45 protein-coding genes (1 of these 45 only partly in view) are annotated in these 57,456 nt (G+C 73.0%); 18 read left to right on the top strand and 27 right to left on the bottom strand.

Annotated elements, in window-relative coordinates; translation table 11 throughout:
* Positions 1-854 carry the 3' portion of a DMT family transporter gene (locus ACFYVL_RS38390; protein ID WP_389253509.1) on the top strand. The gene continues 166 nt to the left of window position 1, outside the view, so the window shows 854 of its 1,020 coding nt (coding positions 167-1,020); its start codon lies off the left edge, out of view; the stop codon is at positions 852-854.
* A gap of 102 nt (positions 855-956) precedes the next feature.
* Here the strand turns inward: ACFYVL_RS38390 and ACFYVL_RS38385 are convergent, their stop codons facing one another.
* The 7 genes from ACFYVL_RS38385 to ACFYVL_RS38355 all read right to left on the bottom strand — a co-directional run bounded on the left by ACFYVL_RS38385 (position 957) and on the right by ACFYVL_RS38355 (position 11,167).
* Entirely contained in the window at positions 957-2,051 is a 1,095-nt protein-coding gene (locus ACFYVL_RS38385; RefSeq protein ID WP_389253507.1) for a Zn-dependent alcohol dehydrogenase, read from the bottom strand.
* Between the two features lie 208 nt (positions 2,052-2,259).
* Complete coding sequence (locus ACFYVL_RS38380) at positions 2,260-3,660, bottom strand: aldehyde dehydrogenase family protein (protein ID WP_389253504.1); 1,401 nt, start codon at positions 3,658-3,660, stop codon at positions 2,260-2,262.
* A gap of 85 nt (positions 3,661-3,745) precedes the next feature.
* Positions 3,746-6,007, bottom strand: a complete 2,262-nt coding sequence (locus tag ACFYVL_RS38375; protein WP_389253502.1) for a molybdopterin oxidoreductase family protein — start codon at positions 6,005-6,007, stop codon at positions 3,746-3,748.
* A 76-nt stretch (positions 6,008-6,083) separates the two neighbouring features.
* Positions 6,084-6,779 (bottom strand): TetR/AcrR family transcriptional regulator, encoded by a 696-nt coding sequence (locus tag ACFYVL_RS38370; RefSeq protein WP_389253500.1) that lies wholly within the window; start codon positions 6,777-6,779, stop codon positions 6,084-6,086.
* Between the two features lie 136 nt (positions 6,780-6,915).
* Complete coding sequence (locus ACFYVL_RS38365; protein ID WP_389253498.1) at positions 6,916-8,295, bottom strand: hypothetical protein; 1,380 nt, start codon at positions 8,293-8,295, stop codon at positions 6,916-6,918.
* A complete protein-coding gene (locus tag ACFYVL_RS38360) occupies positions 8,292-9,122 on the bottom strand; it encodes a hypothetical protein (protein ID WP_389253496.1) in 831 nt (276 codons plus the stop codon). Before ACFYVL_RS38360 ends, ACFYVL_RS38365 begins: the two co-directional genes overlap by 4 nt.
* A complete protein-coding gene (locus ACFYVL_RS38355) occupies positions 9,119-11,167 on the bottom strand; it encodes a right-handed parallel beta-helix repeat-containing protein (protein ID WP_389253494.1) in 2,049 nt (682 codons plus the stop codon). The genes ACFYVL_RS38360 and ACFYVL_RS38355 overlap by 4 nt, the downstream gene beginning before the upstream one ends.
* 218 nt (positions 11,168-11,385) lie before the next feature.
* Between ACFYVL_RS38355 and hmgA the strand changes: the two genes are divergently transcribed.
* The 3 genes from hmgA to ACFYVL_RS38340 all read left to right on the top strand — a co-directional run bounded on the left by hmgA (position 11,386) and on the right by ACFYVL_RS38340 (position 14,875).
* On the top strand, positions 11,386-12,717 hold the full coding sequence (gene hmgA, locus ACFYVL_RS38350) for a homogentisate 1,2-dioxygenase (protein WP_389253492.1): 1,332 nt from the start codon (positions 11,386-11,388) through the stop codon (positions 12,715-12,717).
* Positions 12,718-12,745: 28 nt separating this feature from the next.
* Entirely contained in the window at positions 12,746-13,495 is a 750-nt protein-coding gene (locus ACFYVL_RS38345) for a GntR family transcriptional regulator (RefSeq protein WP_389253490.1), read from the top strand.
* 165 nt (positions 13,496-13,660) lie between these two features.
* Complete coding sequence (locus ACFYVL_RS38340) at positions 13,661-14,875, top strand: type ISP restriction/modification enzyme (RefSeq protein ID WP_389253488.1); 1,215 nt, start codon at positions 13,661-13,663, stop codon at positions 14,873-14,875.
* 183 nt (positions 14,876-15,058) lie between these two features.
* On the opposite strand, the gene ACFYVL_RS38335 is transcribed toward ACFYVL_RS38340, so the two are convergent.
* Positions 15,059-15,334 (bottom strand): hypothetical protein, encoded by a 276-nt coding sequence (locus ACFYVL_RS38335; RefSeq protein WP_389253486.1) that lies wholly within the window; start codon positions 15,332-15,334, stop codon positions 15,059-15,061.
* 292 nt (positions 15,335-15,626) lie between these two features.
* On the opposite strand from ACFYVL_RS38335, the gene ACFYVL_RS38330 reads away from it, so the two are divergent.
* On the top strand, positions 15,627-17,255 hold the full coding sequence (locus tag ACFYVL_RS38330; RefSeq protein WP_389253484.1) for a serine/threonine-protein kinase: 1,629 nt from the start codon (positions 15,627-15,629) through the stop codon (positions 17,253-17,255).
* 57 nt (positions 17,256-17,312) lie between these two features.
* On the opposite strand, the gene ACFYVL_RS38325 is transcribed toward ACFYVL_RS38330, so the two are convergent.
* Complete coding sequence (locus ACFYVL_RS38325; protein WP_389253482.1) at positions 17,313-18,116, bottom strand: SGNH/GDSL hydrolase family protein; 804 nt, start codon at positions 18,114-18,116, stop codon at positions 17,313-17,315.
* Between the two features lie 185 nt (positions 18,117-18,301).
* On the opposite strand from ACFYVL_RS38325, the gene ACFYVL_RS38320 reads away from it, so the two are divergent.
* The 6 genes from ACFYVL_RS38320 (at position 18,302) to ACFYVL_RS38295 (ending at position 27,061) form a co-directional block, all read left to right on the top strand.
* On the top strand, positions 18,302-18,718 hold the full coding sequence (locus ACFYVL_RS38320; RefSeq protein WP_389253480.1) for a hypothetical protein: 417 nt from the start codon (positions 18,302-18,304) through the stop codon (positions 18,716-18,718).
* A gap of 1 nt (position 18,719) precedes the next feature.
* Positions 18,720-19,835 (top strand): GNAT family N-acetyltransferase, encoded by a 1,116-nt coding sequence (locus ACFYVL_RS38315; protein WP_389253478.1) that lies wholly within the window; start codon positions 18,720-18,722, stop codon positions 19,833-19,835.
* A 342-nt stretch (positions 19,836-20,177) separates the two neighbouring features.
* The gene (locus ACFYVL_RS38310) at positions 20,178-21,050 is read left to right on the top strand and encodes a glycosyltransferase family 2 protein (protein ID WP_389253476.1); all 873 of its coding nucleotides are present in this window, start codon (positions 20,178-20,180) and stop codon (positions 21,048-21,050) included.
* The gene (locus ACFYVL_RS38305; protein ID WP_389253474.1) at positions 21,047-22,114 is read left to right on the top strand and encodes a glycosyltransferase family 2 protein; all 1,068 of its coding nucleotides are present in this window, start codon (positions 21,047-21,049) and stop codon (positions 22,112-22,114) included. The genes ACFYVL_RS38310 and ACFYVL_RS38305 overlap by 4 nt, the downstream gene beginning before the upstream one ends.
* Positions 22,111-23,010 carry a polysaccharide deacetylase family protein gene (locus tag ACFYVL_RS38300; protein WP_389253472.1) on the top strand — a complete coding sequence of 300 codons (900 nt, stop codon included), beginning with the start codon at positions 22,111-22,113 and terminating at the stop codon, positions 23,008-23,010. Before ACFYVL_RS38305 ends, ACFYVL_RS38300 begins: the two co-directional genes overlap by 4 nt.
* On the top strand, positions 23,003-27,061 hold the full coding sequence (locus ACFYVL_RS38295; protein ID WP_389253470.1) for a lipopolysaccharide biosynthesis protein: 4,059 nt from the start codon (positions 23,003-23,005) through the stop codon (positions 27,059-27,061). Before ACFYVL_RS38300 ends, ACFYVL_RS38295 begins: the two co-directional genes overlap by 8 nt.
* A 115-nt stretch (positions 27,062-27,176) precedes the next feature.
* On the opposite strand, the gene ACFYVL_RS38290 is transcribed toward ACFYVL_RS38295, so the two are convergent.
* A complete protein-coding gene (locus ACFYVL_RS38290; protein WP_389253468.1) occupies positions 27,177-28,607 on the bottom strand; it encodes a xylan 1,4-beta-xylosidase in 1,431 nt (476 codons plus the stop codon).
* Positions 28,608-28,721: 114 nt separating this feature from the next.
* Between ACFYVL_RS38290 and ACFYVL_RS38285 the strand changes: the two genes are divergently transcribed.
* Positions 28,722-29,942, top strand: coding sequence for a DUF5925 domain-containing protein (locus ACFYVL_RS38285; protein WP_389253466.1), 1,221 nt, complete (start codon positions 28,722-28,724; stop codon positions 29,940-29,942).
* 328 nt (positions 29,943-30,270) lie between these two features.
* Here ACFYVL_RS38285 and ACFYVL_RS38280 read toward each other — a convergent pair whose 3' ends face one another.
* A complete protein-coding gene (locus ACFYVL_RS38280; protein ID WP_389253464.1) occupies positions 30,271-30,660 on the bottom strand; it encodes a GntR family transcriptional regulator in 390 nt (129 codons plus the stop codon).
* Between the two features lie 68 nt (positions 30,661-30,728).
* Between ACFYVL_RS38280 and ACFYVL_RS38275 the strand changes: the two genes are divergently transcribed.
* Together ACFYVL_RS38275 and ACFYVL_RS38270 are read left to right on the top strand one after the other, a co-directional pair.
* Positions 30,729-31,661 (top strand): GNAT family N-acetyltransferase, encoded by a 933-nt coding sequence (locus ACFYVL_RS38275; protein ID WP_389253462.1) that lies wholly within the window; start codon positions 30,729-30,731, stop codon positions 31,659-31,661.
* A complete protein-coding gene (locus ACFYVL_RS38270) occupies positions 31,648-32,154 on the top strand; it encodes a DUF402 domain-containing protein (RefSeq protein ID WP_389253460.1) in 507 nt (168 codons plus the stop codon). Before ACFYVL_RS38275 ends, ACFYVL_RS38270 begins: the two co-directional genes overlap by 14 nt.
* A gap of 139 nt (positions 32,155-32,293) precedes the next feature.
* Here the strand turns inward: ACFYVL_RS38270 and ACFYVL_RS38265 are convergent, their stop codons facing one another.
* The 10 genes from ACFYVL_RS38265 to ACFYVL_RS38220 all read right to left on the bottom strand — a co-directional run bounded on the left by ACFYVL_RS38265 (position 32,294) and on the right by ACFYVL_RS38220 (position 41,696).
* On the bottom strand, positions 32,294-32,953 hold the full coding sequence (locus tag ACFYVL_RS38265) for a hypothetical protein (RefSeq protein WP_389253458.1): 660 nt from the start codon (positions 32,951-32,953) through the stop codon (positions 32,294-32,296).
* Positions 32,954-32,960: 7 nt separating this feature from the next.
* The gene (locus ACFYVL_RS38260; RefSeq protein ID WP_389253456.1) at positions 32,961-33,914 is read right to left on the bottom strand and encodes an NUDIX domain-containing protein; all 954 of its coding nucleotides are present in this window, start codon (positions 33,912-33,914) and stop codon (positions 32,961-32,963) included.
* On the bottom strand, positions 33,911-35,488 hold the full coding sequence (locus tag ACFYVL_RS38255; protein WP_389253454.1) for an FAD-dependent monooxygenase: 1,578 nt from the start codon (positions 35,486-35,488) through the stop codon (positions 33,911-33,913). Before ACFYVL_RS38255 ends, ACFYVL_RS38260 begins: the two co-directional genes overlap by 4 nt.
* An 89-nt stretch (positions 35,489-35,577) precedes the next feature.
* The gene (locus ACFYVL_RS38250) at positions 35,578-36,210 is read right to left on the bottom strand and encodes a TetR family transcriptional regulator (protein ID WP_389253452.1); all 633 of its coding nucleotides are present in this window, start codon (positions 36,208-36,210) and stop codon (positions 35,578-35,580) included.
* Positions 36,211-36,285: 75 nt separating this feature from the next.
* Positions 36,286-37,479 carry an MFS transporter gene (locus ACFYVL_RS38245; protein WP_389253450.1) on the bottom strand — a complete coding sequence of 398 codons (1,194 nt, stop codon included), beginning with the start codon at positions 37,477-37,479 and terminating at the stop codon, positions 36,286-36,288.
* Positions 37,480-37,564: 85 nt separating this feature from the next.
* Complete coding sequence (locus ACFYVL_RS38240; protein ID WP_389253448.1) at positions 37,565-38,164, bottom strand: TetR/AcrR family transcriptional regulator; 600 nt, start codon at positions 38,162-38,164, stop codon at positions 37,565-37,567.
* Between the two features lie 18 nt (positions 38,165-38,182).
* Positions 38,183-38,647 (bottom strand): GNAT family N-acetyltransferase, encoded by a 465-nt coding sequence (locus tag ACFYVL_RS38235; protein ID WP_389253446.1) that lies wholly within the window; start codon positions 38,645-38,647, stop codon positions 38,183-38,185.
* A 9-nt stretch (positions 38,648-38,656) separates the two neighbouring features.
* Entirely contained in the window at positions 38,657-40,153 is a 1,497-nt protein-coding gene (locus tag ACFYVL_RS38230) for a tripartite tricarboxylate transporter permease (RefSeq protein ID WP_389253444.1), read from the bottom strand.
* 5 nt (positions 40,154-40,158) lie between these two features.
* Complete coding sequence (locus ACFYVL_RS38225) at positions 40,159-40,707, bottom strand: tripartite tricarboxylate transporter TctB family protein (protein WP_389253630.1); 549 nt, start codon at positions 40,705-40,707, stop codon at positions 40,159-40,161.
* Positions 40,708-40,712: 5 nt separating this feature from the next.
* The gene (locus ACFYVL_RS38220; protein ID WP_389253442.1) at positions 40,713-41,696 is read right to left on the bottom strand and encodes a Bug family tripartite tricarboxylate transporter substrate binding protein; all 984 of its coding nucleotides are present in this window, start codon (positions 41,694-41,696) and stop codon (positions 40,713-40,715) included.
* Positions 41,697-41,908: 212 nt separating this feature from the next.
* Between ACFYVL_RS38220 and ACFYVL_RS38215 the strand changes: the two genes are divergently transcribed.
* The 3 genes from ACFYVL_RS38215 (at position 41,909) to ACFYVL_RS38205 (ending at position 45,154) form a co-directional block, all read left to right on the top strand.
* Positions 41,909-42,571, top strand: coding sequence for a response regulator (locus tag ACFYVL_RS38215; protein WP_389253628.1), 663 nt, complete (start codon positions 41,909-41,911; stop codon positions 42,569-42,571).
* A gap of 327 nt (positions 42,572-42,898) precedes the next feature.
* Complete coding sequence (locus ACFYVL_RS38210; protein ID WP_389253440.1) at positions 42,899-43,954, top strand: lytic polysaccharide monooxygenase; 1,056 nt, start codon at positions 42,899-42,901, stop codon at positions 43,952-43,954.
* Positions 43,955-44,098: 144 nt separating this feature from the next.
* A complete protein-coding gene (locus ACFYVL_RS38205; RefSeq protein ID WP_389253438.1) occupies positions 44,099-45,154 on the top strand; it encodes a DUF3533 domain-containing protein in 1,056 nt (351 codons plus the stop codon).
* Positions 45,155-45,295: 141 nt separating this feature from the next.
* On the opposite strand, the gene adhE is transcribed toward ACFYVL_RS38205, so the two are convergent.
* Positions 45,296-47,890 carry a bifunctional acetaldehyde-CoA/alcohol dehydrogenase gene (gene adhE, locus ACFYVL_RS38200; RefSeq protein WP_389253436.1) on the bottom strand — a complete coding sequence of 865 codons (2,595 nt, stop codon included), beginning with the start codon at positions 47,888-47,890 and terminating at the stop codon, positions 45,296-45,298.
* A gap of 417 nt (positions 47,891-48,307) precedes the next feature.
* Here adhE and ACFYVL_RS38195 point away from each other — a divergent pair, with 417 nt between their 5' ends.
* Positions 48,308-51,142: a M4 family metallopeptidase gene (locus tag ACFYVL_RS38195; RefSeq protein ID WP_389253434.1), complete on the top strand. Its 2,835-nt coding sequence runs from the start codon at positions 48,308-48,310 to the stop codon at positions 51,140-51,142.
* Between the two features lie 140 nt (positions 51,143-51,282).
* Here the strand turns inward: ACFYVL_RS38195 and ACFYVL_RS38190 are convergent, their stop codons facing one another.
* The 5 genes from ACFYVL_RS38190 to ACFYVL_RS38170 all read right to left on the bottom strand — a co-directional run bounded on the left by ACFYVL_RS38190 (position 51,283) and on the right by ACFYVL_RS38170 (position 57,367).
* Entirely contained in the window at positions 51,283-52,371 is a 1,089-nt protein-coding gene (locus ACFYVL_RS38190) for a S1 family peptidase (RefSeq protein ID WP_389253432.1), read from the bottom strand.
* 296 nt (positions 52,372-52,667) lie between these two features.
* Complete coding sequence (locus ACFYVL_RS38185) at positions 52,668-53,684, bottom strand: slipin family protein (RefSeq protein ID WP_389253626.1); 1,017 nt, start codon at positions 53,682-53,684, stop codon at positions 52,668-52,670.
* A gap of 181 nt (positions 53,685-53,865) precedes the next feature.
* A complete protein-coding gene (locus ACFYVL_RS38180) occupies positions 53,866-54,777 on the bottom strand; it encodes a S1 family peptidase (RefSeq protein WP_389253430.1) in 912 nt (303 codons plus the stop codon).
* 333 nt (positions 54,778-55,110) lie between these two features.
* Positions 55,111-55,926, bottom strand: a complete 816-nt coding sequence (locus ACFYVL_RS38175; RefSeq protein WP_389253428.1) for a DUF1684 domain-containing protein — start codon at positions 55,924-55,926, stop codon at positions 55,111-55,113.
* A gap of 49 nt (positions 55,927-55,975) precedes the next feature.
* The gene (locus ACFYVL_RS38170) at positions 55,976-57,367 is read right to left on the bottom strand and encodes a DUF5685 family protein (RefSeq protein ID WP_389253624.1); all 1,392 of its coding nucleotides are present in this window, start codon (positions 57,365-57,367) and stop codon (positions 55,976-55,978) included.
* Between the last annotated feature and the right edge of the window lie 89 nt (positions 57,368-57,456).

Genomic DNA, 57,456 nt, shown 5'->3' with positions numbered 1-57,456 from the left:
CCGGCTCGCTCGTCCTGGTCGCGATCCTGCTGATACGCCGGGAGGGCCTGCCGCCGCGCGCCGCCTGGCCGGGCATCGCCGTCTCCGGCCTGCTGTGGTTCGGTGCCTACGCGGTGTTCCTCAACTGGGGCGAGCAGCTGGTCGACGCGGGCACCGCGTCCCTCGTGGTGAACGTGGCGCCGATCCTGATGGCCCTGCTCGCCAGCCGCTTCCTGGGCGAGGGGCTGCCGCCGCGGCTGTTGGCCGGGATGGCGGTGTCGTTCGCGGGAGCGGCGATCGTCGGCATCTCGATGTCGGGCGGCGGCGGTACGTCGCTGCTGGGCGTGGCGCTCTGCCTGGCGGCGGCGGTGACGTATGCGATCGGCGTGGTGGCGCAGAAGCCCGCGCTGGCGCACGCGAGCCCGCTCCAGGCGACCACGTACGGCTGTGTGATCGGGGCGGTGGCCTGCCTGCCGTTCTCCGGGCAGCTCGTCGAGGGGCTCGCGCACGCCCCCCTGTCGGCGACGCTCAACATGGTCTACCTCGGCGTCTTCCCGAGCGCGCTGGCCTTCACGACCTGGGCGTACGCGCTGAAGCGGACCACGGCGGGGAAGATGGGCGCGACCACGTACGCGGTGCCCGCGATCGTGGTGGTGATGTCGTGGCTGCTGCTGGACGAGGTCCCGGGGTGGATCACGCTGCTCGGCGGCGCGGTGTGCCTGGCGGGCGTGGCGGTGTCCCGGTCGCGGTCGCGGCGGGCGGCTGTGCCGGGGGCGGCTGTGGCGGACGGCAAGGGTGGTGCTGGTGCTGGTACCGGTGCTGGTGCTGATGTCGGTACCGGTAACGGTGCTTCCGTCGGGGCGGAGAAGGTCTAGTACGGGGTGGGGCCCGTCCGGCGGTGGTGCCGGGCGGGCCCCGGGTGGCCCGGGTGGTTCCGGTGGTCCGGGGAGGGCGGGGTCCGCTGGGCCCGGGGCTTCTCAGAAGACCACCAGTGCACGGCCTCCCTTGCCCGCGAGCATGTTGTCGAAGGCGGCCGGGATGCCGTCCAGGGCGATGTGTTCGGTGACCATCGACGCCAGGTCGAGGCGGCCCGCCCGGATGTGCTCGGCCAGCACCGGGAGGTCGCGGGCCGGGTCGCTGTTGCCGTACACGCAGCCGGCGAGGGTGCGGCCCCAGTGGAAGATCTCCAGGGCGTTGAAGGTGACCTGCTGGTCCTTGCCGCCGATGCCGACGACGGTGGTACGGCCGCCGCGCCGGGTGGATTCCCAGGCGGTACGGATCGTGGCGGCGCGGCCCACGCACTCGATCGCCACGTCGGCGCCGTGGCCGCCGGTGAGCCGGCGGACGTCCTTGGCGGTGGTGTCGGAGGCGATCAGGTAGTCGGTGGCTCCGGCCGCCGCGGCCAGTTCCTCCTTGGCCGGGGAGACGTCGACCGCGACGATCCGGGCGGCACCGGCGATCCGGGCGGACTGGATCGCGGCGAGGCCGACGCCGCCGACACCGTGCACGACGACCGTCTCGCCGGGGCGGACCCCGGCGCTGTGGTGGACGGCGCCGTAGCCGGTGAGGACCGCGCAGCCCAGGAGCGCCGCGTCGGTGAGCGGGATGCCGGCCGGGGCGGGCAGGACGCACTTGGCGTCCACCACGGTCTCCTCGGCGAAGGCGGCGACGTTGAGGCCGGGGTGGAGGTCGGTGCCGGGGTCGGTGGCGGTGGGGGTCGTACGGGCGTACACGGCGCCGGCGCCGGTGAGGGCGTCGGCGCACAGCCACACCTCGCCGAGTCCGCAGGCGTGGCATTCGCCGCAGGACGGCGCCCAGTTGAGGACCACATCGTCGCCGGGGGCGAGGTGGGTGACGGCCTCGCCGACGGCCGTGACGGTTCCGGCACCCTCGTGGCCGAGGACGGCGGGGAGGGGGACGCGCATGGTGCCGTTGGTGAGGGAGAGGTCGGAGTGGCAGACGCCGGCGGCGGCGAGGCGGATGCGGACCTGGTGGGGGGCGGGGGCGGGGAGGTCGATGTCGGTGACCTCCAGGGGGGTGTGGGGGGTGCGGAGGATGGCGGCGCGGGGCATGGGGGCTCCTGGGGCCGGAGGGGCGGGGTGGGGGCGGGGGTGGGTGGGCCGGGGTGCGCGGGGCCGGGGGCGTCCGGGGCCCGGGGGTGCGGCTCCGCCGGGGGGCCGCCCCCTTGCCCGCCCGTTCCGCCCCCGGGGGGCGGCCCCGCCGCCCAAGGGGGCTCGGCGGGCGGTGCCGCCGCCCAAGGGGGGCGGGGGTGGGGTGGGGTTAGAACTGGAGGGATTTGGTGTGGAGGTATTCGGAGAGGCCGTGGGTGCCGAGTTCGCGGCCCACGCCGGACTGCTTGTAGCCGCCGAACGGGGCCAGCGGGTTGAAACGGCCGCCGTTGATGTCGACCTGGCCCGCGTCCATGGAGCGGGCGAACGCCGCCGCCGTCTCCGGGTCGGCCGCCCAGACCGCACCGGCCAGCCCGTACACCGTGCCGTTGGCGATGCGCAGCGCGTCCGCCTCGTCCTCGTACCGCAGGATCGAGAGCACCGGGCCGAAGATCTCCTCCTGCGCGATGGTCATCTCGGGGGTGACGTCGGCGAAGACGGTCGGTGCGACGTAGTAGCCGGTGGCGAAGGGGGCTTCGGGGCCGCCGGCCACCACACGGGCGCCCTCCTCGATGCCCTTGGTGATGTAGCCGCGCACCCGCTCCCGCTGCTTGGCGTTGACCAGCGGGCCCACCCGCTCGCCCGGCGCGTACTTGGCGACCGCGTCGGCGGCCAGCGAGACGGCCTCGTCGTAGCTGTCGGTGTGGACCAGCATGCGGGTCCAGGCGCTGCACGTCTGGCCCGAGTTGGACATGACGTTGGCGACGCCGACGCCCACCGCCCTGGCGAGGTCCGCGCCGGGCAGGATGACGTTCGCGGACTTGCCGCCCAGCTCCAGGGCGACCCGCTTGACGGCCGCGCCCGCGGTCGCGCCGATCTGCCGGCCGACGGCGGTCGAACCGGTGAAGGACACCAGGTCGACGCCCTCGTGCCCGGCGAGCGCCTGGCCCGCGACCGGGCCGAGCCCGGTCACCAGGTTGAACACCCCGGCGGGCAGCCCCGCCTCGTGCGCCACCTCGGCGAAGAGCTGGGCGGTCAGCGGGGTGTCCTCGGCGGGCTTGAGCACGACCGTGCAGCCCGCGGCCAGCGCCGGGGCCACCTTGGCGACGATCTGGTGCAGCGGGTAGTTCCAGGGCGTGATCGCGCCGACGACGCCGACCGGCTCGCTGCGGACGGTCGAGTTGCCGATCTTCTCCTCGAAGGAGTACGTCGCCGCCAGTTCCGCGTACGAGCCCGCGACCACGATCGGCAGCCCGGCGTGCACCGCCTCGGCGAGCGCGGGCGGGGCGCCGAGTTCGGCGGTGACCGTGGCCGCGATGTCGTCCTTGCGGGCGGCCAGACCGTCGCGCACCGCGCCGATGAGGGCGGCCCGTTCGGCCTGCGGGGTGGCGGCCCAGCCGGGGAGGGCGGCCCGTGCCGCGCGCACCGCAGCGTCCACGTCGGCCGCCGTACCGGCCGGGACATGGGCGATGACCTGCTCGTCAGCCGGGTTCACGACGGGGATCGTGTCCTGGCCGGCGGCGGGCCGCCACTCCCCGCCGATGTACATGCCGTCGTGTGCCTGCGTCGCCATCGTGATACCTCCTGCACCGGTCCGGTCGTCGTCCGGACCCCAAACTAGCGGCGATAGTTTTTCGGCGCCAGGGGCGTCAGCGGCCTCACCCCGCCGCCGGGACGTCCGCCGCCGGGACCTCCGCCGCCGCGACGTCCGCGGGGACCTGGGCCGCCCGGTCCCCGACCGCCGTCACCTCCACCGGGAACCCGTTCAGTACCGCCGTGCCCGAGAGCGGGTCCAGCCGGCTCCCGTCGAGGAGCTGGTTGACGTTGACGCCGGGGCGCCCGGCCGCGACGGTCAGCCGGGTGCCGGGGCGGTCGTGGCCCCAGCCGTGCGGCAGGCTCACCACTCCGCTGCGCACCGCGGCGGTGATCTCCACCGGAGCCTGCACGGCGCCGCCGTCGCCGGTGATCCGCGCGGGCGCGCCGTCGGTGAGGCCCAGCCGCCGCGCGTCGTCCGGGTGGATCTGCAGGGTGCAGCGGTTGGAACCGCCGGTCAGGGCGGGCACGTTGTGCATCCAGCTGTTGTTGGAGCGCAGATGGCGGCGGCCGACCAGGACCAGCGCGCGGTCCTCGGTCCGCTCCTCCAGCGCCCGGCGCAGCCGGGGCAGGTCGGCGGCGACGGGTCCGGGGAGCAGTTCGACGCGCCCGCTGCGGGTCTTCAGCACCTGGCCGAGCCGGGGCCGGAGCGGACCGAGGTCGATGCCGTGCGGGGCGGCGCGCAGGGCGTCCAGGGTCAGCCCTTCGTACGGGCCGAGCCGCAGCATCAGGTCCAGGCGGCGTTCCGGGCCGCTGTCGCCGGTGAGCCGGGCGGCGAGGTCCGCCGGGGCGCCCGCCCTGGCGAGGGTGCGGGCGATGACCGACTCGTCGACGGTGGCGGGGTCCGCCCCGTGCAGTCCGCCGACGGCCAGGACGAGGCGGGCGTGGATCTCGCACTCGTCCATCCGGCCCGCTTCGAGGGGCAGCGCGGCGGGTGTGTAGCGGACCTGGTTGCGGACGGCGAAGCCGTTGAAGGCGAAGTCGAAGTGGGCGCTGCGGGAGGGCGGCGGGGGCGGCAGCACGACGTCCGCGTGGCGGGAGGTCTCGTTGAGGTACGGGTCGACGCTGACCATGAGGTCGAGACCGCTCTCGAGCGCGGCGTCCAGCCGGTCGCCGTCGGGGGCGGAGAGCACCGGGTTGGCGGCGATGGAGATCAGGGCCCGGATGCGGCCCTCGCCGGGGGTGGTGATCTCCTCGGCGAGCGCGGCGAGCGGCAGTTCCCCCTTGGCCTCGGGGTGGCCGCCGACCCGGCTGTGCCACCTGCCGAGGTCGAAGCCCCGGCCGGGCCCGGGGGTCCGCGGCTTCGGGGAGGTCGCGGAGAGCGGGAAGAGGGCGCCGCCGGGGCGGTCCAGGTTGCCGGTGAGCACGTTCAGTACGTCGACGAGCCAGTTGGCGAGGGTGCCGAACTCCACGGTGGAGCTGCCGACCCGCCCGTAGACCGCCGCCGTGGGCGCGGTGGCCAGTTCGCGTGCCACGGCCCTGATCTCGTCCGCCGGCAGGTCGCACACCCCGGCGACCGCCTCGGGCGTGAACCCGGCCACCGCCGCGGCGACTTCGTCGACCCCGGTCACCCGGTCGGTCAGCTCGCCGAGCGCCACCAGTTCCTCCGCGAACAGGACGTGGGCCAGGGCGGCGAGCAGCGCCGCGTCCGCACCGGGGCGGATCGCGAGGTGCCGGTCGGCGAGTTTCGCCGTACGGGTGCGGCGCGGGTCGACCACGGTGAGGGTGCCGCCACGCGCCCGCAGCGCCTTCAGCCTGCCGGGGAAGTCGGGGGCGGTGCACAGGCTGCCGTTGGAGTCCAGCGGGTTGGCGCCCAGCAGCAGGAGGTGGTCGGTGCGGTCCAGGTCGGGTACGGGGATCGCGAAGGGGTCGCCGAACAGCAGTCCGCTGGAGACGTGCTTGGGCATCTGGTCGAGCGTGCTGGCGGTGAACAGGTTGCGGGTGCCGAGCGCGGCGAGCAGGGCGGGCGGGTAGAGGGCGCCCGCCATGGTGTGCACGTTGGGGTTGCCGAGGACGACGCCGACCGCGTTGCCCCCGTACTCCTCGACGAGCGGCCGGACGCGGGCCGCGATCTCGTCGAAGGCCTCCTCCCAGCTCGCCTCGCGCAGCGTGCCGCCAACCCGGACGAGGGGTGCGGTGAGCCGGTCGGGGTCGGCGTCGAGTTCGCCGAAGGCCGCGCCCTTGGGGCAGACGAAGCCGCGGCTGAAGACGTCGGCGGCGTCGCCGCGGGCGCCGGTGACCCGGGAGCCCTCCAGCGTCAGGGTCAGTCCGCAGGTGGCTTCGCAGAGCGGGCAGATGCGCGGGGCGGTACGGGAGTTGTCGGACATGGCTGCTCCCTGTGGCGGCGGCGTTGGCGCATGGGCACCGCCGAGCATACCGACCGGTTGGCACCCCGTTCGGGGATCAGTCGAGAACCCCGGCGAGGTAGGCGCGGAGCAGTATCCGGGTCTCGGCGATGATCTCCGGGTCGCCCCGGGGGTCGGTGCGGAAGGCGAGTTGGAGTACGGAGTCGGCGGCCTCGACGGCGACGGTGAAGATCCGGCGCAGGTCGGCGTCGGGCGTGCGGCCAAGGTGGGCGGGGAGCAGGTCGACGAGACGGTCGGCGACCCGGGTGTCGGGCACACCGGCCTGGGCGGGGGCGACGAACTCGACGAGGGCGAAGCCGGGGCGGGTGCGCTTCATGGCCAGGTACTCGTCGAGGACCGCGTCCACCGCGCCGCGCCAGTCGGCCGGGGGGATGGTCTCCAGGCGGCGGGCGATGGCCTGGCCGTAGGCGTCGAGGTTGCGCTGGGCCAGGGCGTCGGCCATGGCGCGCTTGTTGGAGAAGAAGCGGTAGACCGAGCCGATGGGGACGCCCGCGCGGGTGGCGACGGCCCGGGTGGAGAGCTTCTCGTATCCGGTCTCGTCGAGGAGTTCGGCGCAGGCGTCCAGGATCCGGGCGAGGCGCTCGGCACTGCGCTGCTGCACCGGCTCGCGCCGCAGCGCGGGCCGGACCGCGCGGCCGGGCGGGGGCCGCTCGCCGGCCGGGGGCACCTGGTCGGCCGGGGACTGCGCGGGGGACTCGGGACGGGCTGGGGGCTCTGGGGGCACGGGCTCCATGATGCCGCTCCTGTCGCGTACGGAAAGAGGCGGCTTTGCGGAAGGTGCGCGGGGCGGCGGGGTGCGCGGGGTGCGGCGGCCCGCCCGCGGGGGCCGTGTGCGGGAGCCGTACGGGGGCGGCGGCAGGTCGTGCCGGTCAGGCGAGCAGCAGGCTCAGCCCTCCGGTGGTGTACGCGATCATCAGCACCAGCAGCGGGAGTTGCCCCGCGACGGCGCGGTCCGGCGGGAAGAGCCGTACGGAACGGTCGTGGGCGGCGACCACGCCGAGGACGTGGCCGGTGACGACGGCGGAGACCTGGAGCGCGGCGACGGCGCCCGCGGACAGGAGCGGGCCGGGCGGGGCCGGATCGTCGGCGCCCAGGGCCAGCAGGAAGGTGCGCGGCCCTTCGGTGACCAGCAGCGTGAAGTAGTGGGCGACGAGATAGCCGAGGGCGATGGGCAGGAGGGAGTGCGCGAAGGCGGTGAGGGGGTGCGGGAGCCGTCGTGCCGGCCCGGGGCCGGAGCCCGGCCCGTGGGCGGCGCCCGGCCCGTGGGCGGCGCCCGGCCCGTGGGCGGCGCCCGGCCCGTGGGCGGCGCCGGGTCCCGAGATCAGCCGGGTCGCTCCGGCGCACAGGCAGTAGAGGCCCGCGGCGAGGGCGACGGCGCCGAGCAGGCCGAGGGTGGCGGTGGGGGTGCGGCCCAGGGCCGAGTTCTGGACGGTGGTGATCCAGGAGGGCGAGTCGGAGAAGCCGTCGTAGGCGGTGGAGCCGAGGAGGACGCACAGGACGGCGACCAGGCCGGGGCGCTGCTGGGTCGCGTCCAGGCCGTGGAACGGGGAGCGCAGCACCAGGCGGCCGTCGCGGCGTCTGCCCAGCGGGGAGAGGTGGGCGAGCAGCGTGGAGTACACCTCGAAGGCGTCCGCGGTGGCGAACCAGCGCTCGCCGTGGCGGGCGGCGCCGGCGAGGTGGACGGCGGTGTGGAGGGCGAGGAAGGCCAGGAGGGCGGGCCGGGAGGCGGGGTCGGGGGAGGCGAGTTCGAGCCAGGTGTAGGCGAGCAGTCCGGCGGCGGCCGGCCACAGGCCGGTGCCGGACGGGAGCGGGCGGCCGGCGGCCGGGTCGCGGCCGAGGGCGCGGCAGAGCAGCCGGTGCACCGTGCGGAGCGGGTTGAGGAGCCGCCAGACGGGGCCCAGGAGGAGGGAGGCGGGGACCAGACCGACCCAGAGCAGGACGTGGACGGCACCGGGTGCGGGGTTGCGGTCCGGGTCGTCCGGGCCCAGGAGCAGGTGGAGCAGGACGAACAGGGCGGCGGCGAGGCCGAGGGCGCGCAGCGCGGCGCGGGTGGCGCGGGCGTCGGCGAGGCGCTGGAGGGCGGCGGGCAGCGGGCGGCCCGCGCGGTCGCCGCGGAAGCGGGAGCGGGACCAGAGCAGGCCGAGCGCGAGGAAGGAGACCAGCAGCGCGGCGAAGGCTCCGGCGAAGGCGTAGAAGGGCGACAGGGGCAGGTCGTGCTGGGAGCCGATGCCGTGCGCGAGGACGGTCACCGTACGACGAGTTGGGTCAGCAGCAGGTCGGACTCGTGCGTCTCGACCTCGAAGAGGCCGGTGCGGTCGGCGACGAAGGCGTAGGTGACGTGCTGTCCGGCGGGCAGTTCCACCTTCCGGTCGTAGCCGTGGATGTGCAGGGTGTCGGCGCGGTCGCTGGTGACGCCGAGGGCGAGGCGCTGGCCCTTCCTGAGTTCGACGCGGCCGGGTGCGGGGTGGACCTTGCCGTCCGTGACGGTGATGTCCACGGTCCGGTCGGCCCGGGGCGGCGCGGGCGTCGGGGCGGCCCCGGCGGCGCGGGTCGGGTCGGCTGCGGGGGCCGCCGGGGCGAGGGGCGCGGTGCCCTGCACCGGTGTGCCGCGCACCGCCCAGACGGTGTGGTCGTCGGCGTGCAGACGCACGGTGAGGGTGCGGGCGCCCCGGGGGACGGTGCGGCCCGGCAGGTGGAACCAGGGGCCGTAGAGGCGGCCGACCTCCCGTCCGTCGAGGTAGAGGTGGGCGTGGCCGCTGCCGGGGAGGGCCGCGCCGCCGGTGCTGTCGGGGGTGAACCGGAAGCGCTGGAGGCCGAGTTGGACGTTCCAGCCGTCCTCGGTGTCGGGGCGCGCGGTCAGGGTCACCGTGGGTGCCCCCTCGGCGGCGACCTCGCGCAGCCGGTGGCCGTCGGTGTCCTTGGCGGCCAGCAGCCGCCCGGCCTCCGCGGTGGCCACCTCGTGGCCGGTGCCCGGCCGGTGGTGGGTGGTGGGCCGGTCGCCGCAGCCGGTCAGCAGGGCGGCGGCGGTGAGCAGGGCGGCGGCGCCGAGCGGCGGGGCGGTACGGGTGCGCCTCATGCGACGGCCCCCGCCCGCTCGGGCGCTGCCACGGGTGCGGGCCGCGCGGTGTGCCGGGCTGCCGCGACCACCGCCCAGATCACCCACACCACGGCGAGCAGCCCGCGTATCCAGGCCGGTCCCAGCGGGGTCCAGGGGATCATCACCACCGCCTTGTCGAAGGCGTCGAGCAGGGTGAGGCAGCCGAGGAGGACGGTGGTCCGGCCGAACCACGGCCGCTCGGTGCGCAGGGCGAGGCCGGTGACGGTCCACCAGATGCCGGTCAGCAGCAGCGCCAGGGCGGGTACGTGGCCGGAGGTCAGCCCGGTGGTGGACCCGGCGACGTCCAGGGCCAGGCCCGCCGCGCCGAGCACGGTGGCCGCGGTCGCGACGCGGTGGTGCCGGAGCCTGCGCCACCAGAGCACTCCCCCGACCAGGGCGAGTACCGCCGCCGTGCCCAGGGCGAGCTGTGTCTCGACCCGGGCGATGCCCGTCGCCCCGTACCAGTCGCAGCCGGCCGGCAGCCGTCGCGCCTGCACGTTGTAGTCGGAGCAGACCAGCAGCTGGGCGAGTTTGACTGGTTCGCCGACGAGCCGGTCCGAGCCGCCGGACACCTCGCCGGGCCGGGCGCCGCACTCGGGCAGCGCGCGCGGGGTGCTGGCCCCGGATCCGGGGTCCCAGCAGTTGCCGCCGCCCTGCCCGTCCCACCAGACGTCGGCGGCGTTGGGGGCGGACCGGCCCGCCCTGTCCTTGCCCAGGACGTTCCCGGCGTACCGGTTGTGGTGCGAGGTGTCGGTCTGCTTCGCCCAGGCGTCCTCGCCGCGGATGAAGGCGGGTACGGCGTTGAGGAAGAAGCCCGCGCGCGCGTGTCCGTACACCCAGTTGTTCTCGTAGCGGTTCCAGTTGCCGCCGGCGGTGATGATGCCGGTGCCCGGTGGCATGGAGATCTGCGGGCAGACCACGCCGCGTTCGTAGCCGCGCTCGGCGGGGGGCTTGGCGCAGGTGCCGTCGGCGACGTACGGGTAGTAGTTCTCGTTGTTGTCGTGGATCAGGTTGCGTTCGAAGCGGGCGTGGTTCTGCGGGAGTCCGGGGTGTCCGGGGAAGGCGCTGTCCATCGAGGCACCGCCCATGTTGTGGTCGAACTCGTTGTCGTGGACGTACACGGAGTCGCCCGCGGTGCCCGAGTAGCCGACCATGTTGTGGTGGCTGCGGCAGCCGGTGATCTCGATGGAGTAGCGCGGGACGTCGTAGCCGCGTCCGTTGTTGATGTCGGAGGCGCTGCCCGGGTAGATGCCGGAGTCGCCGTTGCCGTAGGACTCGCAGTTCTTATAGAGGCCGTGGTCGCTGGCGAAGGTCAGGAAGCCGTACTCGTCGTTCCAGCGGGTCAGTACGTCGTCGATGACGAACCCGTCGGCGGCCAGGACGTACAGCGAGTTGAAGGTGGTGCGCTGCGCGGTGAAGTTCCGGAAGTAGATGCCGTCGGAGCCGTCCGCCCGGATCGCGTTGAGCTTGCGGTACTTGGCGTCGATGACGACGTCGGTGCGGCGGGCTCCGGTGCCCTCGATCTGGAGGTCCTTCTTGCCGAGGATCGCCACCAGGTTCTGGTTGTGCGGGCACTGCTTCTGCTGGGCGTACGACAGGATCTGGTAGCCGAGCTGCGACCTGCGGGCCTTCAGCTGCGCGCAGGCCCCGGCCGGCTCGGCGGTGAAGGGTTCCTCCTCGTACAGGCCGGGCAGCACGGCGATGTTCCTGCCCGGTGTCCTCACCGCGTCGACGGCCTGTTGCAGATGCCGGTAGCCGGAGGCGGTGCAGCGGGCGAAGAGGGTGCGGTTGCGGTCCTTCAGTGCCTGCGGGAAGCCGGCGATGCGGCGTTCGAAGTCCGCCCGGTCGGTCTTGCAGACGAGGAGGTCCGGTTCCCCGCCCCGGTGCGCGGGCACGCTCCCGGAGCCGTCGGGGAAGGCGACGGGGCGCTCCTCGTGGGCCTGCGCGGTCGGCGCGGTGAGCAGGGCGAGGGCGAGGGCCAGGAGGCCGACCAGGCACGTGCGGAACCAGCGTGTCCACGACATGTGCGAGAGAGTAGAGCAATGTTCATGTTCTGGGATCCCCCCGCGCACCGGGAATCCGCGGACCCGGGCACGGGAGTGCGGCGACGCCCGTTCCCCGTACGCCGCACCAGCCCCTCGGGACACGCCCCCCACGCGCACCCGATTCCCGTTGACGCCCCGGCGGCCAATTCCTACAGTTGTCCATAGGATTCCTTCGTCAGTGGCACAGGGAGCGGACAATGAGCGACAGCGGGCACGGCACCGAACAGGCCAGGAAGACCGCGGAGGCCCTGGCGTACTCCCCCGGCTTCGGCAACGAGCACAGCTCGGAGGCGGTTCCCGGCGCCCTGCCGCACGGGCGCAACTCGCCCCAGCGCGCCCCCCTCGGGCTCTACGCGGAACAGCTCAGCGGCAGCGCCTTCACCGAACCGCGCGCGCACAACCACCGCTCCTGGCTGTACCGGATCCGGCCCTCGGCCGCCCATCCGCCGTACCACCGCGCCGACAACGGCGCACTGCGCGGCGCGCCGTTCACCGAGACCGTCCCGGACCCGAACCGGCTGCGCTGGAACCCGCTGCCCGACCCGGCGCCCGGCACCGACTTCCTGGCCGGCCTGTGGACGCTCGGCGGCAACGGCGACGTCACCCAGCGCACCGGCATGGCGATCCACCTCTACCACGCCAACCACCCCATGCTGCACCGGGTGTTCGGCAACTCCGACGGCGAACTGCTGATCGTCCCCGAGCACGGCGGGCTGCTGATCCGCACCGAACTGGGCCTGCTGCGCGCGGAGCCCGGCGAGGTGGCGCTGATCCCGCGCGGCGTCCGCTTCCGGGTGGAGCTGCTGGACGCCACCGCCCGCGGGTACGTCTGCGAGAACTACGGCGCCCCCTTCCAGCTCCCCGACCTGGGTCCGATCGGCGCCAACGGGCTGGCCAACGCCCGTGACTTCCGGGCGCCCGTCGCCGCGTACGAGGACGTCGAGGGGCCGGTGGAGGTGGTCAACAAGTTCTGCGGCAACCTCTGGTCGGCGACCTACGACCACTCGCCGCTCGACGTCGTCGCCTGGCACGGCAACCACGTGCCGTACGTCTACGACCTGCACCGCTTCAACGTCATCGGCTCGATCTCCTACGACCACCCGGACCCGTCGATCTTCACGGTGCTCACCTCGCCGTCGGACACCCCGGGCCTGGCCGGCGTCGACTTCGTGGTCTTCGCGCCGCGCTGGCTGGTCGGCGAGGACACCTTCCGGCCGCCGTACTTCCACCGGAACGTGATGAGCGAGTACATGGGCCTGATCGAGGGCGCGTACGACGCCAAGGCGGAGGGCTTCGTGCCGGGCGGCGGCTCGCTGCACAACATGATGTCCGCGCACGGGCCCGACCGGGAGACCTTCGACCGGGCGAGCGCGGCCGAGCTGAAGCCGCAGCGGATCGACGACGGGCTGGCGTTCATGTTCGAGACGCGCTGGCCGGTGACGGCGACCGAGCAGGCCGCGACCGCCGGGCATCTTCAGCCGTCCTACGACGGGGTGTGGCAGGGTCTTCAGCGCCACTTCCGCCCGTAAGCCGCGCCCTTCCCCACGGAGACCCCAGGTGACCGCCTTCGCCCCCGACTCCCTCGTACTGAACCGGAAGCTGCCGCTCTGGTATCAGGTCTCCCAGTCGCTGCGCGCCTCCATACTGGGCCGCTCCCCGGACGCCTCGCTGCGGCTGCCCACCGAGGAGCAGCTCGCCGCGCACTACGGGGTGAGCGTCCTGACGATGCGCCAGGCGCTCAAGGAGCTGGAGTCGGAGGGCCTGATCAGCAGGCACCGGCGGCGCGGCACGTTCATCGAGCCGGGCGCCCGGCGGGGTGCCCCGCGCCGGCTGCTCGGCTCGATCGACGCGGTCGTGGCCCAGCAGTCGGGCGAGCCGGCCACCCTCCTGGGGCACGGCCCGGTACCGGTGCCCGGCGAGCTGGCCGAGCACTTCGGGGACATCTCCGAGGTGATGACCTACCGGCGGCTGCGGTACGACGCGGAGACCGGCGAGCCCACCAACTGGGCGGAGAACGCGATCCGCCCGGAGATCGCGGACCGCGTCAAGGCCGACGACCTGGAGCGCTGGCCGATGACGAAGGTGCTGCGTGACGTCGCCGGAGTACGCATCAGCCGCATCACGGACACCATCGAGGCCCGCCTCGCCGACCCGGAGACGGCGGAACTGCTGAACGTCCCGCTGCTCTCGCCGATCCTGCACTACACGGGCGTGACCTACGACGAGGCGGGCCGGGTGGTGGACGTGGCACGGATCCGCTACCGGGGCGACCGGTTCTCCTTCACGGTGACGGTGGAGGCCGACTGACGCCGGACCGCCCGGGAAGGCTGCGGTACGGCGCTGCCGCCCGGCGGGGCGCTCCTGCGCGGCGCTGTCGCCCCGCACGGCCGCTCCCGCCCGCCGCGCGCACCTCTCCCGGTGGCCCTCCCCCGCTCCCGGCGGGGTCGGCCCCGGCCGTCGCGAGCGCCTACGATGCGGGACGTGAGCGATGTTGCCGAGACGCCGCAGCCCCTCCTGCTGGACGATCTGATGCCGTGGTCCGTGGCGCCGCTGCGCCTGGGCCGGAGCTGGGTGATGGGCCCCGACCCGGCGTCCCTGCGGGCCCGCTGGGACGCGGTGACCCGGGCCGAGGGGCCGGAGCGGGAGGCCCTGTTCGCCCCCACCCGGCAGCGCACCCCGCACACCTCCGTCGCCGCCCTGCCCGGCCAGCGCACCGCCACCACCCGCTTCGCCGGCGAGGCGGGCCGCTGCCCGGAACCGGTCCGCGTCCTGCACGGCGCCTTCGACGAGCAGTGGCTGATCCCCGACCACCGGCTGATCGACACCGCCCGCCCCGAACTCTGGCGGGTCGCCGACCCCGGCCACCAGCTCTTCGCCGTCGAGCAGGGGTACGTCCCCGGGGCTGCGGGCCCCGCCCTGCTGGCCTCCGCGCTCCTCCCCGACGGCCGCTCGCCGGCCGGCCGCCCGGGGCGCATCCGCCCCCTCTACCGCCGACCCGGCGGGCAGGAGCCGAACCTGGCCCCCGGCCTGACCGCCCACCTCGCCGCGCGCTACGGCCACGCGGTCGCCCCGAAGGACGTGCTCGCCTGGGCACTGGCGGCGGCACTGCCCTCGCCCGCCGGGCCGGTGGTGCCGTTGCCGGCCGATCCTCGGGTGTGGCTGTCCGGGGTCGGGGCGGGGCACCGGCTGCTGGCCGTCCTGGTGCGCGGCGCCCAGGGCGCGGACCGGCCGCGGCTGCCGGGCGGGCAGCGGCCGTACGTCCGGGCGGCGACCCCGCCCCGGCCGGACTCGCTCGCGTACGACGGGGCGGAGTCGGCCCTGCTGCTCGGTGCGACCGGCCGCATCTCGCCGGTGCCCGTCGAGGCCTGGAACTTCGAGGTGGGCGGGGTCCGGGTGCTGGAGCGCTGGTTCGAGGAGCGGACGGCGGAGCCGACGGGGGCACTGGAGGCGATCGGCCCGCGCGGCTGGCCCCAGGAGTGGAACTCCGAGCTGCTGGAGCTGGTGACGGTGCTGGCGCTGTACGCGCAGGCGGCGGCCGGACGGCCGGAGCCCGGTTCGTACGACGTACTGGGCCGTGCCGATCTGCACGCGGCGGGGGTCCTGCCCGTGCCGGGGTCCGCGCGGCGCCCGGCCTCGGTGCTGGACCATCACGAGGAGGGCCCCGGCGGACAGTTCGCGCTGCTCTAGGGCGGCGGGAGGGCACGGGCGGCCGGGTGGTCGGGTGGTCGGGAACGACGAAAGCGCCGCTCCGCACCAGCGGCCCCCTGCCCCGGGAATGACGGATGGTCGGGCAGCGGGTCGCCTGTGTCGGAACGGCGCTCTCACCGAAGAGCAGTGCTCTGTGCGGCAGCGCTCGCGGGAAACGGCCGATCAGCCGCGGCTCCCGAACAACGACCGTCGCAGGCGCCGCAGCGGCGCGAAGAGGGAGACGCGCGAGATGCGCTTCCCCCTGCTGGTGTTGCGTGTGCGCGGCACCTCACGCGAGGTCAGTTCACGCATCAGCATCGTCGCCTCGGCCGTCTCACGCTGCGGGACGGCGGGTCCGCCGAGCACCGCGAGGTGGCGGTCGAGCCGCGAGCTGGTCGCACTGCTCCCGCATGTGATGGCAGGCACCCGGGGCCTGCTGCGCACCGTTATCTGTTCCATGTCACTCCCCACCCGTACGAGGGCACCCGTCACCGGGCAGGTTAACCCTATCTCCCCCGCATGACCCACGTGTATCCCGCCCACAGGATTCATCACAGACGTACCGGTGTTGACGGACCGTAATCGTCCAAGGAGGCGGCAGGAGCGCGGAGTTGAGCTAACTTGGAATGGTTTCGACCATGATGCCGCTCCGCTGCGGATCGGGGGACTGACGCCTGTGAGCGAAGTGCCGGGTGAGGGACGGGTGGTGGCGGGCCGATACCGCCTTTTGGCCCCCTTGGGGCAGGGCGGGATGGGGGTCGTCTGGCGCGCCCGTGACGAGGTGCTGGGCCGTGAGGTCGCGGTCAAGGAGGTACGGGCACCGGCCGGGCTCGGCGGCACCGACCAGTCGCGGCTGTACGCCCGGCTGGAGCGCGAGGCCTGGGCCGCCGCCCGCATCTCGCACCGCAACGTGGTCACGGTCTACGACGTGGCGACCGAGGACGGCCGCCCGTGGATCGTCATGGAGCTGGTACGGGGACTGAGCCTGTCCGACGTGCTGGACGCGGAGGGGACGCTCTCCCCGGCCCGCGCGGCGCACGTCGGCGCGGAGGTGGTCGCCGCGCTGCGGGCCGCGCACGAGGCGGGGGTGCTGCACCGGGACGTGAAGCCCGGCAACGTACTGCTCGGGAACGACGGGCGGATCGTCCTCACCGACTTCGGCATCGCCATGGTCGAGGGGACGTCCGCGCTGACCATGACGGGCGAGCTGATCGGGTCGCCGGAGTTCCTGGCGCCCGAGCGGGCGCTGGGGCGCACGCCGGGTCCCGAGTCGGACCTGTGGTCGCTGGGGGTGCTGCTGTACGCGGCGGTGGAGGGCAGCTCGCCGTTCCGGCTGGACACCCCGCTGTCCACGCTGCGCGCGGTGGTCGACGAGGAACTGCCGCCGCCGGTCAGGGCGGGCACGCTGCTGCCGGTGATCGAGGGGCTGCTGCGCAAGGACCCCGCCCAGCGGATGTCCGCGGCGGAGGCGGAGCGCCAGCTGCGTCTGGTGGCCGCCGGAGGGACGGTGTCGGGCGCGGGCCCGTACGGCAGTCCGACCGTCACCGCATCGACCCCGCCGCCCCGTCCGGTGCCGATGCCGGCGGGCGGCGCGGGCGCCGGCTCGTACGGCCCGGCCACGGGGAGCACCGCGGCCACCGCCCAGCCGCAGCCGCGGCGGGCCGTCGCGCTCGTCGCCGTGCTCGCGGCGGCGCTGCTGCTCGGCGTCGGCGCCCTGGTGTACGCCCTGACCAGGAACGACGGCACCGGCGGCACGACGGGCGGCAGCTCCGGCGGCACCACCGGCTCGGGCGGCACCGGCGACGCGGGGGCGGCCAACGGCTCCGGCGGCACTCCCACCGGCAAGGGCACCGGGGGCACCACGGGCGGCAGCACCGGGAGCGGCGGCAGCGGCGGCAGCGGCGGTTCCACCGGGAACGGGAACACCTCCGGAGGGACCGGTTCCACCGGTGGCACGGGAGGGCGGACCACTCCCCCGCCGCAGCAGACGGTGCGGGTGAGCGTCCATGTGGTGCGGGGCGAGTACTCGGGGAAGTGCCCGGCGCCCCGCGACGAGGCGCCGGCGTTCTCCGCGACGATCACCCTCGGGCACTCGCCGGAGAAGGTCGAGTACCAGTGGACGACGAAGAGCGGGGAGACCTCGGACGGCGAGTGGAAGACGCTGGACTTCCCGTCCGGGACCACCAACCAGCAGGTCGAGCACACCGAGTTGACCTATCGGGCGGGTGAGACCTGGCAGGACTCGGTGCTGCTGAAGGTGCGCAGCCCGCGCTCGGTGGCGTCCGACCCGGTCGCGTTCTCGGTGACCTGCGACAAGGAGACCCCGACCACTACGGGCGGGGGCTCCTCGCCCTCGGTCACCCCGTACGGACAGCCGTAGCGGGGGGCGGTGCGGGCAAAGCAGTGGAGCGGCGCGGCCGGGGCCAGCGCCCCGGGGTCACGCGGCCGAGGTGAAGACCGGCAGGTAGCCGCCCGACTGGCCGGCGGCGGTCGGGTGGTAGGACTCGCCGATGTTGCCCCAGTTCAGGCTGTGCAGCCACGGGCTCGGGGTGCAGATCTCGTGGCCGGTGAAGCTGCCGGCCACGTCCGCGTAGGCGAAGCCGTGGTCGGCCGCGCGCTTGGCGGTGGCGGTGTTGAGGTAGTCGGCGGCCGAGTTGATGGCGCTGCGGGACTTGTCGCTGAGGCCGACGGAGCAGGTGCCCCCGATCTTGTAGAAGCGCGGGTAGCCGAGGACCACCACGCGGGCCGAAGGAGCCTTGGCTCTGATGCCGTCGTACACCGAGTCCAGCTGCGCCGGCAGGGTGCTGTCGACGTAGGCGCGGGCCTGGTTGACGCGGGAGATGCAGGCGGACTCGCCCTGCAGCACACAGGTGGTCATGACGTCGGCGAAGCCGGCGTCGTTGCCGCCCACGGTGATGCTGACCAGGTCGGTCGCCGAGCTGAGCGAGCTGAGCTGACTGTTGTTCACATCACCCGTACGAGCGCCGCTGCACGCGGCGAACTTGAAGCTCGCGGGTGACGACTTCGCCGCCCAGAGGGCCGGGTAGGCCTTGCTGCTGCGCTTGCAGCTGCTGCCGTCGTAGCTGCCCGCGCCGACTCCCGAGGAGTACGAGTCGCCGAGGGCCACGTAGTCGACTGCCTGGACTTGTTCGTTCGCCTGTGCCGCGCTCGCCCCGGTGAGGGCGACGACACCGGCGAGCAGGAACGAGCATGAGAACGCCGTGAAACGGGACAATTTCATGGAACCTCCCTTAGCAGGATTTCCGCCTCGCATTTCCTACCAGCCCCAGTGACTCGCCGGTAGTGTTCATGCCAAGAACATTCGGCTCGGATCTTCTCCACACTCTCTTCGCATCCTTGACGGGGGTCAGCGGCCTGCGCGACATTGAAGCCCGGCATCCGGCGCTTCAGGGGGCAAAGTCGCCAATGCAGATCATCAGTGACAATCCATCAGCGGACGGCGGGCAACACGGCTTACGGGGCCGCGACCTGCTTCCCTCGGTCGCGGGTGCGGCGCTCGCCGTGGCCGCGGCGGGGGGCTTCCTCGCGTTCACCGACCTGTCGTCGCCGCTGCGCGCGCCGTTCACGGTCGTCTTCATGGTGGTGGCGCCCGGCGCGGCCGTCGCGACATGGCTCCGGCAACTGGAACCGCTCGGGCGGACGGTGGCGTCCTTCACGGCAGCACTGGCTCTCAACCTGCTGGTGGCGCAAGCGATGCTGGCCATGCACCTCTGGTCGATCAGGGGCGGGATCGCGGCGGTGGCCGCGGTCAGCGTCCTCCTCTTCCTGCTCACAGCGGTCCGGTCCCGGGCCGGCCGTCCGGCGCGAAGGCAGGCACCCTGACGTGGAGATCTCCGTGTACCGTCCCGGCGAACTCACCGCCGCGGACCGGGCGACCTGGACGGCGATGCAGTCCAAGGCGCATCTGCACGGTTCGCCCGAGCTGGCGAACCCGTTCCTCTCCCCGGAGTTCGCGCTGGCGCTGGGCAGGTGCCGGCGCGGGGTGCGGATCGCGGTCGTCCGGGAGGAGGGCGAGGCCGCCGCGTTCTTCGCGTACCAGAGATCCAGCACCGGCGTGGGCCGGGCGCTGGGGCTGGGCGTCTCCGACAGCCAGGGCATCGTGCACCGGCCCGGCTTCACCTGGGACGCCCGGGAGATGCTGCGGGCGTGCGGGCTCGCGGTGTGGGAGTTCGACCACCTGGCACAGGGGCAGGGGGCCTTCGAGACCGGTGCGACCGGCCGGTTCGCCTCCCCCGTGATCGACACCCTCGACGGCTACGACGCGTATCTCGCCCATCTGCGCACGCACTCGCCGAAGTTCCTCAAGACCACACAGGCCAAGGAACGCAGGCTGGGGCGCCGGGTCGGCGAGGTGCGGTACGTGCACGACGAGCGGGACCCGGCCGCGCTGCGGGCGCTGATGCGGTGGAAGTCCGCGCAGTACCGCAGGACCGGGCGCAGCGACCGCTTCTCCCAGGCCTGGATCATCCAGCTGGTCGAGCAGCTCTTCCACACCCGCAGCGAATCCTTCACGGGGCTGCTTTCGGTGCTCTACGCGGACGGCCGGCCGGTCGCGGCGCATTTCGGCCCGCGTTCGGAGCGGATCATCGCGAATTGGTTCCCGGCCTACGACCCGGAGTTCGCAAAATATTCACCGGGATTGCTCATGCAACTCAAGATCGCCGAAGCCGCGGCCTCCGAGGGCATCGCGTACATCGATCTGGGGCGCGGCCAGAAAGAGTACAAGGACTCCCTCAAGACCAGGGAGATCATGGTTTCCGAGGGATGGGTGATGCGCCCGCACCCGGTGGCATTCGGCCACCGAGCGCACCGTGCACCGGTGCGGGCCCTGCGCAATGCGGTGGTCGAACGGCCGGAATTGTTCGAACCCGCCGACAAGTTGCTCAAACGGATCGGGGAAATCCGATCGGGACGGTTCCGGATGCGACCGTCGAAGTAAGCCAAAGTCACAAAAAAGCGAGGCTTCGTTCCAGGTCTTGCCATAGGGTCCCAATCATCAATACCGTCGTACATCCACCCGCATCGGCCCATCAAGCAAAGCGGCTCTAGGGGAGGGCTCAAGCGTCGCGATGGGGCACGGGGCGGGAGCGCGGTAGGGGGGTGCCGTGCTCGGCAGCCAGCATTCATGCCGGGACACGTTCCGCGCAGAGCAATAGCCAGCTCACCCAACCAGTACGGAGTGGTATTCCGTCATGGCCGGGGTGAAACCCCCCTTTCGAACCGGAAAATCATCCGGACCGCCCGGGGGCGGGCGGTCCGCCGGTGGAGAGGGAAAAGACTCATGAGCTCATTTCTCCGACCCGCGGTACCGGGGCAGGATCCGCTCAGCGAGCCGTCCACGAACGGCAGCAGCCGCAGCAGCGCGATCAAGAAAAGCCTGAAGTACCGGCCCATCTCCTCACATCTCGCGATCACCGTGCCCGTGAGTGTGGTCATCCCCGCCATGAATGAGGCGGAGAATCTTCCGTACGTCTTCAAGACGCTTCCGGACTGGATTCACGAAGTCGTTCTGGTGGACGGCAATTCCACCGACAACACCGTTCAGGTCGCCCGTGAACTGTGGCCCGACGTCAAGGTCGTTCCGCAGACCGGAAAGGGCAAGGGCGACGCGCTGATCACCGGTTTCGCCGCCTGCACCGGCGACATCATCGTGATGGTCGACGCGGACGGCTCCGCGGACGGCCACGAGATCGTCTCCTACGTCTCCGCGCTGGTCTCCGGCGCCGACTTCGCCAAGGGGTCCCGGTTCGCCAACGGCGGCGGCACCGACGACATGACCCCCGTCCGGAAGCTGGGCAACTGGGTGCTGTGCTCGGTCGTCAACGCCAAGTTCGGCGCCCGTTACACCGACCTGTGCTACGGCTACAACGCCTTCTGGCGGCACTGCCTCGACGAGATCGACCTCGACTGCACCGGCTTCGAGGTGGAGACCCTGATGAACATCCGGGTCGTCAAGGCGGGGCTGAAGGTGCAGGAGATTCCCAGCCACGAGTTCGAGCGCATCCACGGCACGAGCAACCTGAGCGCCGTCCGGGACGGTCTGCGCGTGCTGAAGGTGATCCTCAAGGAGCGCGGCAAGCGGCACGGGCGACGGCGTACGGCGCTGCCCGCACTGCCCGCGCGCCGGATCACCGGCCGGGGAGAGGTGTCTTGAGAGCGGCCACCGACGCGGCACACGCCGGTCCGCCCGACATCTCCGTGGTGATCTGCGTGTACACCGAGGACCGCTGGGAGGACATCCTCGCGGCGGTCGCCTCGGTGCGCGCGCAGTCCCGGCCGGCGGCGGAGACGCTGCTGGTGGTGGACCACAACCCGGCGCTGCGCGAGCGCCTGGTACGGGAGTTCAAGGAGTCGCGCGCCCAGGTGCGGGTGCTCGCCAACGCGGGCCCCCGCGGCCTCTCCGCGGGCCGCAACACCGGGATCGCGGCGGCCCGCGGCGAGGTCGTCGCGTTCCTCGACGACGACGCGGTGGCCGAGCGGGACTGGCTGCGGCACTTCGCCGCCGGGTACGCCGATCCGCGGGTGATGGCGGTCGGCGGCCTGACCATGCCCGCCTGGGCGTCCGGCCGCCGCCCCGACTGGTTCCCCGAGGAGTTCGACTGGGTCGTCGGCTGTACGTACAAGGGCATCCCGGCGGGCCGGGTGCGGGTGCGCAACGTGCTGGGCGGCAACGCCTCGTTCCGCCGCACCGCCTTCGACGCGGCCGGCGGCTTCGCCACCGGCATCGGCCGGGACGGCGACAAGCGCCCGCTGGGCTGCGAGGAGACCGAGCTGTGCATCCGGCTCGGCAAGGCGCTGCCGGACGCGGTGCTGCTGATCGACGACCGGGCGGTGATCCACCACAAGGTCCCCGGCAGCAGGGAGCGATTCGGCTACTTCCGTTCCAGGACCTACGCAGAGGGGTTGTCGAAAGCCCTGGTGGCGCGAAGTGTGGGTGCGGGCAAGGGACTTGAGTCCGAGCGCCGCTACACCTCCCGGGTGCTGCCCGCGGGGGTGCTGCGCGGGCTCCGGGACGCGGTCCTCGGCCGTCCCGGCGGGGCGGGCCGGGCGGGGGCCATCGTGACCGGAGTGGCCGCCGCGGCGGGCGGGTACGTACTGGGCAGTCTCCGGGCCCGCAGGTCGGGCGGCGGATTCTCGGTCGCACCGGCCGCGGCGGAAGGAGCGGCGGCGGCCGGAGAGGCAGGGGATCGCGAGGGACGCGAGGGGGCGCACGCATGAGCAGTCCGAGCGGCAGCAGAGACACGGCGGCGGGCCGCGGCGGCGGGCAGCCGGCCGCCCGGGGCACGGGCGGCACCACCGCCCCCGTGCCGATCCTGATGTACCACGCGGTCGGCCACCGGCCCGCGCAGGCGGCGTACGGGCTCTCCGTGTCGCCGGAGGCCTTCGCCGAGCAGATGGAGCTGCTGGACGCGCACGGCTTCACCCCGCTCACCACCGGGGAGCTGGGTGCGGCCTGGCGCGGCAGCCGGACCGTGCTGCCGCGCAAACCGGTGCTGATCACCTTCGACGACGGGTACGAGGGGGTGCACCGGTACGCGCTGCCCGTCCTCGCCAAGTACGGCTTCCGCTCCAGCCTGTTCGTCACGACGGGCTGGCTGCGCGGGCCCCACGAGGGGCCCGGCGCGCTGGACACCATGCTCGACTGGGACCAGGTGCGCCAACTGGCCGGCGCGGGGGCGGAGATCGGCGGGCACAGCCACACCCATCCGCAGCTGGACCAGCTGGACGACGGCAGGCTGCGGTTCGAGCTGCTGCGCTGCCACGAGATCGTCGCGGAGCAGTTCGGCGGCACCTCCCCCGTCTCGTTCGCCTACCCCTACGGCTACTCCAGCCGCCGGGTCAGACGGGCGGTGCGGGACGCCGGGTTCGCACAGGCGCTCGCCGTCAACAACGCGTCCGCGGTGCCCCGCCAGGGCCCGTTCGCGCTGCACCGGCTGACGGTGCAGCGCTCCACCGGCATCGAGCGGTTCGCGCGCATGGTGGAGAACACCGCCACCTACCGCGACTTCGCCCGGGAGCGCGCCCTCACCCGCGGGTACGCGGTGGTGCGCAGGTGCCGGTCCGCCGTCCGGCTCGCGCGACACGCACGAGAGGCAGCCGCCAGCCGTGTCTGACACGACCACCGCTCAGGCCGGGAACGACACCGGGGAGAACAGGGCAGTGACCGGGGAGCGGCTGCCGTCGCGCAGGCTGCGGCTCCCGGTCCCCAGGCTGCCCGGAGCCAAGCAGTCCGCTGCCGGTCCGGCCGGCGGCAAGGGCTCCGGCGGCGGGGCGGACGGCGGCAGTCCGCTCTTCCGCAACGCCTATGCGCTGATGCTCAACACGGGGGTCAGCGCCCTCCTCGGCCTGAGCTTCTGGCTGGTCGCGGCGCGGTACTACACGCCGTCCGCGGTCGGCCAGGGGTCGGCGGCCATCGCCGCGATGAAGCTGCTGGCCGGGCTGACCGCGCTCACCCTCACCGGGGCGCTCGCACGGTTCATCCCGGTCTCCGGCCGCCGGACCGGACGGCTGGTGTTCCGTACCTACGCGGGAAGTTCGCTGGTCGTGGCGGTGGCGGCCGGGATCTTCCTGTCCACGCTGGACTTCTGGGGTCCCTCGTACAGATTCCTGCACGGGCCGCTGAACGGGCTCGGCTTCGTGCTCGCCGTGGTGATGTGGTCGCTGCTGACCCTCCAGGACGGGGTGCTGACCGGGCTGCGCAGCGCGCTGTGGGTGCCGGTCGGCAACACGGTCTTCTCGGCGGTGAAGCTGCTGCTGCTGGTGCTGATCGCGTCGTCGATCCCGACCGCCGGGGTCTTCGTGTCGTGGGTGGCGGCCATCGCGGTGTCGGTGGTTCCGCTGGGCATCCTGGTGTTCCGCAGACTGGTGCCGCAGCACGTGCGGGCCACCGAGGGGCTCGCCGAGCCGCCGACGATGCGGCAGATGGGGCGCTTCCTGGCCGGTGACTACACCGGTTCGCTGTTCTCGCTGGCCGTCGTCTATCTGGTGCCGGTGATCGTCGCCTCGCAGGTCAGCTCCGCCGACAACGCGTACTTCTACATCACCACCACCATCGGCGGCACGGTCAACCTGCTCGCCATCAACATGGGTGCCTCGCTGACCGTCGAGGGGGCGCACGACCCCGCCTCGCTGGCCCGCAACTGCCGGGCGGCGCTGAAGAAGATGGCGAAGCTGATGCTGCCGGTGGGCGCGGTGCTCTTCTTCGGCGCGCCGTACATCCTGCGCGTCTTCGGCGAGGGCTACGCGCAGGCGGCGACTCCGCTGCTGCGCTGGTTCGCCGTCGGGGCGCTGCTGCGGGTGATCATCGAGGTGTACTTCGCGGTGCTGCGCGCGCAGAGCCGCACCAGCGGACTCGCCTATCTCCAGGGCGCGCTGTGCGTGCTGGTGCTGGGCCTGACGCTGCTCCTGCTGCCCCGGATGGGGCTGACCGGGGCGGGCGTCGCCGAGATCTCCAGCCTCGCGGTGATCGCCTCGATCGCCGCGGTCAAGCTGTACGGGGTGGTCCGCGCGGCTCCGGCGGCGGGCCCGCAACCGGCTACCGCCCCCGCCCGGCAGGGCGCGGAGAGCGCGCGGGAGACGGACGGGGGGACGGGACAGGGGACGGCGCCCGAATCGGCACCCGAAGGCCCGGCTCCGGAGGCCGCCGGGGAGGTGGCCGCGGTACGGACCGCACGGCCGCCGCACCGGGAGGGCCCGCGCTGGGCGCTGCGGACGGCGCTGGGCGACGCCACCACGCTGCCGCTGGGCACGGCCGCCGACTTCGACCACCAGGAGCGCCGGCCGGACGTGCGGATCGGTCCGGAAACTCCGGCGGCCGGACTGTACATCCCCCGGGGCGGTTCCGGTGTCGTACCGGGTATGAAGCAGGAGGACGCGGAGGAACACCGGCCGACCTGGGCACTGCGGGTACCGCCGAAGGTGCGGCCCCCCGACAGGTTCGCCAAGTCCCATGCCCCCCGGGAGACTTCCGGCACTTCCACCCCGGCATCCACCTCGTCCACTCCGGCCGGAACGCCGTCCGCCGAGGAGAGCGAGAAGCCGGTCCCGGCCGCTGCGGGCACCCCGGACGGCCCCGCCGCGGACGCGTACGGCACGGCGGACCCCGCTCCCCCGCCGCACCGGCTGCGCGCCCTCCTCGGCCGCCACGCGGTCGAACTCGCCTTCGGCGCAGTCCTGCTGGCGGCGCTGCTGCTCTACTGGCTGCCGGTGCGGGGCATCGGCGAGGCCGATCTGGACCGGATCGGCGGGCTCGGGCTGATCTCCGTACTGCCCGCGGCGACCCTGATCGGGGCAGCGCTGCTCGCGGTGTCGTTCGCGTCGCTGCTGTGGCTGGAGCGGCCGAGGACGGCGCTGCTCGGCGCGGCCCTGCTCGCCACCGTCGTCTCGCTGCACGCGCTGCCCGCGGTGCTGGAGGAGGCGCCGCGCTTCGCGACGGCGTGGCAGCACCTCGGCTTCCTGGACTACATCGACCGCACCGGCACCGCGGTGCCCGACCTGGACGCCCGGTGGAGCTGGCCCGGGTTCTTCGCGGCGGCGACCTTCGTGGCGCAGGCGTGCGGGATCTCCGACATGTCGGAGGTCATCCGCTGGTGGCCGCTGCTCATGCAACTGCTCTATCTGGCACCGCTGTTCCTGCTGATGAAGTCGCTGCGGGCGAGCTGGCGGGCGAAGTGGACCGGCGCCTGGTTCTTCGTGCTGAGCGGCTGGGTCGGCCAGGACTACTTCTCGCCGCAGGGCTACACGTACCTCCTCTACCTGGCCTTCGTGGCGATCCTGCTGGTGTGGTTCCGCGAGCCGCGGGTCATCTGGACCCGGCGGCGGCCGGGCGAGGCGGAGGTGCGGCCGGCCGGGCGGCGCGAGAAGGCGATGCTGCTGGTGGTGCTGATCGCCCTGTTCGCGGGGACGGTTCCGGCACACCAGCTGACCCCGTTCGTGATGCTCGGGGTGGTGGCGGTGCTGGTGATGTGCCGGCGCTCCACGCTGCGCGGGCTGCCGGTGCTGTTCGCGGTGCTGGTCGCGGTCTGGATCGGGTTCTTCGCCGAACCGTACTGGTCGGGGCACTTCGACGAGCTCTTCGGCGGGATCGGCGGCCTCGGCGACAACGTCTCCTCCTCCGTCGCGGGCCGCATCGAGGGCGGCAGTTCCACGCACAAGCTGGTGCTGTACGTGCGGGTGGCGATGGCGGGCGGGGTGATGGCGCTGGCCTGCTGGGGCTTCTCGCGCCGCCGCTTCGCGGGCTACGCCGAGCGCTCGCTGCTGGTGCTGGCGTTCGTCCCGTTCCTGGGCCTGGGCATGCAGAGCTACGGCGGCGAGATGGCGCTGCGCGTGTTCATGTTCGCGCTGCCGGGTGCCGCGCTGCTCGCCGGGCTCGGCTTCTTCCCCCGTACCGGGGCGACCGCCGCCGAGCGGGACGCCGACCGCACCAGCCTGGCCCCGCTGGCGGCCCTGCTGGCCGGGCTGGTACTGATCGGCGGATTCCTGGTGGCCCGCTGGGGCAACGAGGCGTTCGAACGGGTCAGGGCGGGCGAGGTCGCGGCGATGGAGTACGTGTACGCCCACGACGAGCCGACCACCCGGCTGCTGTGGATGAGCAACGACGTCGTCGACAACGTGACGCCCGCGCTGCCGTGGGGTGCCAGGGACATGGAGAAGGTGCAGTACGAGCCGACGGAGGCGCCGCGCGACCCGGTGCTGGTGGCCGGTCTGGTCAAGGCGCTCAAGGACGCGGGACCGAACTCGTACCTGATGGTCAACCGCAGTCAGGTGGTGTACCTCCAGATGGACTCGGGGTACGCGGCCAGCTGGGAGAAGCGGCTGCTGCACAACCTGGACGCCCGGCCGGAGCTGAAGAAGGTGCTGGCCAATCCGGACGTGTCGCTGTACGCGCTGCGCAAGCAGCCGGAGGGCCCCGTCGAGAAGGCGGACCCCGGCCCGGTCGGACCGCAGGTGACGTGGACTCCGTGGTCGGTGGTCGGGGCGCTGGCGGCGGTCGCGCTGATCCTGCTGCTGTCGGTGCGCGAGGTGGTGCGGGTGGCGCGGCCGGAGAGCGTGCGCAAGCTCCGGTGGATGCAGTCCACGTACTGGTTCTCGCTGCCGCTGCTGGCGGTGCTGCTGGCGGCGCTGATCATCCGGGTCATGTCGCTGGCGGGGATCGCGGGGACGTAGGGGCGGCGCGGCGGGGGTGAACCCTGCCCTCCGGCCTCCGGCCTCCGGCCCCTGCCCCGCCGTGGCTCCCCGCGGCGGGGCGGTCCGGGTCCGCGCTCGGTGGATGGTCCTCGCTTCAGCGGCGGGTGAGCCAGCGCACCTCGTAGGGCTTCATGTCGAACTCCTGGCCGTCGACCGCGGCGCTGATCGCCCGGTCGAGGGTGTTCACGACGAGGACGGTCCGCTCACTGGCGAGGACGCGCACATTGGGTACGTCGTCGGGGGCGACGGCCACCCGGTCGTCGTACCGGGTGCCGGGCGGGAACTCCTTCGCGAACCGCGAGATCAGCGCCATCATGGGCAGTTCGGTGCCGCCGTCGGCGAGTTCGGTGGAGGTCCACAGGCAGCCCGCGCAGGAGGCGCCCTTGTTCTGCGGGTTCCAGTAGAAGGCGGTGGTGGTGCCGCCGCGGACCAGGGCGATCATGCCGGCGGCCTGCACGGCGGCACGGCGCGGTTCGCTCCAGTCGTCGCGCTCGTCCCGGTCGTCGCCCGGCTCCACGTAGTACTCCGCCCACCACAGCGGCAGTCTGCCCGCGGTCTGCTGCCGCACCCACCTGCTGACGGCGGTGAGCTTCTCGGTGGCGCGGAACGGGTCGGGCAGCAGTTCGTCGTCGCGGGTGTAGCTGGAGCCGTCGACGACGGCGAAGTCCGCGCCCGCCTTGTTCTTGTTCCAGTACGTGAAGGCGTCCAGGGAGCGCTGGTCGATGCTGCCCCAGGGGCCCTTCACGGCGGAGGCGTGCTCCTGGGCGCGGGGCTCGTAGCTGTCCATGACGAGGTAGGGACCGCCGACCTGGATGTCCTTGCCGGCCTTCTTCAGCTCGGCGTACACCAGGTTGTACAGCTCGGTGTAGCCCTCGTAGTTCCAGCGCTTGGCGCCGTCGTCGAAGAAGCCCTTGAACTCGTTCCACACGAGGAAGTGCTTGACGTCGGGGTAGCGCCTGGCGACGACCCCGGCGAGCTTGGCGAAGTCCGCGTAGTGCTCGGGGCTGGGGGCGGTCTCCAAGGCCTGCTTGCTCCAGTTGGTGTTGGCGGCGCCGGCCCGGCCGCCCTTCATCCAGTCCGGGGCGCAGCACAGGGTGACCACGGGCGTGCCGCCCGACCTGCGGATCAGGTCGATGCGGCTGTCCATCTCGCCGAACTGGTAGCGGCCGGGCGAGGGTTCGGGGTTGTTGGAGCCCCAGCCCATGAGGTGCTGGATCTGCGGCAGTCGCGCTCCCGACAGCAGCTTCTCGGCCTTGGCGCGGGCGGTGGCGTTGCCGGTGTCGGCGCTGAACTGGGTGTGGGTGAAGCCCCAGCCCAGCTCGGGCTTCGGCTGCCCCTTGTCCTGCTGCGGGGTGCCGTGCACCCGCGCGCCGTCCGTCGACGTACCGGCGGTGTCGCCGCTGCCCAGGTCGCCGGGCCAGGCACTGCACATGGTCAGTACGAGCGCGAGTGCGGCCATGCCCACGCCGATCAGCGCGCCGAACCGCCAGCGCCGGGCCCCCGTGTCCCATCCATGACGTCCCATTGTTTTTCAGGGTAGCGGCGGCGGTGGTGATTAAGGAGGGGCCGTCACGATCTGGCCGAGGAAGGGCGCGTTCCGGTGGAAAAGGCCGTGCGCGGCCGGGCCGGGTGGCGGATCATGTGCGGCATGTCTGCGAACCGCGAGTCCGTGCGTGCGACCGCTCCGGGGCCTGCGGGTCCCGCCGGGCCCGGGGCGGCCGGTGGGCCCGGTGCGCCGGGCGGGCCGGGGGCTCCCGGTGGGCCCGTGCGGCCGGAGGCGGCGTTGCCGCTGCGGCTGAACGTCGACGATTCCGACTCGCCGTCCGACGTGGTGGACGCGCTGTTCCTCGGCCGGTTCGCCACCGGGGAACAGCCGTACGCGCACAGTTCCTCGGTGGACCGGGTCAAGCAGGGGGCCGCCCTGCTGCCCGCCGGGGCTCGGGTGCTGCGCGCGGCCCGGGACGACGACCGCAGCGCGGTGCTCGCGGAGGGCGACGGCTGGACGCTGCTGGTGTCCCGCTGGAACCGGGGCGCCGACGTCACGGTCACCGCGACCTCCCCCGAACTGGCGCGGCGGGTGCTCGACGAGACGACGGACGGCGCCCAGGACGAACCGGAACCGCAGCCCGAGGCGGTGACGATGGGCTTCTGGTACGTCTCCCCCCGGCGCGGCCCGCACCGCACGACCCGGCAGATCTCGGCCGGCACCTGGGACGAGGTGCGCGCCAACTACACGGCGCCGGTGGCCGACGCGATGGACCGGCTGATGAAGGTGACCCCCGACGACGTCTCGGGGCGGCTGCTGTTGCTGCACGGGCCGCCGGGGACGGGCAAGACGAGCGCGCTGCGGACGCTCGCGCGCGCCTGGCGGGACTGGTGCCAGGTGGACTGCGTCCTGGACCCCGAGCGGCTGTTCAACGACGTCGGCTATCTGATGGACATCGCGATCGGCGAGGACGAGGGCCCGGCGGGCAAGTCCCGCTGGCGGCTGCTGCTCCTGGAGGACTGCGACGAGCTGATCCGGGGCGAGGCGAAGCACACGGCGGGCCAGGCGCTGTCCCGGCTGCTGAACCTGACGGACGGTCTGCTGGGGCAGGGCAGGAATGTGCTGGTGGCGGTCACCACCAACGAGGACCTGGAGAGGCTGCACCCGGCGGTGGTACGGCCCGGCCGCTGCCTGGCCCGCATCGAGGTGGGCCCGCTGACCCGGGCGGAGTCGGTGGGCTGGCTGGGCACGGAGGAGGGCGTGGGCCGGGAGGGGGCGACCCTGGCGGAACTCTTCGCGCTGCGGAGAGGGGCGGGGGTGGGGGCGGTCCCGGGGCAGGGGGGCCGCGAGGCGGACGCGGGGCTGTACCTGTAGGGGCCGGGCCCGGGGCGGCGGGGCTGTCGCTCCCCCGCCGCGCGGGATGTGCGGCTGCTGCCGTGTGGCGCCGGCCGGGCCGTGTCGCGCCTACGGCGGGCCAGTGCCCCTCCCCGCCCCTTCCCGAGACCGCCGGCCGCGGGGCTGGTGGGTTTCCTGCGGAGGCGTTGTTGGTTGCTCGCGCAGTTCCCCGCGCCCCTGAAGGGGCGCGGGGAACTGCGCGAGCGGCCACATCCGAGCCGCGGATACGCACCCGGCCGGGGAGGGCTCGCCACGCCATTTCGGGAAGGGGCGGGGTGGGGGAAGAGCTCCGCGCAGCGGGGCCCAGCTATTTCGGGTAGACGGCCCGGATCGCCGTGGCGGCCGTCTCCTGCGCCGCCTCCCTGCTCAGGCCCAGCCGGGCCGCCCGTTCCGCGAACGCCCGCGCCGCCAGTGCCGCCTCCCGCTCCGCCGCGTCGCCCGCCGCCGCCACGAACGTCCCGTTGCGGCCCCGCGTCTCGATCACGCCGTCCGTCTCCAGGGCCCGGTACGCCTTGGCCACCGTGTTGGCCGCCAGGCCCAGGTCCGCCGCCAGGCCCCGTACCGTCGGCAGCTTGTAGCCGACCGGCAGTTTGCCGGAGCGGGCCTGTTCGGCCACCTGGCCACGGAGCTGCTCGTACGGCGCGACGGCGTCGTCGAAGTCCAGGACGATCTTCAAGGTCTGCTTCTGCGAGGTCACGCCCCCAGTTTCGCGCACGGCCGGAAAACAGGAGGCGCACGCCCCCGCGGGTCCGTAACGTCCCGCCCATGACCGTGACTTTCCGCGAGTTCCGCCCGGACTCGGCCGACGCCGGGTCCATCGTCCGGATCCGCAGCCTGACCACGCCGTATATCGTCACCACGGCCGAGGCCATCTCCGAGGGCATGGCGAACGACAACCCGGCCGCCAGGAACCACGTCCTGCTCGCCGAGGACGACGCGAGTGGGGAGGTCGTCGGGGTCGTGCACTGCGGTGTCGCGTACGAGAGCGCCGAGCCGGGCCACGGCTTCGGTTCCCCGCAGGTGCACCCCGGCCACCGGGGCCGCGGGATCGGCTCCGCGCTGCTCCGGTCCGCCGAGGAGTACCTCGCCGCGCAGGGCGTGACCACCCTGCACGCCTGGGCGAGCGACGAGACGGCGGCGGCCTTCGCCCGCGGGCGCGGCTACACGAGTGCGCACGCCATGCACTACCAGCGCCTGGACCTGGCCGCGGGCACGCTCCCCCAGGCCCCCGCCCTGCCGCCCGGGTTCGTCCTGCGCGGCGCCGACTGCCTGGGCGACGACCCGCGTGCGCTCTTCGAGGCGGACGCCGAGGTCACCCTCGACGAGCCCGGTTCGACGCAGGCCGTCCTGGACGACTACGACGACTGGCTGAACAGCACCTGGAACGACTCGCTCCACAACCGCGGGCTGAGCACCGTGGTGTTCGCCGAGGACGGCCGGGTCGCCGCCTTCACCCTGGCCCACACCGACGGCCGCACCCGGTACGTGTCCGGGATGACCGGCGTCCGCAAGGAGTTCCGGGGGCTCGGCCTGGCCAAGGCCGCCAAGGCCGACTCGCTCTCCCGGTCCCGTGCGGCAGGTTTCCTGGAGGCCTTCACCAGCAACGACGACATCAACCGCCCCATGCTCGCGGTCAACGCCTGGTTCGGCTACGAGCGCTGCGCGACCGCTGTGGAGTACACCCGTGCACTCGGCTGACCCGACGAACACTCCCGCCACCGTCGAGATCGCCCTCACCAAGGCCGGTCTGACCAAGATCCGCTATCCCGCCACCCTGCTCGCGGACGACGGCACCCATGTCACCGTGCGGGCCGCCTGGGCCCGGGAGACCGTGAAGGACTTCGGGTTCGTGCGGTTCGCCCCCGGCGACGTCTTCACCGAGCACTACTGGCGGGACCGCTGGTACGCGGTGAAGGAGGTCCGCTCCGGCGACGGCACGCTCAAGGGCTGGTACTGCGACGTGGCCCGGCCCGCCGTGGTGCACGCGGACGGCACGGTGGAGGTGGAGGACCTGGACCTCGACCTGTGGCGCTCGGCGGACGGCACCTCGGTGCTGCGCCTCGACGAGGACGAGTTCGCGCAGAGCGGTCTCGCGGACCGCGACCCGCACGCGGCGGCCGAGGCGTCCCGCACCCTGGACGCCCTCGAACTCGCCGCCCGCACGGACACCTTCACGGATCTGCTGACCTGACGGATCTGCTGACCTGACCGCGCCACCGAGCGGGACGGCACCCGGGCCGGTCGGCCGAGCCGGTCGGCCGGGCCGCTCGGACCGCTCGGACCGCTCGGGCCGTCCGGCACGCTCGGCCCCCGCCCCGTCCCGGGCACGTTCAGCCGCTCGCCCCCACGTCGTCGCGGGGCGCCCCGTCGCCGACCGGCGGCAGGTCGCCCCGCACGACCGGGCCACCGCCCGTGCCTCCCGTGCCGCCCGTCGCGGCGGCGCCGGACGACGCGTCCGTCTTCGGCAGTACGGCGTCCATCTCCTCGGGGCTCGCGTGGTGCGCCCGCTCCGCGGCCCGCTTGAGGGTGGCCCGTTCGACGCCCGTGCCGACGAGGCGGACCAGATGGCCGCCCTCCGCCCGGACGTACGCCCCGCCGCCGCCCGTGGCCTCGTACCAGTGCGCGCCGTCCCGGACGCAGCCCTCGCAGCCGTCGGGCGGCAACGTGCCCCGGTCCACGGTGAGTTCGATCCGGCCGCCGCCCTCCCGGGACACGTAGGTGCCGCCGAAGCCGTCGTCGCCGATCACGCCCACCGACTGGGCCGCCAGGGTGAAGCCGGGTACCCCGGTGACGTAGACGTGTTCCAGTGCCGTCTCCCCCGCCCGCCGCTTCAGCTCCGCCGTGTCCACGGGGGCGCCGGAGGGGGCGGCGGAGGCGGGGCCGCCCGCCGCGCCCGCCCTTTCGGTGCCACAGGCGGTCAGCAGCAGGGGCAGCAGGAGCGCCCCCGCCAGCGTGGCCCGGCCGCGTGCCCTGCGTCTCTCGATTTCCATGACCACATCAAACCCGGGGAACGTCCTTGCGCGGGTCCTCCTCGGCCACGATCTCCACCTCGTATCCGTTTCGGTCCTCCAGGTATGCCGCACAGTGATCCTCGCCCCCGGCGTGCGGGTGCCGGTCGGCGAACATCAGCTTCCAGCCGTGCTCCGGCGCCGCCTCGACCAGGGCGTCCAGTGCCGCCCGGCCGGCCACCCGGAACGCCAGGTGGTTGAGGCCGGGCGCACGGCGTTCGTGCGCGGTGCCGGTCAGCGCGGGCGAACGCTCCAGCACGACGTACGTCGGGCCCAGCCGCCAGCTCCGGCCGTCCGGCCAGTGCTGGAAGGGGACGTGGCCCAGTTCGCCGAGCAGCCAGCCCCAGCTCTCCTCCGCCGCCGTCAGGTCGGGCACCCACAGCTCGATGTGGTGCACCGAGCCGGTCGTGCCCGAGGCCGGCAGGGCCACCTTGCGGCCGGTGGTGTCCGCACGGTGGGCGACCGGGTCGCCGTCCTCGTGCCAGTGCAGCACGAACCGCTCCCCCGCCCGGTACGCGTCGAGCCCCGCCCGGCAGTACGCCACCATGTCGTCCGGGAGCGCGGACAGCGGGTACCAGCCGAGGCCGGAGCACTTGTCCGGCTCCCGGTTGGCGGGCGGGTCCCCGGCGTCGTACCGCGCCTCGAAGAACCAGCCGGTGCGCGGCCGGCCGCCGGGGCCCCGGTGCTGCATGACCAGGGCGACGGCGAGGTCGTCCGGGGCCAGGGTGATGCCGATCTCCTCGGCGGCCTCCCTGATCACCGCCTGCCGTACGTCCTCGCCGTCCTCGACGTGCCCGGAGGGGGCGTGCAGCAGACCGTCCGCGTAACCGGTGTTGGCCCGCCGGGCGAGCAGCACCTCGGCGCCCCGCCGCAGGATCAGATGGACGTCGACGACCTCGGTGTGCCGTGCGGGGGCTCCGCCCGGACGTGTTGCCTCACTCATGCACCGATGGTGGCATCCGCCACCGGGGCTCCGGTGAACCAGCGTCCGACGGCCGCCCGCAGCCCGGCCAGTTCGGCGGGGTCCGGGCGGGGCGAGTCGCAGGCCCAGGCCACGTAGCCGTCGGGGCGCACCAGCAGGCAGCGGGGGCCGGCCGGATCGCCGCCGTGCCCGGGGACGAGGTCGACGGTGTCCCGGTCCCCGGCCAGGAGCGCGGTCGGGGCGTGGTCCTCGGTCAGGTCGACGAGCAGGGGCCGTGCCGTCCTGGCCAGTTCGGCGAGGCGCACCTTCCCGGTGGGGGTGGTCAGCTCCAGTTCGGGTGCGAAGCGGCCGGCCGCGGGGTGAGGGTCGGCGGTTCCCGTGTCGTAGCGCACGTCGGTGCCCGCGGTGAGGTCGGCGAGGTGCTGGACGACGCCCTTGTGCTGGAGCAGTTCGGTGAAGAGCGTGCGCAGGGCGGTGGTGTCGCTGCCGGGTGCGGTGAGCGCGGCCTGTGTCTCCGCGTAGAGGACCATGCGTTCGGCGGCCCGGCGGCGTTCGGTGTCGTACGTGTCGAGCAGGCCGGGCGGCGCGGTGCCGCGCAGCGTCGCGGCGAGCTTCCAGCCGAGGTTGGCGGCGTCCTGCATGCCGAGGTTCAGGCCGGGGCCGCCGCCCGCCGCGTACACGTGGGCGGCGTCGCCGACGAGCAGGACGCGGCGGTCGCGGAAGCGTTCGGCGACCCGGGTGTTGCCGCCGGTCAGCCGCCGCAGCACGTGCGGGCCCTCGCCCTCCGGCGGACCGAACGGCAGGTCGGTGCCGAGCACCCGCCGCACGCTCTCCCGCATCTCCGCCAGGGTCATCGGCCCGTCCGTGGCGGGCTGGTCCCATTCGGTGGTGGAGAGCAGTGCGGGCCGGCCGGGGAACGGCGCGTAGGCGAAGCCGCCGCGGTCGGTGCGGTGCGGCAGGAAGGGCAGGACGGGCTGTCCGTACCCGGGGACGTCGAGGGCGCCGGTCACCGGGTCGATCCGGTCGGCCTCCACGGTGACGTGGGCGGTCCGGTTGGTGCGGCGGTCGAGGCTGGCGCCGGGGAAGCCGATCCCGGAGAGTTTGCGGACCACGCTGTGCGCCCCGTCCGCACCGACCACGTATCGTGCGCGCAGCCGCTGTTCGCCGTCGGGCCCGGTGACGTCGAGGGTGACGGCGTCCGCGTCATGCGCGACGGCGGTGACCCGGTGGCCGCGCCGCAGGTCGGCGCCGAGGGCGAGGGCGCGCTCCTCCAGGACCGCGACGATGTGGTGCTGCGGGACGGCCAGGTTGTAGACCGGGCTGGCGTCGAGCTGTCCGAGGTCGAGGCCCAGCGCGGCGAACATGAAGTACGCGGAGTTGGGCCGCGGCGGCTGCGGGCCGCCGCCGAACGGCTCGTACAGGGCGCGGTGGTCGGTCAGCCGCACCACTTGGCCGACCAGGCCGTTGGCCTTGGGTTCGGTGCTGGGCTCGCGGAGGTGCTCCAGCACGATCGGGCGTATTCCGGCCAGGCCGAGTTCGCAGGCCAGCATCAGCCCGTTCGGGCCGCCTCCCACGATGATCACGTCAGCGGTCACGGTCGTGTCTCCTTGGCTCGTACGGACGGGCGGGAAAGAGGTACGGGGCAGAGGGGTACGGGGCGGTGCGGGGCGGCCGGCAGGCCCCGCTAGGGAACCGGCAGGCCCGCCGCGAGCTGCTCGAAGGTCTCGGTCAGGACGTCGCGCAGGGGTGCGGTGGTGTCCGCGCGCAGGCTGTGCTGGACGGCCACCGCGCTGCCCGCCGAGACCACGGCCGCGACCAGCTTCGGGTAGACGTCGGCCCGCGGGTCGGTCCCGGTGCGCCGTGCGACGGCGTCCGCCAGCGCCTCTTCGGCGGCGGCACTGGCCTTGACGATCTCGCCGGCCAGCGCGGGTTCGGCCAGCATCAGCCGCACCCCCGCGCGCCACCGCTCGTCCTGCGGCCCCGAGCTCCCCTGCGGTGCGAACTGGCCGAGGACGGCGTGCAGCAGCGCGTCCCAGAGCGGTTCGTCCGCCGGACGGGCGAGCAGGTCGTCGCCGACCCGCAGCATCCGCTCCAGGTGGGTGGAGGCGATCGCCTCGGCCTTGCCGGAGAAGTAGTTGCGGAAGGTGCGGACGGACACGCCCGCCTCGGCGGCGATCCGGTCGACCGTCACCTCGGCCCAGCCGTGCAGTACGCAGAGCCGGATCGTCGCCAGGCTCAGTGCGGCCCGGGTCTCCCGCTTCTTGCGCTCGCGGAGTCCGGGCTGTCCGGTGGTGCGGTCCTCGTCCGTGGGTGCCATGCGAGGACCGTAGAACAGAACTTGCCGCCACGGCAAGATTTCCGCATCGGCAATCTTTCCGTGGCGGCAAGATCTCTAGCGGGCGGGCATCGACTCCCGGGACTCCCCGGCGGGCACCCGCGCACGGGCCCGGGTGCGCGCGCGGACGATGTCCGGCGCCAGCGTGAGCAGCCCCAGCACCGCCAGCACCGCGCCCAGCCACAGCGGCGCGCGCAGCCCCCAGGCGTCGATGGCCAGGCCGCCGACGGAGGAGCCGATGATCACGCCGAGCGTGATGAAGGAGGAGTGGACGGTGTTGACGAACGGGCGCGGGTTGGCGATGCGCTGCACCCGGGTGATCATCGCCGGGTTCATGGTCACTCCGACCAGCCCGACGCCGAGCATGAACAGCACCGCGGGGAACCGGAGTTGGGCGAGCAGGGCGAAGCCGGTGAGGAAGGCGAGGTTCAGGGCGAGGCCGGTGGCCAGCACCGGGAGGGCGTACCGGTCGGCGAGGCGGCCCACGATGTTGTTGCCGACGACGGTGGCGGCTCCGTACGCGACGAGCAGCAGCGGGACCGTACCGACGGAGAAGCCGCTGACGCGGGTGAGGATCGGGTTCAGGTAGCTGAAGGCGGAGAAGGTCGCGCCGATGATGAGGGTGCTGGTGAGGAGCGCGAGCCAGAAGCGGCCGTTGCGGAACACCTGGAGCTCCTCGCGGAATGCGCCGCCGCCCTCCGCCCGGCCGAGCTTCGGTACGCCGACGGCGGTGGCTCCCGCGGCGAGCACGGTAAGGACGGTGATGGCCCAGAATGCCGCCCGCCAGCCGAGGCGTTCGCCGACCAGCGTGGCCAGCGGCAGCCCGAGCAGGGTGCCGAGCATCAGCCCGTTGAGGGCCATGGCGGTGGCACGGGCCCGCAGTTCGGGGCGGACGAGCTGGGCGCAGAGCGAGAGGGAGACCCCGAAGAAGGCGGCGGAAGCGGTGCCGGTGACCAGGCGCGCGACGAGCATGACGGCGTAGTCGACGGCGGTGGCAGCCACCGCGTTGCCCACGAGGAAGACCGCGAAGAGCGCCATCAGCGCCTTCTTCTGCGGCAGTCTGACGACCGCCATGGTCAGGACGGGTCCGCCCACCGCCATGGCCACCGCGAACGCGGTGATGAGGTAGCCGATCTGCGGAATGGTGACGTCCAGGCCCGCCGCCATCTGCGGCATCAGCCCGGCGACGACGAACTCACTGGTCACCATGGCGAAGATGCCCGTGGCGAGGACATATATGGCGAGTGGCACGGCAGGTTGCCCTTCTCAGGTTTTGGATTGATCAGTACAAAATGAAGGCAAAGGAAAATGCCGCGAGCACCACGGCACCTGCACGTCAGGACGTCAGTGCGTCCAGTGCGGTCGCCGCGACCGCCTCCAGCGTCGCCCGGTCCGCACCCCCCTGCGCGGAGACCCGCATACCGCCGATGACGGCGTTGAGGAAGCGGGCGAGCGAGTCCGCGCCCCGCTCGGAGGTGACGGACCCGTCCCTGCGTCCCGCTTCCAGGGCGGCCCGCAGGTCGTCCAGTCGGCGGGCGAGGTCGCGCTCCAGGAGCGCGGCGATCTCCGGCTCTTCGTAACGCGCCAGCTCGATCGTGGTGTTGACGGTCAGACAGCCGATGCTGCGGCCGTTCCCCCTGACCTCGTACTCTCCGTCGATGATCAGGGCGAACAGTGCCCGGATCCGGTCGGCTCCGGACAGCGAGGCATCCTCCAGGACGGTGCACTGCCGGGCGGTCATGGTGTCGACGTACCGTCCCAGCGCCCGCCGGAAGAGGTCGCGCTTGCTGGCGAAGGTGTTGTAGATGCTGCTCCGGCCGAGCCCGGTGGCCTCGCACAGGTCCTGCGTCGAGGTCGCCTCGTACCCCTTGGCCCAGAAGGCGCGCATCGCGGCTTCCAGGGCCCGGTCCTCGTCGAATGTCCGCGGTCGCGCCATGCGCAGGACCGTAGCAGGTTATGAATCGACCGGTCCAATACTCTTGCGGTAGTGGAAGCGGTCGTAGATCCCCTCGTCCAGGCGGCGTTCGACCAACTCGTAGCCGTAGCGCGGGTAGATCTTCTGGTTCTCCCACATCAGGGCGTTGGTGTAGAGCCGGATCTCGGGGAGGCCGAGCCGGCGTGCGTGCGCGTCGACGAAGCCCAGGAGTTGCCGTCCGACCCCCGTGCCCGCCATGTCCGGGTGGACCGCGATCGAGTCCAGGAAGAGGTGGTCGGGCTCGGGGACCAGCACCAGCACGCCGTGCACCGGCTCGCCGACGACGAACACCCACCCCGCCGCGACGTTCTCCCCGTGGTCGGCCAGCATCGGAGCGGGCGTGAGGCCGATCCGTGCGAGGTAGTGCCGGTACGCCGCGTCGGTCACGGCCTTCACTGCGGGGACGTCCGCCGCGGTGGCGGGACGGATGTTCGTGTCGATCATGGCGGTACGTTACGACGCCGCGCCGCGCCGCAGGAAGGGCAGCTTCTTCAGCAACGGCCAGGTCAGGAGCAGCACGACGATCGCGTAGACGGCGATCGAGAACGGCGTGTTCACCAGCCCGGACACACTGCCGTCGCTGATCTGGAGGGCACGGCGCAGCTGCTGCTCGGCGGCCGGGCCGAGGATCACGCCGATCACGGCGGGCAGCACGGGCAGCCCGTAGCGCCGCATCCCGAAGCCGAGCAGACCGATGATCAGCAGCACCACCAGGTCCAGGGCCTCGCCGCCGACCGCGTAGGCGCCGACGGAGGCGAAGAAGAGGATGCCGGCGTAGAGGTACGGGCGCGGGATGCGCAGCAGTTTCGCCCAGAGCGGGGCGAGCGGCAGGTTGAGCGCGAGGAGCAGGACCATGCCGACGAACAGCGAGGCGATCAGCCCCCAGACCAGTTCGGGCTCGCGCTCGAACAGGAGCGGGCCCGGCTGGATCCCGTACTGCTGGAAGGCGGCCAGCATCACGGCGGCGACGGCCGTGGTGGGCAGGCCGAGGGTGAGCATGGAGACCAGGGTTCCGGCGGCCGACGCGGACGCGGCGGACTCCGGGCCCGCGACGCCCTCGATGGCGCCCTTGCCGAACTCGCCCTTGTGCTTGGACAGGCGCTTCTCGGTGACGTACGAGAGGAAGGTGGGGATCTCCGCGCCGCCGGCCGGGATCGCACCGAACGGGAACCCGATCAGCGGGCCGCGCAGCCAGGACTTCCAGGTGCGCTTGACGTCCTGCCTGCCCAGCCAGGGGCGGCCGACCGGGATGGCGTCGGCGCCGCCGCGCCGCAGGTGGGCGGCGACCCAGAGCGCCTCGCCGATGGCGAAGAGGCCGACCGCGACGATCACGACGTCCACGCCGTCGGCGAGTTCGAGGGAGCCGAAGGTGAGGCGGGACTGCCCGGTCATCTGGTCCAGGCCCACCAGGCCGATGGTGAGGCCGATCAGGAGAGAGGCGAGGCCGCGGATGCGGGAGGAGCCGAGGACGGAGGTGACCGCGATGAAGGCGAGCACCATGATGGCGAAGTAGTCGGGTGCGCCGATGTCGACGGCGAGCGCGGCGACGGCCGGGGCGAGGGCGACCAGCAGGACCGTGCCGATCATGCCGCCCGCGAAGTGGCCGATGGCGGCGGCGGCGAGCGCTTGCGCGCCCCGTCCGGCCTTGGCCATCGGATGGCCCTCCATGGCGGCGACCACGGCGGCGCTCTCACCGGGGGTGTTGAGCAGGATCGAGGTGGTCGAGCCGCCGAACATGGCGCCGTAGTAGATGCCCGCGAACATGATGAACGCGCCGGTCGGCTCCAGCCCGTACGTCACGGGGAGCAGCAGCGCCACCGCCATCGCGGGACCGATGCCGGGCAGTACGCCGATGGCGGTGCCCAGGAGGACGCCGAGGGCGGCCCACAGGAGGTTGACCGGGGTGAGGGCGGTTCCGAAACCGTCCATCAGGGAGTTGAGGGAGTCCATGGGGTTTACAGCACTCCCATCAGGGGGCCGCCGGGGAGCGGGACGCCCAGCAGGTTGTTGAAGACGAAGTAGGTGAAGAGGGCGAGGCCCGCCGCGATCAGCGGGTCGCGGTCGTGGTGGCGGCTGCCGAGCGCGTACGCGGAGCCCCAGAAGAGCAGGGCGCCGGAGATCGGGAAGCCGAGCGGGCCGATCAGGACCGCGTTGCCGAGGAAGACCGCGGCCAGCAGCAGGACGGTGCGCCAGTCGCCGGGCTCGGAGAGGTCGATGTCCTCGCCGCCCTCGGCCTCGCCGCGTCCGCCGCGCAGGACGTCCACCGCGAGGAGGACTGCGACCAGCAGCAGGGCGATGCCGACGACGATCGGCACGGTGGTCGGGCCGACCGGACCGCGCTGGGCGATCTCGACGTGCATGGTGAGCGCGTCGGTGAGGACCAGGACGCCGATCACCAGCAGCAGGGCGCTGACGCCGAGCTCGGAGCGCTCGCGCAGCCAGGCGGCCCGTCCGGTGGGGGCGGGAGCCTGCGAGGCCTCCGTCGAACCCGGCGATTTCTCCAGGGAGTTCACAGCCCCAGCTCCTTCAGTACGGAGTCCACGCGCTTGTCCTCCTTGTCGAGGAAGTCCTTGAACTTCTCCCCGGTGAGGAACGCGTCGTCCCAGCCGTTCTTCTTCATCGACTCCTGCCACTGCCTGGAGCCGTGCAGCTTCTCGAACAGGGCGATCAGCTTGGTGCGTTCGGCGTCGGTGAGACCGGGCGGGGCGACGATGCCGCGCCAGTTGGTGAAGTCGGTGTCGAGCCCCGACTCGCGCAGGGTGGGGGCGTTCAGCCCCGGTACCCGCTTGGGCCCGGTGACCGCGAGCAGCCGCAGCTCGCCCGCCTTGATCTGGTCGAGGTACTCGCCGACGCCGGAGACCCCGAAGGCGACCTTGTTGCCGAGGATGGAGGCGAGGAGTTCGCCGCCGCCGTCGAAGGGGACGTAGTTGACGTCCTTCGGCTTGATCCCGGCGGCGCGCGCCATCAGCATCGGCGCCAGGTGGTCGGGGCCGCCGGGCGAGGAGCCGCCGCCGACCGGGACCTTGGCCGGGTTCGCCCGCCAGGCGGCCACCAGCTCTTCGAGCGTCCTGTACGGGGAGTCCTTGGCCACCACCACGATGTCCTGCTCCTCGGTGAGCCGGGCGATGGGGGTGGTGTCGGCGAGCGACTTGGGCGCCTTGTTGGTGTGCACGGCGCCGACCACGCCGAGCCCCATCGACATGGCGAGCTTGCCGTTGCCGTGGTCGGAGGCGAGCCGGGAGAGGCCGACGGTGCCGCCCGCGCCGGGGAGGTTGAACACCTCGACGCCCGAGGTGAGCCCGGCCTCCTCGGCGTTCTTGGCGGCGGTGCGGGCGGTGATGTCGTAACCGCCGCCGGGGGTGTTGGGGACCATGAAGCGCAGTCCGGGGATCTGGGTGCCGGTGTCGGAGCCGCTGCCCGTGGTGAGCAGCGGTGGCCCCACGAGCACCAGGAGTGCCGCCCCGGCCAGGGCGAGGGGGGTGCGCAAACGCACGGGCGCCGCCTTTCGGATGTCGTACGGCCAGAGAGGTGTCCGTACGGGGGTACGGAGGGACAGGGGTGCCCCACGGAGAGGTAGGGGGTGGGGACATGTTGCCGGTGCGTTAAGGAGCTGTCGCCGTTCCGGAACCAACGGACGTTGTGGTCGTTGTGGTCGCGCCCTAGCGTGTGCGCGTGACGAATGTGCTGGTGGTGGACGACGACTTCATGGTGGCGAAGGTGCACAGCCGCTGTGTGTCCGCGATGGACGGTTTTGCCGTCGTCGGGGTCGCCCACAGTGGCGCCGACGCGCTGCGGGCGGCCGAGCGGTTGCGCCCCGACCTCGTTCTGCTCGACATGTACCTGCCCGACATGGACGGCCTCGACGTGCTGCGTGAGCTGCGGGCCGCGGAGGCGCTGGACGCGGGGCGGCCGACGGCGGACGCCCTGTTCATCACGGCGGCGCGGGACGCGGGGACCGTGCGGGCGGCGCTGCGGGCCGGGGCCCTGCACTATCTGATCAAGCCGTTCCACCAGGCGGCGCTGCGCGAACAGCTGCGGCACGTGGCGGCGCTGCGGACCCGGTTCGACGCGCTCGCGGTGCACGGGCAGGCCCGGCAGGAGGACGTGGACCAGCTGTTCGGAACCCGGCCGCCGGGGTCGCGGGAGCTGCCGAAGGGGCTGGCCGCGCACACCGCGGAGCTGGTGGAGCGGACCCTGCGGGCGCACCCGGACGGGCTGTCGGCGAGCGAGTGCGCCCAGGGCGGGGCGCTGTCGCGGGTCAGCGCGCGCCGGTACCTGGAGTACTTCACGGCGACCGGCCGCGCGGAGGTGACCCTGCGGTACGGGGGCACGGGGCGGCCGGAGCGGCGTTACCGCTGGGTGATGTGAGCGGCCGACGGGACACGGCCGGGTGATGTGAGCCGGCGGCGGGACGCGGTGCGGTACCGCCCGTGGGCCTCCGCGCGCCCTGCCGCGGCGGGGCGGGCGCGGCCTCGGCCCGGTCACTCGTGCTCACAGGCGGTCACTTGCGGCCCCTGGTCGGGCGGCCTTCTTAATCGTCACTGAGTGGGTCCTTAAGCAAGCCATAAAGATCGTCATCACCCGCTCCCAGCAGGGGATTTCGCGGTTTCCGGGGTCTAGCGTGCTGTTGCGCCCGGGGAGAACTCCCCCCCTCCCCGGGCCGAGGAAACATTCCCTGCCAAGGAGTTCGCCACGATGTCCACCGCTCGTCGCAAGGCCGCCACGGTTGCCGCACTCGGTCTCGCCCCGCTCGCCCTGACCGGTCTCGCCGCGTCCCCGGCCGCCGCCCACGGCTCGATGACCGACCCGGTCAGCCGGGTCTCGGCCTGCTACGCGGAGGGCCCGGAGAGCCCGCAGTCGGCGGCCTGCAAGGCGGCCGTCGCCGCCAGCGGCACCCAGGCGTTCTACGACTGGAACGCGGTGAACATCGCCAACGCCGCGGGCAACCACAAGTCCCTCATCCCCGACGGCAAGCTGTGCAGCGCGGGCAACGACAAGTACAAGGGACTGGACCTGCCGCGCGCCGACTGGCCGTCGTCCAAGCTGACCGCGGGCAAGCACACCTTCCGCTACAAGGGCACCGCCCCGCACAAGGGCTCCTTCGAGCTGTACATCACCAAGGACGGCTACGACCCGACGAAGCCGCTGAAGTGGTCCGACCTGGAGGCCAAGCCGTTCGTCACGGTCGCCGACCCGAAGATGGAGGCCGGTGACTACGTCTTCGAGGGCACGCTGCCCCCGAAGTCCGGCCGCCACCTCGTCTACAGCGTGTGGCAGCGCTCGGACAGCCCGGAGGCGTTCTACACCTGCTCGGACGTGGTGTTCGGCAAGGACAGCGGTGGTACGGGGAAGCCCGCGCCGGCCGCCTCCGCCCCGTCCGACAAGGACATCGCGGCGGGCGCCGACAAGTCCTCGGTCGAGCACAAGGGACACGGCGACGCCGACCACACCACCAACGCGGGCAGCGCGGGCGGCACCGGTGGCACGGCTGTGAAGCCCGCCGCGCCGAAGGCGGACACCCCGGACGCCCCGGCGGCCCCGGCCGCACCGGACGCCAACGCGCCCGCCCCGCAGGCCGCCGGCCAGGCCCCGGCCCAGGCTCCGGCGGGCGACAACCTCGCCGAGACCGGTGGCAGCAGCTCCACCCCGTACATCGCGGTCGGCGGTGCGGCGGTGCTGGCGCTGGGCGCCGCGGTGATGTTCGGCTCGGTCCGCCGCAGGGCCGCGTCGGGCGGGCGCCACGGCCGCTGATCCGGCTCTCGTGCGCGGGGCCGGTCCGTTCCGGAGGGGGGGAGCGGACCGGCCCCGCGCCTTTGGCGTAACCCCGCCCCTTTTCCTCACCCGTACGGTCCCTCCCCGCCTGCCGACCCGGCGGGGGGCGACGAGCGTGGACTCATGAGTCTCGCCTCCGATTTGAAGCAAGCCGTCACTCCGCGGGCAGCCCTGCTCGTGGTCGGTTGTCTCGCGTTGCAGCTGCTGTTCATCACGAGTTACGTGGGCGCGCTGCACCACCCGAAGCCGAAGGACGTGCCGTTCGGGGTGGTGGTGCCAGCGCAGGCCCCGCCCGAGACCGGCGATCAGCTGGTGACGCAGCTCAACAAGCTGTCCGGCGACCCGCTGGACGCGCGCGAGGTGTCCTCCGAGGCCGAGGCCCGCAAGCAGATCATGGACCGGAAGATCGACGGGGCGCTGCTGTTCGACCCGGCGGGCAAGCGGGACACCCTGCTGGTCGCCTCCGGCGGCGGCGCGGCCCTGTCCCACGCGCTCGGCACGATCGGCGAGAAGTTCGGGGCCGCCCAGCAGCGCACCCAGAAGACGGTGGACGTGGCCCCCGCGTCGGCGGAGGACTTCAACGGCCTGTCCGCGTTCTACCTGGTGGTCGGCTGGTGCGTGGGCGGCTATCTGTGTGCGTCGATCCTGGCGATCAGCGCCGGTTCACGGGCGGCCACCCCGCAGCGGGCGGGCATCCGGCTGGGCGCGATGGCGGTGTACTCGGTGCTGGGCGGGCTGGGCGGCGCGGTCCTCATCGGGCCGGTCCTCGGGGCGCTGCCGGGCAGTGTGCTGGCCCTGTCGGGGCTGGGCGCGCTGGTGGTGTTCGCGGTGGGCGCGCTGACGCTGGCCCTCCAGTCGCTGACCGGGATCGTCGGCATCGGCCTCGCGGTGCTGATCGTGGTGATCGGCGGCAACCCGAGTGCGGGCGGTGCGATTCCGGGGCCGATGCTGCCGCCGTTCTGGGAGGCGATCGGTCCGGCCCTGCCGCCGGGCGCGGGCACCTGGGTGGCGCGCTCCATCGCGTACTTCGAGGGCCACGGCGTCTCCGGTTCGCTCCAGGTGCTGGCGATCTGGGCGATCATCGGCACGGTCGTCACGCTGGTCATGTCCTCGCTGCGCAGACCGGAGGTGGAGGGCACCGAGGGCCCCGGCGCGACCCAGTACCCGCAGGGCGCCTGATGCCGGGCCCCGGGCGAGCGGCTCGCCCGGGGCCCGCCGGGCCGGAGTCGTGAGCGCGGGCGAACCGCGCGAGGGGCCGGCCGACGGCTGCTGCCGTCGGCCGGCCCCTCGGGGGTCACTGCCCCCGGGCGTGCTCGGGGCTCACTTTCCGTAGTACGCCCGCGTCATCAGCGCCTTCATGTCGTCGATCATCGGCATCCGGGGGTTGGCCGGTGCGCACTGGTCGGCGTAGGCGTTCAGGGCCTGCTGCGGGAGGGCCGCCAGGAAGGCCTCCTCGTCGACGCCCTCCGCCTGGAAGCTGTCCGGGATCCCGCACCGGGTGCGCAGGTCCTCGACGGCCCGTGCGTAGGACTCCACGCCCTCCTCCGGCGTCGCGGCCGGCAGGCCCAGCACCTTGGCGATCTCCTGGAAGCGCTCCGGGGCCCGGTAGACCTCGGCCTTCGGCCACGGGGTGGCCTTCGCGGCGACCGTGCCGTTGTGCCGGATCACGTGCGGCAGCAGGAGGGCGTTGGTGCGGCCGTGGGCGACGTGGAAGGTGTTGCCCAGGGTGTGGGCCATGGCGTGCACCAGGCCGAGGAAGGCGTTGGCGAAGGCCATGCCGGCGACGGTCGACGCGTTGTGCATCTTCTCGCGCGCCTCGGGGTCGTTGGCGCCGTCGGTGACGCACCGCTCCAGGTTCTCGAAGATGAGCTTGACGGCCTGGAGGCACAGGCCGTCGGTGTAGTCGTTGGCGTACACCGAGACGTACGCCTCGGTGGCGTGGGTCAGCGCGTCGAAGCCGGAGTCGGCGGTGACCTTCGCGGGCAGCCGCATCGGCAGCGTCGGGTCGACGATCGCCACGTTCGGGGTGAGCGCGTAGTCGGCGAGCGGGTACTTCTGGGCCGCCTCCGGGTCGGAGATCACCGCGAAGGGGGTGACCTCGGAGCCGGTGCCCGAGGTGGTCGGTACGGCCACCAGCTGCGCCTTCTCGCCCAGTGCGGGGAACTTGTAGGCACGCTTGCGGATGTCGAAGAACTTCTCCTTCGTGTCCGCGAACTCCACCTCGGGGCGCTCGTACATCAGCCACATGATCTTGGCGGCGTCCATCGGGGAGCCGCCGCCGAGGGCGATGATGGTGTCCGGCTGGAAGTCCCGCATCATGGCCGCGCCGGCCCGCACGGTCTCCAGCTCGGGGTTGGGCTCGACGGTGTCGATGACCTGGAGGACGACCCGGTCCTCGCGCCCGTTGAGGATGTCCGTCACCCGCTGGACGAAGCCCAGCGCGCTCATCGTCTTGTCGGTGACGACGGTGACCCGCTTCATCCCGGCCATCTCGCCGAGGTAGCGGAGCGCGTTGCGCTCGAAGTAGATCTTCGGCGGGACCTTGAACCACTGCATGTTGGTGTTGCGCCGTCCGATCCGCTTGATGTTGAGGAGGTTGACCGCGGTGACGTTGTTCGACACCGAGTTGTGTCCGTAGGAGCCGCAGCCGAGGGTCAGCGAGGGCAGGAACGCGTTGTAGACGTCGCCGATGCCGCCGAAGGTGGAGGGCGCGTTGACGATGACGCGGACCGCCTTGACGCGCTTGCCGAACTCCTCGGCCAGTTCCTCGTCCTCGGTGTGGATGGCGGCGCTGTGCCCGAGTCCGTCGAACTCGACCATCTGGGCGGCCAGTCGGAGGCCGTGCTCGGTGTCCTTCGCCTTCAGGGCGGCGAGGATCGGCGACAGCTTCTCGCGGGTCAGCGGCTCGCCGGGGCCGACCTCGGCGCACTCGGCGATCAGGATCGAGGTGTCCTCGGGGACCTGGAAGCCTGCCTGCTCGGCGATCCACTGGGGGGACTTGCCGACGACCGCCGCGTTCAGCTTGGCGCCGCCGCAGTTGGCCCCGTACGCCGTGGTGCCGAAGACGAACTCCTCCAGCTTGGTCTTCTCGGCGGCGCTGACCACGTAGGCGTGCAGCCGCTCGAACTCGGCGATGCCCTTCTCGTAGATCTCCGCGTCGAGGACGACGGCCTGCTCGGAGGCGCAGATCATGCCGTTGTCGAAGGCCTTGGAGAGGACGATGTCGTGCACGGCGCGCTCCAGCTTGCCGCTGCGCGCGATGTAGGCGGGGACGTTGCCCGCGCCGACGCCGAGGGCGGGCTTGCCGCACGAGTAGGCCGACTTGACCATGGCGTTGCCGCCGGTGGCGAGGATGGTGGAGACGCCCTCGTGGTTCATCAGGAGCCCGGTGGCCTCCATCGAGGGGGTGTCGATCCACTGCACGCAGTCGGCGGGCGCGCCCGCCGCGACGGCGGCGTCCCGCACGATGCGGGCGGCTTCGGCCGAGCACTTCTGGGCGGAGGGGTGGAAGGCGAAGACGATGGGGTTACGGGTCTTCAGGGCGATCAGCGCCTTGAAGATCGTGGTCGAGGTCGGGTTGGTGACCGGGGTCATCGCGCAGACCACGCCGACCGGCTCGGCGATCTCGGTGATGCCGTTGAGTTCGTCGCGGCCGATCACGCCGACGGTCTTGAGGCCCGCCATGGAGTTCGTGACGTGCTCGCAGGCGAAGAGGTTCTTGACGGCCTTGTCCTCGAAGACACCGCGGCCGGTCTCCTCGACCGCCTGGGTCGCGAGGTCCCCGTGGGCGGCCAGCGCCGCGAGGGAAGCCTTCTTGACGATGTGATCGACCTGCTCCTGGTCCAGTCGCTCGAACGCGGTGAGCGCGGTGAGCGCTCCCTGCACGAGTCCGTCGACCATCTCCTGAGCCTGCATGACAGGCACTCCTTCGCTGCGGTCCTCTTTGTGATGCCTCCATTCCACTGCCTGTCAGCGTCCCGGCAGGTCGGCGAACGCCCTCAACCGGCGGGCCCAAAGCCCCTCGCATTCCACGGCACACTCCCCCACACCTGCTTTGAGCTGCGGAAACAGCACAGGACCAAAGACCCTTGAGTGCTTGTGAAAACTTTCACAAGATTTGATCGATTCCGGCGCACCCTCCCCTGCCGACGCCTGCACGGACACGGAGAGTCACCACCCGGCGGCCGGTACGACACCCGCCCGCACCCCCACAAGACCCTGCCCACAAGTGGGCATCCCCGGATCTGGACAGGACTTATTCCTTGATCAACATCCCTGCAACACCTTGCATGAACGATGAACGGCGCAAGCGACCAGGGAAGTGGGAACACCGTGAACAGAACCAGACCCCTCAGCCGGATATCCGGGGTCGCCGCGCTGCTCGGCGCGGCGGCCCTGCTGGTGGGAGTACTGCCCGCGAGCGCGAGCGCCGCGGCCCCGCAGCAGCCCCCGGCGGACGTCGTCCCCGGCGAGGGCACCGCGACCCCGGCCCTGGTGGACGGCCTCGCCGAACCGGCCGCCGGCACCGGAAGCCCGGCCGACGCGGCGCGCGGCCACCTCGCCGCGAAGAAGGGCCGGTACGCCATCGCCGACCCGGCCCGCGACCTCGCCCCGGCCTCGACCGTCGCCGACGGCAGCGCCGAGACGGTCCGCTTCCAGCAGAAGCACCGCGGCGTGGAGGTCCTCGGCGGCCAGTACCTGGTGCGGATGGACCGCCAGGACGGCGGCCGGGTCGTCACCGGCACCGCCGGCCGTTACTTCACCGGGCTCGACGTCACCACCGCCCCCGAGGTGTCCGTCGGCGTCGCCGTCGCGCGGGCCGTCGCCTCGGTGCGCGGCGAACTCGGCTCCCCCGGCGCGCCCCGCCTCGTACCGCAGCGCACGAAGGCCGGAGCGCAAACCAAGTCCCCAAGCCTGGAAGGGACTTCACGCGGGCTCGTGGTGCTTCCCCGGGGCCGCGGCGTGCTCACCCACCATGTGACCGTGACCGGCTTCGACCCCGTCGCCAAGCGGCCCGTCAAGCAGGAGGTGTACGTCGACGCCCGCGCGGGCCACCCCGTGCTCTCGTACTCCGGCATCCGGACCTTCGGCGCCGAGGGCGCGCGGCAGGGCGCCCCGGACGCGCCCGCGGCGCGGCAGGAGGGGACGGCGGCGGCCGGGGCGGGCGGCGGGAAGCCGTCGAAGGACCGGTTCCCCGGCACCACCGGCAAGGGCGTCAGGCTGGACGGCACGAAGGTGGACCTGGAGATCGCCCAGGAGGGCGGCGGCTATCTGCTGCGCGACCACCGGCGCGGCTGGCAGACCAGCAAGAACACCCTCAGCACCTGGGACGCCACCGGCGTCGACGTCGGCGACGCGTCGGAGAAGTGGCCGGCCGGGATCAAGGAGGTGTCCTCCCCCACCAAGAAGTTCGGGAAGGCGGCCACCGAGTCCGGCGCCGTCGACGCGCACTGGGCCGCCGGTGAGGTCTACGACTACTTCCGGCAGAAGCACGGCCGCGACAGCCTGGACGGGCGCGGCATGGCCATCAACTCCCTGGTGGGCGTCACCGAGTACGGACTCCCGTACGTCAACGCCTTCTGGGACGGCGAGAAGATGGTGTACGGCGGCGGCAACGAGGAGTACAAGACCCTCTCCGCGGACCTGGACGTGGTCGGCCACGAGATGACGCACGGCGTCGTCCAGCACACCGCGAACCTCGTCTACACCGGCCAGTCGGGAGCCCTCAACGAGGGGATCGCCGACTACTTCGGCAACGCCATCGACGTCGACCACGCGAAGACCCCGGCCCGCGACGCCGGCCTGATCGGCGAGAACCTCTGCCGCACGCTGAAGCCCCGCGAGTGCGCCATGCGCGACCTCAACGACGGGCGTACGACGTCCAAGGACTTCCTCGGCGTCACCCACGGCAACGACAACGGCGGCGTCCACCTCAACTCGACCATCGTGTCCGGCGCCCTGTGGGACATCCGCGAGGAGCTCGGCGGGAAGAAGGCCGACCGCATCGTCTACAAGGCGCTCACCTCGTACCTGACCCCGCTGGACGGCTTCACCGCCGCGCGCCGCGCGACCGTCGCCGCCGCCAGGGAACTGGGCGTGAAGGGCATCCAACTGCGAGCCGTGGAGCGGGCGTTCACCGCGCACGGCATCGTGCCGGGCTGGGAGGAGGCGATCGGCGTCGACTCCGACCCGCTGGCCACCGACCTCAACACCAAGGGCGTCGCGGCGGGCGCGGGCGGCGGCTGGTGGGCCGCCTCCCGGTCGAACGACGAGGGCAGCGAGGCGTACTCGGTGTACGCGGGCCGCACCGACGGCCGGGGCACCGCCACCAGGATCAGCCCCAACGACGGCCGCTACCACGTCTCCCCGGACACCGACGGCACGACCGTGGTGTGGGTGGCGGTCGGCGCCAAGGGCTCCGAGGTGCTGTCCCGGCCGCTCAGGGGCGGCCCGGTGCGCACCGTCCGCAGCACCGCCGCCCTCGCGGGCGCGGTCCACGTCTCGGGCACCACGGTCACCTGGCAGGAGGCCGACGCACAGGGCCGGCCCCGGGTCGCCTACCTGCGCGGCAACGAGCGCGAACCGCACTTCGTCGACCACGGCGACGCGGACGTCGTCACCGCACTGCCCACCGTCAGCGGCGGCAAGCTGGGCTACGCCAAGGTGTTCCGCAACGCGGAGGGCTACCAGGACGTCTCCACCGAGATCCTGGACCTGGCCACCGGGAAGCAGACCCTGCTGCCGGCCAAGGGCGGCATGCTCGGCATCTCCTCCCCCGTGATCACCGGCAAGCACCTGTACTGGCTGGTCGACGACATCATGGACGACAACCGGCAGACGCTGCGCCGGGCGAACCTCGACGGCACCGGGATGACCGACATCGTTCCCGAGGACTCCGACCGCTCCTACATCTGGACGCTGGACGCCACCGACCAGGCCGTCACGTACTCCTACTGGAAGCCCGTCATGGGCGGCGGCTGGTCCAACGACAACCTGCCCAAGCTGGTGCAGAGCGACATCGACGGCAGGACCGCGCAGCGCGTCTCCTGCAACCGGGGCGAGCAGTACGGCGGGGCCGCCGACACCGGCACCCGGGTGGTGTGGATCGACGGCACGACCGGCCACACGAACCTGGTGACCAGGGACCGCCCGGCGGGCCGCTGCTGACCCTGCCCCGGACCGGGCGGCACCGACCGGGCACGGTCAGCGCGGTCGGCAGGGACAGCAGAGGGACAGCAGTACGGAAGGCCGGAGCCCCGGTCCGCACGGTGTGTGCGGGCCGGGGCTCCGGTCGGGTCCGGGCCGGATCAGCCGATCTCGGTGCCCGTCGCGGCGAGCGCCGCCGGAACCGGCTGGAAGAACGTCTCGCCGCCGGCCGAGCAGTCGCCGCTGCCGCCGGAGGTCAGACCCAGCGCGGTGTCGCCCGCGAAGAGCGCGCCGCCGCTGTCGCCGGGCTCGGCGCAGACGGTGGTCTGGATGAGGCCGTTGACGACCTGTCCGTCGCCGTAGTTCACGGTGGCGTCGAGGCCGGTGACCTCGCCGTCGTGGACCTGGGTGGTGGAGCCGCTGCGCTGCACCTTCTGGCCGACGGTGGCGTCGCCCGCCTTGGTGATGGCCTGGGTCTTGCCGTTGTAGAGGTTCACCTCGCTCGGGTGCGGGGTGTCGCCGGTGTACTTCACCAGGCCGTAGTCGTTGCCCGGGAACTTGGAGTCGGCGGTGGTGCCGATCGCCGAGCCGCCCTGCTTGTCCGACCAGCTCTGGATGTCCGCGGTGCAGTGGCCGGCCGTCAGGAAGTGCGGCTCACCGCCCTTGGTCACGTTGAAGCCCAGCGAGCAGCGCGCGCTGCCGCCGTAGATGGCGTCACCGCCCGCGATGAGGGGCTTGAACTCGCCCTTGGACTGCTTGAGCTGGGCCTTCGAGCCGAGCTCCTGGACCGTCCTGGTGAGCTTGGCGAGGGCCGCGCCCTTGACCGTGCGGTCGGCCGTCACGACGACCTTGTTGCTGACCGGGTCGGTCGCCCAGGACGTGCCCGGGATCGACGCCTTGCCCGCCAGGGTGGTCCGGGCCGCCTTCAGTTCGGCCAGCGTGTGCTCGACGATTCTGGCCTGGCCGCCGGCCGCGCGGACGGTCTCGGCCGCCGCCTTGTCGGTGACGTTGACGACGAGGTTCTTCGCCTTCGCATCGAAGTACGAACCGGCCGCGTCCGCACCGAGCTGCTTCGCCAGGGACGAGGCGAGCTGAGTGGCGCCCGTCGCGGACAGCGTCTTGAGGGCAGGCGTGGGGGCGCTGCCCTCGCTCGCGTTCGCGGTCTGGAAGGTGATGCCCGTGGCGACCAGAGCGACGACCGCGGCTCCTGCCGCGGCCGCGCGCCGCTTGGGTATGCGTCGGTGCTTCACAAGTGACCTCCTGTGGGGGGTCCGGGCCCGGAAGTGTGGGGGTGGGCCCGGGTGAGGCCCCACTATTCCCAGCCCGGACGGGGGCACACAAGGTCGACTTCCAGACGCGCACACGACAACTACCGCACGCCCCCTTTCCCTTGACATGCCCACTACGCGGCCGGGTTGGGCCCGCCGGGTCGCATTCGCGAACACCCGGGGCCACCGCGGACCACCCCAACGTAAGGTCTACGCCTGTCCGGTACTCACCACTTCCGCCCCGCTCACCGGGGCCCCGCGCCCCCGGGCGGCGCCGCTCACTCCCCGGCCGGCTGCTCGGAGACCTGCTCGCGCGGTACCGGCTCCACCTGCTCGCCCGGTACCGGCCCCACCTGTTCGCGCGGTCCGGACACCACTTGGTCCTCCGGTACGCCCTCCACCGCCTCCCGGGGTCCCGGCCCCGGCCGCACCCCGGCCCCGGCGGTGTCCGGCGCCCCGGAGACGGAGTCCGTCCGGGCCTCGGGTTCGCGCTCCGCCGCCGCCCCGGCCCCGGGTTCCGCCGAGGCCGGTCCCGCGGGGGCCGCGCGCTCCAGGAACCTCAGCAGCTCCACCGGGAACGGCAGCACCAGCGTCGAGTTCTTCTCGGCCGCCACCGCCACCACGGTCTGCAGCAGCCGCAGTTGCAGGGCGGCCGGCTGTTCCGACATCACCCCGGCGGCCTCCGCCAGCTTCTTCGACGCCTGGAGTTCCGCGTCGGCGTTGATGATGCGGGCCCGGCGCTCCCGGTCCGCCTCCGCCTGCCGGGCCATCGAGCGCTTCATGGTCTCGGGCAGGGACACGTCCTTGATCTCCACCCGGTCGATCTGGACGCCCCAGCCGACCGCCGGGCTGTCGATCATCAGCTCCAGCCCCTGGTTGAGCTGCTCCCGGTTGGAGAGCAGGTCGTCCAGGTTGCTCTTGCCGATGATCGAGCGCAGCGAGGTCTGCGCCATCTGCGAGACCGCGAAGCGGTAGTCCTCGACGCGGACCAGCGCGTCCGCCGGGTCGACCACCTTGAAGTAGATGACGGCGTCCACCCGTACCGTCACGTTGTCCCGGGTGATGCCGTCCTGGGCGGGCACGGGCAGCGTCACGATCTGCATGTTCACCTTGGCGAGCCGGTCGACGAACGGCACCACCATCGTGAACCCCGGCCCCCGCACCGAGTCCTTGAGCCTCCCGAGCCGGAAGACCACCCCCCGCTCGTACTGCTTGACCACCCTGGCCGCCGCCAGTACGTACACGGCCCCCGCCCCGGCGACCGCCACACCCGCAGCCAACAACTCCTCGACCATCACGGCCCCCTGGAGTACCAGAACTCCCACTACCTCCGGACATGTCCCAAGAAGAAGGTAACTCCGCACGGTGACAGTCGACAGGCCCCCGCCCGGAGGAGTCCGGAACGGGGGCCTGCCTGCTGCTGGCCGCAGTGGAGGGGTCCGGCGCCGGAGCACCGGACCGGGAAAGGGGCGAGGGTCAGTAGATGCTGACCCCGTACGCGCTCAGCGCCTCGGTGACGGGCTGGAAGAAGGTCGTACCGCCGGACGAGCAGTTGCCGCTGCCGCCGGAGGTGAGACCGATGGCGCGGCTGCCGGAGTACAGCGGGCCGCCGCTGTCACCGGGTTCGGCGCACACGTTGGTGCGGATCATGCCGTAGACGATGTCGCCGCCGCCGTAGTTCACGGTCGCGTTCAGGCCGGTGACCGAGCCGCTGTGGATGCCGGTCGTGGAGCCGCGCCGGGTGACGCTCATCCCGACGGTGGCGTTGGCGGCGCTGGTGATGTCCACGCTGCCGACGGTGCCCGGGTGGGCGACCGAGGCGTTGTCGTAGCGCAGGATGCCGTAGTCGTTGCCCGGGAAGCTCGATCCGGTGGTCGGCCCGATCCGGGTCGTACGGGCGGAGTTGGTGAACCAGGCCGGGTTGCCGTCGGTGCAGTGGCCGGCGGTCAGCGCGTAGTACGTGGTGCCCTTGCGGACGTTGAAGCCGAGCGAGCAGCGCCAGCTGGGTGCGTAGATGGCGTCGCCGCCGGAGAGCAGCTTGGAGAACTTGCCGGGGGTGCGCTCGATGCGCAGGCCCCGCGCCTGGTCCCCGGCCGCTTCCCTGATGCGCTGGATCTCCGCGCCGGAGACCGTGCTGTCGGCGGTGACGACGAGGGTGCGGGTGGCCTTGTCGATGTGCCAGGCGGTGCCCGCCACGTCCGCGCCGAGGACGGCGGCCTGTGCGGAGGCGAGCTGGTCGGCGCTGAGCGCGGCGGGTGCGGCGGCCGGCTGGGCCTGGGCGTTCGGTACGGCGAGGGCGGCCGCGGCGGCGAGTCCTGCCGCCACTGCCAGGAACCGGACACGTCTCGCCGTGCCGCTGGGGGGTGTGGTGGTGCGCTTCTTCCTCACTTGTCGTTCCTCCCGAGGGGAATCGGGGGCCCGGTGCGGAATCGGGTCTGTCCCGGGGCCCGTGAGGCGCAGTCGAGGACCGGCGGGCGGCCCGGCGGTGCCTCCGGCCGCTCGCTGTGCTCCTGACAAGCGCTGTCTCGGGAGTATTCGGCGGGCCCCGCACCCACGCAAGGGCGCGTTTCGGCCTTGCGCGGGCGCACGGGGGCCGGAAGGCGCGGGCGGGGGCGGCCACGGCGCGCGCCGGCTCCGGTGCCGGTGCGGCCACCGGGTCCACAGGGGCCACCGGGACCGGCCCCCGCCGCCGTGCCCACCCTGCCCCCGGCCCCCGCTCCCCTACCTCTCCTGCTTGTTCAGCTCTCCGGCCGGGACCGCGAACGGCAGGGTGTTGCCGGGCGGCGGGAACGGGCAGATGAAGTGGTCCGCGAAGGCGCACGGCGGCAGCAGCGCCCGGTTGAAGTCGACGCTCACCGTGCCGTCCGAGGCAGGTGCCGCGGGCCGCAAGAAGCGGAACCGGTAGCTGCTCTTCCCGCTGTCCGCGTCGGCGAACACCGCCCACAGCGAGCCGTCGTCCTCGACCGCGACGTGCAGCGAGTGCTCGGCGCCCCCGTGCGGGAAGACGATCTCGCCGGCGAGGCCGAGCCCGCGCGAGCGCCCGTCCGCGTTCTCCACCTGGACGGTCCGGCTCTCCCCGTACGGCACGAACCGTCCGGGCAGCACCCAGGCCGGGTCGTACGAAGTCGCCTCGATGCCCGCGAACGCGCGCCGTGCCGGGGACTGCGGGTCGAAGTCGCGCACCGCCCACTGGCCCTCGCGGCTGAGCACGACGAGCCGCCGCTCCCCCGCGGCGACCCGCGACTCGGGGATCGGTCCCCGGTCGGCGCCGAGCCGCACCTCACCGGTGAACGGCTGCCCGTCGACGGACAGGCCGTCCTGGTCGGTGGCCGTCAGCACCACTTCGCCGCCGTCGCCCCGCCAGTTCCCCGGCACGCCCTCGACGTCGCCGTCCGGATGGTCGGCGAGCCAGTGCGTGCCGGAGAGGGAGAGGGGTCCGTACGTCGAGGACACCGTCTCCACGCGCCGGGCGTGCCAGCGCTCCCAGTCCCGTCGCGGGTCGCCGGGTGCGTCCGTGCCACTGCTGTTGCTGGTCATGCGGCCAGCCTTCCACACGGCCCGGCCGATCACCCGGAGCGGGGGCGGCTCAGCAGCTGCAGTCGCAGCAGGTGCAGCAGTCGCCGCAGCCGCCGTTGCCGCAGTCGCAGTTGTTGCAGCAGCCCTCGCGCTTCTTCCGCGACCAGGCTCCCTCGTAGGAGTCCGCGCAGCACACCTTGCAGGTGCAGCACAGCCCGATCGCCACCGCGCACCCGGCCCAGAAGCCGCGCGGCTTCTTCCGCTCCGGCGGCTGCGCGCCGAGGAACCCGCCGCCGTCCCCGTGGCCACCGCCACCGTGACCGCCGCCGAAGCCGCCTCCGCCACCGCCCCCGTGACCGCCGCCCGGCGGCACCCCCTGCCCCGGACCGCCGCTGTACGGGTTGCCCGAAGGGCCACCGCCGTAGGGATTGTTGGAGGTGTACGGGCTGCCGGCCCCGTACGGCCCCGGCTGGCCCGGCTGCCCCTGCTGGCCCGGGTGTCCCGGCTGCCCCGGCTGCCCCTGCTGGCCCGGGTAGCCCTGCGGTCCGCTCCCGTCCGGCGGCGGGTTGTACGCCTGGAGCTGTCCGTCGTGCGCGTGGCCGCAGCCGTTCGTGCCGAACACCCGGTTCACCGATTCCCCGAGTTCGTGCGCGAGCAGCACGTGCACCAGCTTGGCGTCCACGAACTCCACGTCCCGCAGGGCGAGCCGCACCCCGTGCACCGCGTCGTCGCACAGCCTGCGCGCCTCGGCGAGCGGGGTCCCGGTGGCGGTCAGCGGATTCCAGGCACCTGACTGCTCGTCAGCGGCCTGGTCCTCGACGGCGTCCAGCAGGTGCGCGAGGCGCCCGAAGAGCTTGCCCGCCTCGGCGAGCGGGACCGCGTTCCGCGGCTTCCCGGCGAGCACAGCCGTGTGCGCGAACGCGGCGGCGGTGGCGGTCTCGGTCGGCTCGGTCACCAGCAGCAGCGAGGTGCCGGGCCCCGCGAGCGCCTCGACACCGCCCTGCCGGTCGACGGCGTCCACCAGTACGGAGGTGTCGAAGCCGAGCGAGGCGCCGGTCCTGGCGCCGGCCAGGTCCCAGCTCCTGGCGATCCGGCGCGCGGCGACGGCGACCGGCCGACGGGCCAACAGCCCGTCCCGGTCGGCCACGTGGTCGCGCACCTTCGCGGACGCCAGCACCAGCGAGACGGCGGCGGCCAGCCTGGCACCCTCACCCTGCGCGACCGGCGCGGTACGCATCGCGCGCAGTGGACAGGGTCCCGCGGTGCGCCGCCAGTCCGTGGAGCGCTCGGACTGAGCCTCCGTCAGGACCGAGGCGATCAGGCCGTCGTAGTTGGTGACGATGCGGGAGAACTGGCCGTGGTCGCTGCGAAGTGCCAGGCAGAGGCCGCAGAGATGGGCCATCCACTCCGTCTTGAGGCTCTCTCCGAGCCGATGTGAGCAGGGTCTGACGATGCCGAACAATTGCGCCCCCGTACTGCGATGCCTCACTCATTGGACAGTCCGTCAGGCATCGTACAGACGGCGTATGTTCACCCGTCCGTCCCCCTGCT

It is taken from the genome of Streptomyces sp. NPDC004111, assembly GCF_042874215.1.
Taxonomy (GTDB): domain Bacteria; phylum Actinomycetota; class Actinomycetes; order Streptomycetales; family Streptomycetaceae; genus Streptomyces.
The sequence above is the reverse complement of the archived record's forward strand: the minus strand, read 5'-3'. Positions and strand labels throughout refer to the sequence as shown.

Excerpts from the sequence above, each read along its gene's own strand:
- ACFYVL_RS38385 (WP_389253507.1), bottom strand. The coding sequence starts at position 2,051 with ATGCCCCGCGCCGCCATCCTCCGCACCCCCCACACCCCCCTGGAGGTC.
- ACFYVL_RS38380 (WP_389253504.1), bottom strand. The coding sequence starts at position 3,660 with ATGGCGACGCAGGCACACGACGGCATGTACATCGGCGGGGAGTGGCGG.
- ACFYVL_RS38375 (WP_389253502.1), bottom strand. The coding sequence starts at position 6,007 with ATGTCCGACAACTCCCGTACCGCCCCGCGCATCTGCCCGCTCTGCGAA.
- ACFYVL_RS38370 (WP_389253500.1), bottom strand. The coding sequence starts at position 6,779 with ATGGAGCCCGTGCCCCCAGAGCCCCCAGCCCGTCCCGAGTCCCCCGCG.
- ACFYVL_RS38360 (WP_389253496.1), bottom strand. The coding sequence starts at position 9,122 with ATGAGGCGCACCCGTACCGCCCCGCCGCTCGGCGCCGCCGCCCTGCTC.
- ACFYVL_RS38355 (WP_389253494.1), bottom strand. The coding sequence starts at position 11,167 with ATGTCGTGGACACGCTGGTTCCGCACGTGCCTGGTCGGCCTCCTGGCC.
- hmgA (WP_389253492.1), top strand. The coding sequence starts at position 11,386 with ATGAGCGACAGCGGGCACGGCACCGAACAGGCCAGGAAGACCGCGGAG.
- ACFYVL_RS38340 (WP_389253488.1), top strand. The coding sequence starts at position 13,661 with ATGCGGGACGTGAGCGATGTTGCCGAGACGCCGCAGCCCCTCCTGCTG.
- ACFYVL_RS38335 (WP_389253486.1), bottom strand. The coding sequence starts at position 15,334 with ATGGAACAGATAACGGTGCGCAGCAGGCCCCGGGTGCCTGCCATCACA.
- ACFYVL_RS38330 (WP_389253484.1), top strand. The coding sequence starts at position 15,627 with ATGGGGGTCGTCTGGCGCGCCCGTGACGAGGTGCTGGGCCGTGAGGTC.
- ACFYVL_RS38325 (WP_389253482.1), bottom strand. The coding sequence starts at position 18,116 with ATGAAATTGTCCCGTTTCACGGCGTTCTCATGCTCGTTCCTGCTCGCC.
- ACFYVL_RS38320 (WP_389253480.1), top strand. The coding sequence starts at position 18,302 with ATGCAGATCATCAGTGACAATCCATCAGCGGACGGCGGGCAACACGGC.
- ACFYVL_RS38310 (WP_389253476.1), top strand. The coding sequence starts at position 20,178 with ATGAGCTCATTTCTCCGACCCGCGGTACCGGGGCAGGATCCGCTCAGC.
- ACFYVL_RS38300 (WP_389253472.1), top strand. The coding sequence starts at position 22,111 with ATGAGCAGTCCGAGCGGCAGCAGAGACACGGCGGCGGGCCGCGGCGGC.
- ACFYVL_RS38290 (WP_389253468.1), bottom strand. The coding sequence starts at position 28,607 with ATGGGACGTCATGGATGGGACACGGGGGCCCGGCGCTGGCGGTTCGGC.
- ACFYVL_RS38285 (WP_389253466.1), top strand. The coding sequence starts at position 28,722 with ATGTGCGGCATGTCTGCGAACCGCGAGTCCGTGCGTGCGACCGCTCCG.
- ACFYVL_RS38275 (WP_389253462.1), top strand. The coding sequence starts at position 30,729 with ATGACCGTGACTTTCCGCGAGTTCCGCCCGGACTCGGCCGACGCCGGG.
- ACFYVL_RS38265 (WP_389253458.1), bottom strand. The coding sequence starts at position 32,953 with ATGGAAATCGAGAGACGCAGGGCACGCGGCCGGGCCACGCTGGCGGGG.
- ACFYVL_RS38260 (WP_389253456.1), bottom strand. The coding sequence starts at position 33,914 with ATGAGTGAGGCAACACGTCCGGGCGGAGCCCCCGCACGGCACACCGAG.
- ACFYVL_RS38250 (WP_389253452.1), bottom strand. The coding sequence starts at position 36,210 with ATGGCACCCACGGACGAGGACCGCACCACCGGACAGCCCGGACTCCGC.
- ACFYVL_RS38240 (WP_389253448.1), bottom strand. The coding sequence starts at position 38,164 with ATGGCGCGACCGCGGACATTCGACGAGGACCGGGCCCTGGAAGCCGCG.
- ACFYVL_RS38235 (WP_389253446.1), bottom strand. The coding sequence starts at position 38,647 with ATGATCGACACGAACATCCGTCCCGCCACCGCGGCGGACGTCCCCGCA.
- ACFYVL_RS38230 (WP_389253444.1), bottom strand. The coding sequence starts at position 40,153 with ATGGACTCCCTCAACTCCCTGATGGACGGTTTCGGAACCGCCCTCACC.
- ACFYVL_RS38215 (WP_389253628.1), top strand. The coding sequence starts at position 41,909 with ATGGTGGCGAAGGTGCACAGCCGCTGTGTGTCCGCGATGGACGGTTTT.
- ACFYVL_RS38210 (WP_389253440.1), top strand. The coding sequence starts at position 42,899 with ATGTCCACCGCTCGTCGCAAGGCCGCCACGGTTGCCGCACTCGGTCTC.
- ACFYVL_RS38205 (WP_389253438.1), top strand. The coding sequence starts at position 44,099 with ATGAGTCTCGCCTCCGATTTGAAGCAAGCCGTCACTCCGCGGGCAGCC.
- adhE (WP_389253436.1), bottom strand. The coding sequence starts at position 47,890 with ATGCAGGCTCAGGAGATGGTCGACGGACTCGTGCAGGGAGCGCTCACC.
- ACFYVL_RS38185 (WP_389253626.1), bottom strand. The coding sequence starts at position 53,684 with ATGGTCGAGGAGTTGTTGGCTGCGGGTGTGGCGGTCGCCGGGGCGGGG.
- ACFYVL_RS38175 (WP_389253428.1), bottom strand. The coding sequence starts at position 55,926 with ATGACCAGCAACAGCAGTGGCACGGACGCACCCGGCGACCCGCGACGG.